This window comes from Streptomyces sp. NPDC034111, from assembly GCF_055575375.1.
In genome coordinates, this window is sequence record NZ_JBVIST010000026.1 from 56,276 (window position 1) to 102,045 (window position 45,770).

The window sequence follows — 45,770 nt, forward strand, 5'->3', positions numbered from 1 at the left end:
TCGCCGCCAACGGCACGTACTCCATCGCCGCCCAGCACGGCCCGGTCACCATGGCCGCGGTGCTCGCCTCCCTCTACCCGGTCGTCACCGCGCTCGCCGCGCTCGGTGTCCTCAAGGAGCGGATGCGGGCGATACAGACGGCGGGCGCCTCGCTCGCCGTGGTCGGCTCGGTCCTGCTCGCCTCCGGCGGCTGACGGAAGCGGCAACCGCTGAGACGCTGACGGCGGTTCAGGAGGCTCCCTGCGCCTCCCCGGCCCCGGCCTCCTGCCACTCCTCCAGCGCGACCAGCTGCTGCGGTGTGACGCCCTCGGGGATCGGCACCGGCGCGGGCGTCCGCAGCGGCGGCTGCCAGCCCTGCTGCGGGTCCCAGCGGCGTACGACCTTGGCGGGCGCGCCGGCGACCACCGCATGGTCGGGGACCTCGCCGCGGACCACCGCGCCCGCCGCCACCACCACATTCCGCCCCAGTCGCGCCCCGGGCAGAATCACCGCCCCGGTGCCGATCCAGCTGCCGGAGCCGATGGCGACCGGGTCGGTGCGCGGCCACTGCTTGCCGACCGGTACCTCGGGGTCGTCGTAACTGTGGTTGGTGGTGGTGACGTAGACACCGGGGCCGAAGAAGCAGTCATCGCCGATCGTCAGCCGGACATCCGCGATCACATGGCTGCCGCGGCCGAGCACCACACCGTTCCCCAGCGTGAGGATCGGCTCAGCCCCCAGATCGAGGTCAGGCATCATGCCGGCCGTCAGCGTGACGTCCTGCGCGATGATGCAGTGGTCGCCGATCTCGATCCACGGGTCGCCGAAGACCGTGCCCTGCGGGAACGCGAGCCGGGTGCCGGGGCCGATCCGGCGGAAGCGGTACGGGCCCGGACACTCGGCCGTCACGGCCGCGGCGTCCCTCATCCAGCGCGCACCGCGGTGGACGGCGCGCGAGACGGCCCGGCGCCGCCACGCCGTCACGGATGAGAACACGTTCTTGTTTATCGGCACCCGCACACCGTAATCGGCCCGCCGGGCGACCGGCCGCGCGCCGGGCTGTGATCTTCGCCCCACCGCCCGCCGCCCCCGTCCGGCGCTGCGCCCGTCGTCTACGGTGCTGTTGGCGCGACGCAGCGGCGGCAAGGAGATCCGGACATGGCACAGCGGGCTTTGATTTCCCAGGTGGGCGGCGAGGAGCCGAGGATCGCCCAGGAGGCGTTCACCGCCCCTACGTCCGTGGTGCTCGGCAACGTCACGCTGGCCGCGGGCGCCAGCGTCTGGTACCACGCGGTGCTGCGGGCCGACTGCGGCCCGATCGTGCTCGGCGCCGACAGCAATGTGCAGGACAACTGCACGGTCCATGTCGATCCCGGCTTCCCGGTGACCGTCGGCGCACGGGTCTCCGTCGGTCACAACGCGGTGCTGCACGGCTGCACCGTCGAGGACGATGTGCTGATCGGCATGGGCGCCACGGTCCTGAACGGTGCGCACATCGGCGCGGGCTCGCTGGTCGCCGCGCAGGCACTGGTCCCGCAGGGCATGCGGGTGCCGCCCGGCTCCCTGGTCGCCGGGGTGCCGGCGAAGGTCAAGCGTGAACTGACCGACGAAGAGCGCGAACTCATCAAGGTCAATGCCACGATGTACCGGGAACTGGCCGCGCAACACCGGGAGGCGGTCACGGACACCGAGGGCTGAGCCGGCCCCGGACGATCCGGCGCCGGGCCCGGTCAGCGGCGCGGCAGCGGGCCGCAGGGCTCCGGTCCGCAGCCCTCAGCGGTGTGGCACGTCATGCACATATGTGATCCGGCCGTCGCCTACCCGGACGACCCGTACGGTCATCCCGCGGTCGGTCCCCCGCAGATAGTGGGCCGTGCAACGGGTCCATGCGCCCCTGACCGCGCGCAGGTCCTTTGCGCAGTCGACCGAGCGCGGTCCGCGGGGGATCACCGGCAGCGACAGATGGCCCGAGATCGAGCGGGCGACCTCATCGCGCGGGACGGCGTCGGTCCTGCCGTTCACCTCGCTGGTCGCGTCCCGCTCCCCCAGCCACCGGCTGCCCGCCGTGAGCCCCACGGCCACCAGAACCGGGACGGCCAGCACCAGGCCGGCCGCTCGCAGATACCGCAACGCTCTCCCTCCAGCGGGCACGGGCACACCTCGCTACCGGCCGCGCCCACCGGCCGGATCACCGACAATTCTTACGGACCGTCCGGCGACGGCAACAGGAGGGGTCCTGCCGTGCGGCCGGCCAGGCGACGGGGCATCAGGGCACCGGGCCCTGCATCTGCTCGCTGATCCAGTGCAGGGATTCGGCCATGCGCTGCATGTAGGTCTGAGCGCTGTGCACCCCGTCCGGTATTTCGAAGAGCGTGGAGTGGACCGGCCCGCCCGTGTAGTCCCTGATGAAGCGCTTCACATCGGGCACCGCGGCCTCCAGGCTGCCGAGTTCGAAGGCCAGATACACCTCCGGGCCCCGCCGCGCGGCCAGCTGACGCGCCAGATGCCGGGGGTCGTTGGCGCGCATTTCGGCCGGATACCCCTGCCACATCGGCGAATCCGGCGCCGTGTCAGGGCCGTTGACGATGGCCGCCTTGAACTTCGCCGGCTGCTTGAGCACGGCCTTCAGCGCGGCGAAGCCCCCGGACGAGGACCCCATGAAGGCCCAGCCGTCACGGCTGTCGTACGTACGGAAGTTGGCCCGCGCGAAGTCCGGCACGTCCTCCGTGAGCCAGGTGCCCATCTTCGGCTGCCCCGGGATGTCGCTGCCGTCGTAGTACTTCTTGCCGGGGTTGAGCACCGGCATCACGACGATGAACGGCAGTGTCTTGCCCTGCTGCGACCACTCCGCGATCCGCTCCTCCAGCGCGATCGGCGCCCCCGCCCAGTAGTTGACCGGATAGCCGTAGGCGCCGGGCAGTGCGATCAGCACCGGGAAGGCGCTCCTGGCGTACTTCGGCTGGTGGTACTGCGGCGGCACCCAGGCCCAGATGTCGCCGGTGAAGCCGGACTTGCGGCCGTGCCACCTGGTCGTCACGACCTGCGTGCCGTCGTCGCCGGTCGTACGGAACGGGGTGAAGGAGGAGCGCGGACCGCGCGGCGGCACCATCCGCGGTTTGCCGTTGACCGCGTCCGCGGCGTGCGCCCGCAGCCGGGGCACGCTCGAGGCGTCGACGATGTCCCTGCCACCGCATCCGGCCAGCAGCCCCAGAGCCACCACACTCACCGCAGCGCCGACGCGCAGGCACTTCATCGGAACGTTCTCCTTGGATCCTTGGGCCGGCCGCGGGCTTCGCGAGCAGTCGCGCTGCCACCGCACCACCGGTCGAAAGACACCACTTTAAGATCGGTCCGCACCCTCCCGACGCCGACCCCGGCCCTTCTGACCTGGTGATCCGTCCCCTGGCCATCGGGAAGACGACCGGTCACGTCAAGCGCACCGTCCGTGATTCCCTCGTTCGATGCGGCCTCCGCCTGTTTACCGGACGGTCGGTTCTGGCATCGTTGGTTCCCAGTTCGGAAGGGCGCGGCGCTGTGCCGTGGTTGGGGATGACGGATGACCGCGTGGGCCGATTGCGGGCCACTGCCCGGCGTTGTGGGACGGGCCGTTGAGCACGAGCAGATGTCCGGGCTGCTCAGCAGCGTTCCGCTGGTGACGCTCACCGGTGGCCCCGGAGTGGGCAAGAGCGTCCTGGCCCGGGCCGTCCTGGACGAGCACACCGCCCGGCACGGCGGCAGGGTTCTGCGGGTCGCCTGCTGGGACGGGCTGACCGAGGGCGGCCTGCTGGCCGCGCTGCTCCGTGCGGCGGGGCTGTCGGACGCCGTCCGCCGCGACTCCCCGCGGACGCTCGCCCGTCGTACGGCACGCCCCTGTGTCAGCAAGCAGGCGCCCGGCCGTGCGTACCGAGTGGACGCGCCGAGGGCCGCCGCCCCGCTGGGCGGTGCCCCGGTCCCGGCCCCTGCCCCAACGGGCGCTCCCCTGCTGGGCGGAGCGGCCGTCGCCGCGCTCACCGCGTACTGCCGGCAGCACCGGGCCACCGTGCTGCTGGACGACTGCGATCCGGTGCTCGACGAGTGCGCGCGGCTGGTTCGGCGGCTGCTGCGGGCCGCGCCGGGGCTGCGGATCGTGACGACCGCGCGACGCGCACTGGGGCTGGCGGAGGAACGGGTCGTGGAGATCGCCCCGCTCCCGGTGACGCTGGGCGAGGGGATCGCCGGCCCCGCCGTCGAGCTGCTGGCCACCCGGACCGGGCCGGCCGCGCCGGAGCTGCTGGTCGCGGTGTGCCAGGCGCTGGAGGGCTCTCCGCTGGCGATCGCGCTGGCCGCACACCAGCTGGACCGGATGTCGCTACCGCAGCTGGCCGCCCAGGTGGGCGCGGACGGTGCGCTGTTCTACTCGGGGCCGGCGGCGAGCGTACGGCACACCTCGCTCTACGCCGCGCACGCCGCCGGCTACGCCCTCTGCTCCCCCACCGACCGACGGGTCTGGGCAAGGCTCTCGGTGCTCCCCGGTGATTTCGACCCCTGGCTCGCCGGATGCGTCTGTGCCAGCAGTGACGTTCCTGCGGGCGCGGTCGACGGGGCGTTGGAACGGCTTCGCCGGGCCTCCGTCGTCGAGTGCGTACGCGATGCGGGCAGCGTCCACGAGGACACCGGGGCCGCGCTGCCGCCCCGCTACCGACTCCCGCGCGCCGCCCGCGACTTCGGGCGGACGCAGCTGCGCGGGGCCGGCGAGGAGGCCGCGGCGCTGCGCCGGTTCCGGCAGGCCTGCGCGGCGCTCGCGGCCGAGGCGCAGATCACCTGGCAGGGCCCGAACCAGCAGGTCGCGGTGCGGCTGGTGGAGGACGAACAGCACAACTTCGATGCCGCGCTGACCCGTCCGCCCCAGGACGCGGAGGATGCGCTCAGCGCCCTGGAGATCGCGGTCTCGCTGTGGTTCCACTGGGCGGCGTGCGGCTTCCGCCACGAGGGGCGGGCCCATCTGGACCGGCTGCTGCTGCTCTCCCAGGAAGACACCGCGCTACGGGCCCGGGCACTGTGGCTGGCCGGCTATCTGGCGGCGCAGGAACATGCGCTCGGCGCGGCGGAAGGGCTGCTCGGGCAGGCGTGGACCGCGGCCGTGATGCATGCGGACTCCGACGGGCTGGCCCGTATCGCGCATGCGCACGGCGTGCTGGCGCTGTACCGCTCGGACACCGCCGAGGCGGTGGCGTGCCTGGAGGAGGCCGCCCGGCACCGGTCCAGGGACCCATGGTTCGGCCCGGGGCCCGCGCACAGCTGGGCGCTGCTCGCCATCGCGCTCGCGCCGCGCGACGCGGAGCGGGCGCGGGCGGCGGCCCGCCGGGCCTGGGAGGCCCGGCACTCCGACGGCGATTTCTGGCTCTACTCGACGATCCTGTACGCGGACGCCCTGACCGAACGCGCCCACGGCGAGCCGGCGGCGGCGCTACGGGCCTGCCGCAAGGCCCTGGTGGCCAAGAAGCTCGTCGGTGACCCGCTGTTCATCGCCGGGGTCCGCAATATGCTCGCGGGTCTGCGGCGTACGGTGCGCCGCCATGCGCCGAAGCCGGACCGCGACGACGCCTCCCCTTGGTGGGAGCCCGACGATCCCGGCGTACGGGCAGAGCCGTTCCTGTCACGGCTGCGGGCGGGTTCCTGAAGTGCCGGAACGGTTCGGGGACGCTCCGGGGTCCGGCCCGTGCGGCGCTCATCGCCGTGCGCGAGCGGCACGCTGAGTGACACATCGACCGCGCTCGGGATGCGGCGGCGTAGGGCCGGTCGCATGGTGGAGGGATGAAGCGTGCGCCCGTGATCGTGCATCCGCCGTCCACCGGTGGCCGCCGTGTGACGCTCTACGGCCAGGATCTGGGCCGGGCGCGGCGCCCCGGTGAGGTGGCCGCGATCCTGCGCCGGGCCGGCTTCCACACCACGACGTTCGTCTGGGACGACACCGCCGTCTTCGAGTGGCGCGACGGCGGCCCCGACATCTGGCGGACGCCCTGAGCCGCGACGAACAACGCACGCGGGAAGAGACACGCACTACGCAAAGACGGGGCAGTACCGCTGCCGGCCCCTAGGGCCTGTCCGATGGGTCAGACCCCTCGCCGGCGTACGGTCACTCGGCCGTCGCGCCGACCGGGACCTCCTCGGCCGCCTCGCGCGCCGCGGCCGCCTTCTTCGCACGCTGCTTCATGAGCAGGAACGAGCCGATGCCGAACAGAACGGCCGCGACCAGACCCCACATCGAGAAGCGCTTGAGCCACGGCTCGGCGACGATGCCCACGGTGTAGATCAGCGCGGTGGTGCCGCCCGCCCAGACGATGCCGCCGAGGACGTTGGCGATCAGGAACTTCCAGTACGGCATCTTCAGCACGCCGGCGAGCGGACCGGCGAAGATCCGCAGCAGCGCGATGAAACGGCCGAAGAAGACGGCCCACATGCCCCACTTGTCGAACTTCGCCTCGGCCATCGCGACGTGATCGGGGCCGAAGTGCTTGGGGAATTTCCGCCCGGCCCACTGGAGCAGCGGCTGGCCGCCCTTGCGTCCGATCAGATAGCCGATGGAGTCACCGACGATCGCGCCGACCGACGCGCACGTGCCCAGCACATAGGGGTTGATGTGGTCCTGGGTCGCGGCCAGGATCGCGGCACTGACCAGGACGATCTCACCGGGCAGCGGGATGCCGAGGCTCTCCAGCCCGATGACCACCCCCACCAGGAGGTAGACGCTCACGGCCGGTACCGTCTCGAGCCACTCCTGGATGTGCAACGCCGATTCCTCCGCTGGTGTAGGGCCCCCGTGGGCCGTTGCCCGGTGTGCAACACCGGGGCCGGTCGTTCCCCTTCACGCGACGCAGCGCGCCCGGGAAGCGTACTCGATCGCGCCGTCCGAGAGCCGAATCCGCGTGCGGTGCACGACATCCGGCGCCTCGGCGGCCCGTCCCACGGCTCACGGCCCTACGGCCGACGGCTCACGGCTCCGCGGCCGGCCGGCTCACTCACCGGCGGCCGCCCCCACCTGCGACCCGTCTCACTCCCCCACATCCGCTCACTTATTGGGGCGCAGCGTCCACACGATGCTCATCTCGCCGGTGACGGCGCCGTCCTCGCGCGTGAGGGCGACATTGACGGGGAACTCCGGCCGCCCGCCCGCGTCGAGCTCCGCGACCACCTCGGCCACCGGCCGGCCCAGCTCCGCGGTGGCGGTGACCGGCCCCATGGCGAGCTTCTTGTAACCGATCTCGGAGCGCACGGCCAGCGGCACCGCGCGGCCGAGCTGGTCACCGAAGGCCGCCATCACGATGGCACCGCTCGCGGACTCGGCGAGGGTGAACATCGCGCCGGCATGCGGCCCGCCGACGTGGTTGTGGAAGTCGGGCTGGTCGGGCATGCGGACCACGGCACGCTCGGCGGTGGTCTCGGTGAACTCGAGGTTCAGGGTGCGGACCATCGGCACGGAGGCCGCCATCATTGCGCCGATCGACGGCAGGGTCTCAGAGGACATGAGATCATGTTACCTAGCGGTAGCTTAGCTGTGAAGAGGCGCCCGCACCCCAACCTTGTGCGCCCCTGCCGTCTCGCCTCCCGGACGCGAGCCCGGATGCCCGCGGCCCCGGCCCCCGGTCAGCCCACGCTGAAAGCCCCCTCCGGCGGCACCGGGGACGCCACCGCCTCGGCATCCCGTACGGGCACCGCGTCCGCGATCAGCCGCCGCAGGGCCGGCCCGTGCTCGACCCGGGCGGGGAAGGCATCGGCAGCCGTCCGCCGGGCCAGCGCGGCGACCGGGAGTTCGACGCGCGAGGCGAGCAGCACGGCGTTGCCGAAGCGGCGGCCGCGCAGCACCGAGGGCTCGGCGATCAGCGCGAGATGCTCGAAGACCGTGGCGAAATTGGCGAGTTGGCCGCGCAGAAAGCCGAAGGGGGCGCTGTCCGCGAGGTTCGCCGCGTAGCAGCCGTCCGCGCGCAGCACCCGGGCGGCGGCCCGGGCGTATTCGACCGAGGTGAGCTGGGCGGGCACCCGGGAGCCGCCGAAGACATCGGCCACGATCACATCGGCGCTGTCCGCCGGCGCCGCCTCCAGAGCCGTACGGGCATCCTGCGCATGCACGGTGACGCCGCAGTCGCCGGGCAGCGGCAGCTCTTCCGCCACCAGGGCGAGCAGTCCGCGGTCGGCCTCGACGACGTCCTGCCGGGAGTGCGGGCGGGTGGCGGCCAGATAACGCGGCAGGGTCAGCGCCCCGCCACCCAGGTGCAGCACGTCGAGCGGCCGTCCCGGGGCGGCCACCTCGTCCAGTACATGGGCGAGACGACGGACATACTCGAACTCCAGATGTGTGGGCGCATCGAGGTCGACGTACGACTGGGGTGCGCCGTCGACCGTGAGCAGCCAGGCGCGGGGGCGGTCGACGTCCGGCAGCAGCTTGGCGGTGCCGCAGTCCACGGTCCGGGTGACGGGTATCGGCTCTGGTGCTTCGTCCACCGTCCCATTGTGCCGGGGCGGCGAAGGCGCCCCGTTCGTGGCGGACGGCTCAGTCGGACTCCGACCAGAGCTTGCGGATCTCGGCGGCGTGGATGGCTGCCTGGCGGCGGCCCGCGCGGGCGGCGGCCGGGCGTTTGGCGGGGTCCAGGACGTTGCGGCCGAACGCCGCCCGCGCCGCGCGGTCAGGGGTGATCACGCAGACCCGGGCGCCCTGTCGCGCCAGCCACTCGCCCTGGGCGCGCGGACCGGCGATCGGGCCGCCGCTGACCGCCATCGGCGCGATGACCACCACCCGGGCGTATCCGGCGGCGAGGTCGGCATTGGCGCTGGAGTGCACCCCGCCGTCGATCCACCGGGTGCCGTCGATGGTGACCGGCGGATAGATGCCGGGGACCGCGCAGCTCGCGCCCACCGCGTCGAGCAGTGGCACGCCGCTGGTGTCGTCGAAGGCGGTCCGCTCCCCGGTCGCCGCACCCACCGCCGTGATCATCAGCCGGCGGGCGGGCCACTCGGTCAGGCCGCCGAGGGACCGGGCGATCGCCGCGCGCTGCTCCGCCTCCGGGGCGGTACGGGCCGCCAGCGCCAGCTTCCCCATCCGCGCGCCGAACGAGACCGCGTCCCGGGAGCGCAGCGCGATGCCCGCGAACCGGGCGAACGCGGCCGGCCCCATCCGGGCGGCCGGCCCGCCGGTGGGAGCGGCGAGCTGGTGCGCGTACAGCTCCTCCAGGGAGTGCTGTTGGGAGGTGAGGTGGGCGCCGACGATCGATCCGGCGGAGGTGCCGATGACGACATCGGCCTCGGTGAGGCCGATCCCCGCGTCCGTCAGGCCGGCGAGCACACCGACCTCCCAGCCGATTCCGGTGAGCCCGCCGCCGCCCAGGACCAGTGCCGTACCCGCCATGAGCCGTCCTTCCCGTGTCCCGCACCGTCCGGTCGCCCGAGCGGGGTGCGACCGGACGCGTGCGCCAGGCCACGTGCCGTGGTCCTGTTCCGTCCGGGCGAGCAGTGTCGCACTCCGTGCGCCCCTCGGACAGCACGACCGCGCCCCACACCGGGCAGGGTGCGGGGCGCGGCCGGGTGTCATGCGGTGCTCACTCCTCGACGGTGCGCACGGTGCCGGCGCCGACGGTCCGGCCACCCTCGCGGATGGCGAAGCCGAGGCCGGGCTCCAGCGGGACCTCCCGGCCCAGTTCGACCGATACCGTCACCGTCTCACCGGGGCGGGCGACGCTCCGGTCGCCGAGGTCGAGGTCGCCGACCACGTCCGCGGTGCGGATGTAGAACTGCGGGCGGTAGCCGGTGGAGACCGGTGTACGGCGGCCGCCCTCCTCGGTGGAGAGCACATACACCTCGGCGGTGAAGCGGCGCCGCGGTGTGACACTGCCGGGCGCGGCGACGATGTGCCCGCGGCGAACCTGGTCACGGTGGAGTCCGCGCAGCAGCAGCGCGACGTTGTCGCCGGCCTCGGCCGACTCCATCGGTTTGCCGAAGGTCTCCAGCCCGGTGACCGTCGTCTCGGTCTCCGCGCCGAGGACCGCGACCCGGTCGCCGACCCGTACCGTGCCGCGTTCGACGGCCCCGGTGACGACCGTGCCACGGCCGGTGATGGTCAGGACGTTCTCCACCGGCAGCAGGAACGGCGCGTCGACATACCGCTCGGGCATCGGGACATAGGTGTCCACGGCGTCCAGCAGCGCGTCGATCGCCCCGGTCCAGCGCGGGTCGCCCTCCAGGGCGCGCAGTCCCGAGACGCGTACGACGGGCACGTGATCGCCGTCGTAGCCGTGCGCGCTCAGCAGCTCGCGCACCTCCAGCTCCACGAGGTCGGTGAGCTCCGGGTCGCCGGCGTCGGCCTTGTTGAGGGCGACGACGATGTGCCGTACGCCGACTTGCTTGGCGAGCAGCACATGCTCGGAGGTCTGCGGCATGATCCCGTCGAGCGCGGACACCACGAGGATCGCGCCGTCGAGCTGAGCCGCGCCGGTGACCATGTTCTTGATGAAGTCGGCGTGGCCGGGCATGTCGACGTGGGCGTAGTGCCGAGTGCCGGTCTCGTACTCGACGTGCGAGATGTTGATGGTGATGCCGCGGGCGGCCTCCTCCGGGGCCCGGTCGATCCGGTCGAACGGCACGAAGGTGCCGCTGCCGCGGTCGCTGAGGACCTTGGTGATGGCGGCGGTGAGGGTGGTCTTGCCGTGGTCGACATGGCCCATGGTGCCGATGTTCAGGTGCGGCTTGGTGCGCACGTATGCCGTCTTGGGCATGGTGTTCTTCCTCGCAACGATGCGGTGAGAACGGCGACTTGGCGCCGTGGGGACCCCTGGGCCCGGCCGACCCTCCCCCTGCGGGGTCCGCCGGACGATCCGGAGAGGGTCAGCTTCGTGCGCCGTCAGTTGCTGCGGCGAGGGCCGCGAGGAGGTCGGCGGCAGCCTTCGGCTCGTCCGCGACCGCGGACGTGAGCGAGAGGAAGGCGTACCGGAACATGCGTCACATGGTGCCGGGCGGGCGGCGTACCGTCGAACGATTTATCAGGCCGTGCTGACGGCCGGACGGCGCGCGGCCGGTTACGCTCCCCGGATGCCCGCCTCTGCCGCTACGCCCGCCGGCCTCGCCGTGCGCTGTACGCGTGTGCTGTTCTCCCCGTGGGCCCGGCTGGCTCTGCTGCTCACCCTGTTGGTCTGCGCCGGGACCGCGATGCTGCTGTGGCATCCGGAGCGTCTGCTGGCCGGCGGCTGGCCCGCCCAGCTGTCCGGGCCGGCCGCGCTGGCGGTCTTTGCGCTGGCGTACGGCGTGTGCACCACGGCGTTCGTCCCGCGCCCGGTGCTCAACCTGGGTGCGGGGGCGCTCTTCGGCAGTGCGGCCGGGCTGGCCGCGGCGCTCGCCGGTACGGTACTGGGCGCCGCGTTCGCCTTCGGGCTGGGCCGGCTGCTCGGCCAGGAGGCGTTGCGTCCGTTGCTGCGCGCCCGTTGGCTGACGGCCGCCGACCGGCAGCTCAGTGCGCACGGGTTCCGGTCGATGCTGGCGATCCGGCTCTTCCCGGGGCTGCCGTTCTGTGCGACGAATTACTGCGCCGCGGTGTCCCGTATGGGCTGGCTCCCCTATCTGCTGGCGACGGCGCTCGGCAGCATTCCCAACACGGCCGCGTACGCCGTCGCGGGCGCCCGGGCCGGCACGCCTGCCTCGCCGGCGTTCATGCTCTCGATGGCCTTCATCGTCCTGAGTGCGGTGGGTGCGCTGATCGTCGCCTGGCGTAAACGCGGGACCCTGCGCGGACGCTGACCGCACGTCGGGCGGGGCCGGCAGGAGGCGGCGGCGCTGCCGTGCGGTCGAGGGCCTTTATGGGGCGGGCACGGTGCGTCCAGGCCCCCTTGGTGACCCCTTGGCGGGCCGGATACCTTCGGACGTTACGCTGCCCCGGTCGGCTGTGACCCGGATCCGCCGCCGGCATCCGCTTTCGCCCGGCTCGCGCAGGTAAGCGCTTGATCACCCTTGGATACGTACTCTCCATGACTTGGTTTGAATCTTTCGTCCTCGGACTCGTCCAGGGGTTGACCGAGTTTCTGCCCATCTCCTCCAGTGCGCACCTCCGGCTGACCGCGGCGTTCGCCGGCTGGCACGACCCCGGTGCGGCGTTCACCGCCATCACACAGATCGGCACCGAAGCGGCCGTCATCATCTACTTCCGCAAGGACATCGGGCGGATCATCTCCACCTGGGCCCGCTCCCTGTTCGACCGGGAGCTCCGGCATGATCATGATGCCCAGATGGGCTGGCTGGTGATCGTCGGCTCGATCCCGATCGGTGTGCTGGGCGTCACGTTGAAGGACGCCATCGAGGGCCCGTTCCGTGATCTGCGGCTGATCGCGACCACCCTCATCGTGATGGGTGTGGTCCTCGGCATCGCGGACCGGCTGGCCGCGCGCGATGAGACCGGTGGCCGGCACCGCGCCGCCAAGCAGCGCAAGACGCTCACCGACCTGAACGTCAAGGACGGTCTGCTGTACGGCGTCTGCCAGGCCATGGCGCTGATTCCGGGTGTCTCCCGCTCCGGCGCCACGATCAGCGGCGGCCTTCTGATGGGCTACACCCGGGAGTCCGCTGCGCGCTACTCCTTCCTGCTCGCCATCCCTGCCGTACTGGCCTCCGGCGTCTACGAGCTGAAGGACGCCGGGCAGGGCCATGTCGCCTGGGGTCCCACGGTCTTCGCCACCGTCATCGCCTTCGTCGTCGGCTACGCCGTGATCGCGTGGTTCATGAAGTTCATCTCCCACAAGTCCTTCATGCCGTTCGTCATTTACCGCGTACTGCTGGGCATAGCCCTGTTCGCCCTGGTGGCGGCGGGTGTGCTGGCGCCGGATGCGGGCGAGTTGGCGGGGTAGGGCTGCGGGACGGTCCTTACGGGGCCCGTCGCAGCGCGCCCGCACGCGCCGCGTCGAGGGCCCCATGGGTCAGGAGCTGAGGTGGTATTGGGCCCAGGGCTGATGGGACGGTGCGGCCTCCTCGTGCGAGGGGGCGATGGTGCCCCAGGGGGCGAGGGCGTTGTCCCATTCGGAAGCCAGGGCGGTCACGTCGGGTACGGAGTCCGCCGAGGGCATCGTGCCGGTGTGCCAGGCGGACGCCATGTGGTGTCCGGAGGGCGCGGCGTTCCAGGCGGCCGTCTGCTGGGCGGGAATGGTGTATTCGGCTTCATGAACATCGCCCGGGCCGCGGCGGTGGCGTCCCGCATGGGTTTCCGCCGGTCCTGGATAGAACCGCCCCTGGGCGGACAATTGCTGAGCACGGGTAACGAGGCGAGTGAGGTCCAACCCGAATTCGGAGGCGAGTTCCCGCAAATCGACACCGGTCTGCCAACTGCCGATGAGTACCGCATCCATGGCCGGGGACCAGTTCTGGTCGGACGTCGTGCCCGCGCCGCCGCCCGCGCCCTCGCGGGTGGCGCCGGCGGGGCGGGCTTGGGGGGAAGGGTTGGGGTGCTGATATTCGGCGGCGGGATCGGGCGCCGACGGCGTCTCTTCCGGTTCCCGGGGCTGCGTGGAAGGAGCTGCGGCGGCGAGCAATTCGTCGGCGACGGCGCGGGCGTCCTCCTTGCCGACGGTGCGCCGGGCGATCCGCACTTCCCGCTCGTTCAATCCGAACAGTCCGGCCACCGCGCCGGTGCTGCCCACCGTCACCGCGAATGCCGCGAGAACCCGCGACCGGTCGGCCTGCGCCTCGTCCAGCCTGGCCTGTGCTTCCCGCACCCGCTCGTCGCCCAAACAAAACGCTTCCGCCAGCACGGCGTTGCGGTCCCACAACTCTCTAGGATCCATACCCATTTCAACGCCTCTTGAGCGGAGGTGTCCCGATCTGGCATGGCAAAGCACCCCAAAGCACCCATCGAACCACCAGATGAAAATCAGTCCAGAGGCCCGGCCGGGGGCCGCTCGCGCGGCCACCCCTGGAGCGTATCCGCTGGCCAGCGCCGCCGCGCGCATACTCGCCGCGGGTGTGTCAGTGGCGTGAGCTAGTGTCTCGATCAGTCACATTTTCACAGTTCCGGTTATGTGTGGGGGGCCATGGCCATGACTCATCGTTCGCGTATCCCTGATTCCCGTAGCTCCGTTTCCCGTGCGTCGTCGCGGGTGTTGGGGGCGCTGCTCGCCGGTGTGGTGGTGTGCGGCACGGCGGGGTGTACGGCTTCCGGTGCCAAGCCGGGCGAGCGGGCCGCAGGCGGGGGCGAGGGCTTCCGTGCGGCGCCGGTTGCCGCGGTGCAGAAGGCGGTTGACAAGGGCGCCAGGCTCAACTCCGTGTCGTACCGCCTCTCCGGCAAGGTCCCGGGCCAGGGAACCGTCGAGGGCAAGGTGTCGTTCAGTCTGCGCCCGCGCGCCGTCGATATGCGGATGACGGCGTCCGTGGGAGGGAAGGAAGGCGAGTTCTCGGTGCGGCTCGTCGGGGACTCGCTGTATCTGGGCGGCGGCAAGCAGGCGGCGTCCGTCATGGGCGGCAAGCGCTGGATCAAGTTCCCCATGAAGCACAAGGGCGCCGAAGGGGCGGGCGGTTTCGGGGGGATGCAGCGGCAGGCCGACCAGGACCCCGCCGCGAAGGCGTCCCTGCTCCGCCAGTCCCATGACATCAAGAAGATCGGCGAGGAGACCGTCGACGGGGTGCGGACGACGCACTACGCCGGCGCGGTCGAGGTGGCGGATCTGCTGAAGCGGCGGGCCGCCAAGGGCGCGCTGGACGCCAGGCGCCACAAGAAGGCGGTCGAGCAGTACAAGCAGCTCGGGGTGAGCAGGCTGCACCTCGACATGTGGGTCGGTCCGCACGACCGGATGGTGAAGTTCCGGGAGCGTGCGCAGGCCGCCAGGGGTCCGCTCGACCTGACCATACGGTTCTTCGACTTCAACAAGCCGGTCACGGTCCAGGCGCCGCCCGCCTCCGACACGATGGATCTGGAACAGCGGCTGAGGGGGACGGGGCAGCGGCTGGGCTAGGGCGTGTCCGGCCTAGGGGTGCCGCGGCCGTGGTGCGCGAGGGGCTCGTCGAGGTGTGGGAGACCGATCGGGTTGGGGAAGGGAAGCACGTCCGCGGCCAGGATGCGCCGGACGACGGGTTCCAGGCCGTGCAGCAGCGCCTCGGTGTCCGCTTCGGGCAGCGTGTGCAGCAGCCGGCCGGCCAGCCGGTCGGTGGCCTGCTCGATGCGCTCGCGTTCCCGCAGGCCGTGTGCGGTCGCGTCGCCGCGTGCGTCGACGAGGTCCCGCGAGCGCAGCCGGTCCGTCGCCGCCGCCCACTCCTCCTCGCTCCAGCCGCGGTCCTGACGGATGGTGTCCTGGGGGACCCGGCCGGAGGCGGCGGCCAGCACGAGCGCTTCACAGCCGTCGAGCCCCTCGTCGGCGAGTACGGCGAGGTGCGCGTCGCCCCTGAACTCCCGCAGGGCGGTGACCAGTTGCCACAGCCGCTCGACGGGGTCGGCGTGGTCGCACAGGGCGCGGTTGGCGGCGAAGAGCGGCCGGGCGGTGGGCGATGCGGCATCGACCATCGTCTGGAGCGGAGGCACCACTTCGGCGGCCCTGCGGTCCAGCTCGGGGTCGATCCTGCGCAGGGCGCGGGCCGCGCGGCTGCCACGCTCCTCAAGGATGTGTTCCGGCCCGGCGATGCTCCAGGCGGAGGGCAGCGCCCTGGCCACCATCTCCGGGGCGAAGACCCCGAGAACGGCGGTGGCCGCCGCAGGTTCCACGGCGCCCAGCGGGGCGGTGCGGGAGGCGAAATACCCCATCCAGAAACCCTTGAGGCCGAGGGCCTTGCCCAGGCCCCGGCACTCCTCGTCGAAGTAACAGACCGCGTGCAGCGGCTCGGTCACCAGCCAAAGCGATCGTGCGTGCAGCTCCATGCACCGCACGCTACCGCCGCGGGGCGGCGCGCGCACCGCGTCGTCCGGTGCCGTCCGGGGGCCTTCCCGCTCCCTCCGATTCAGCTCATCGATCCGACCAGAAGCGAGGCTCGGCAGTGATGCCCACCCATGCACAGATCATCGACAAGGCGCTGGACCGCATCGTGGCGGGATACGTCTTCCCGGAGCGGGCCGTGGAGGTCGACCGGGCGATCCGGAGCCGGCTGGCGGCCGGGGAGTACGACGCGCTCAGCGGTGCCGCGCTCTGCGAGACGGTGACCGCGCATCTACAGGAGGTGTGTCCGGACAAGCATCTGCGGCTGCTGTGGCAGGACGAGCCGCAGCCGATGGAGGCGGCGGACGAGGACGCGGGCCGGGCGGCGTTCCTCGCGCTCCTGCGGGAGGAGAACCAGGGCATCCGGCGCTTCGAGCGCCTCGACGGCAACGTCGGCTATCTCGACGTCCGGTGGATCGCCGACGCCGGGGAGGGCGCCCGTGCGATCGGGGCGGCGATGGAGCTGGTCGCACAGAGCAGTGCGCTCATCCTCGATCTGCGGGAGTGTCGGGGTGGGGCGCCGGCGGGCGCCGCGATGTGGTGCAGCTACTTCTTCCCCGACGATCAGGTGCACCTCAACGATTTCTACGAGCGCGTCACCGACTCCACCCGCCAGTCCTGGACCGTCGCGCATCTCCCGGCGCCGCGCTACCTCGACCGCCCGGTGTACGTCCTCACCAGCGCGACCACGTTCTCGGGCGGTGAGGACGTGGCGTACACCCTCCAGGCGCTCGGGCGGGCGGTGGTGGTCGGTGAGGTGACCCGGGGCGGTGCACACCCCACGGACCGGCATCCGGTGACGGAGCACATCACCGTCACCGTGCCGACGGCCCGGACGATCAATGCCGTCACGGGCACCAACTGGGAGGGCGTCGGGGTGCAGCCGGATCGTCCCGTACCGGCCGAGAAGGCACTCGATGAGGCCTACGAGGAAGCAATACAGCGGCTGGGGTAGCGCCGGTCAGCCGTCGGTGCGGCCGCCCGCGCCGAAGCCGGACTCCCAGGCCCACAGATGGGTGCAGTTGGGGCACTGGAGATGCAGCACGCTGCCCTTGTTGGACAGCAGATAGCGCCAGTGGTCATGGCAGGTGCGGCCGTCGAGGCAGGTCCCGCAGCCCTGGTGGTCCTGGCAGCCGGGGCACGGGACCCAGGCGCGGCGGCCGATATCGGCGGTGGGGTCGAGCGGCAGCATGCTCAGGCCTGTCCGGAGGCCGGCAGCACCCCGGCGGCGACGAGCATGTCGTAGGTGGCCTGCTGCTCCGCGTCCAGGCCCGAGTAGAGGAGCCGGTGCGCCTCGGTCTCGCCCTCCATCACCGCGACGGGGTCCCAGGTGTCGCCCAGCGCCGCGAGGACTTCGGTCCGCCGCCGGGCTTCGTGCTCGGCGAGGTCGAACGCGAATATGTGGTGGTCCGAGGTGTTGCGGTCGTTCATGGTGCGCGTCCCATACCACGTGCGGATGATTCGGACGTGTCTATCAAGTGGGTCGGCACTGAGGAAGCGTCAGGCGGGGAGCCCGGGGGCCTGGGGGCCGGAGCCGGGGAGGGCGGCCACGCGGAGTGCGGGAGGGAATACGCGGAAATCACGGAGGAATGGCGCTTCCGGGGGCGGTGAGCTTGGCGGCGCGTCCGATACGTCAGCGTTTGCTGAGTGTGACGTAATTCATCCGCCGGCCCGCTCCGGAGGCGGTGCCGGCAGGCGCCGCACCGCCACCGCGGCCGCGTCATCGCCCAGCCGGCCTTGCGTATGGGCCAGCAGGTCGGCGCGCAGCTGGCGCAGCAGCTGCTGCGGGCCGCATCCGCTCCAGGCCCCGGCCCGCTCGACGAGGGGGTAGAAGCTGCCCTTGTCGTCGCGGGCCTCGGTGACGCCGTCGGTGTAGAGCAGCAGCAGATCGCCGGGCTCGAAGGGGAAGGTCTCGACCTCGTACGCGGGGGCGCCGGGCAGGCCGCCGAGGCCGATGGGGAGCGCCGTGCTCCGGGGGTGCAGGAGCTCGGCCCGGCCGTCGCGGAGCAGCAGGGCGGGCGGGTGGCCGCAGGTGATGCTGCGGAGCACGGGCCAGTGGTCGGGGATGTCCAGCAGGGAGACGGTCGCGAAGGTCTCGTCGGGCTCCTCGTCGGGGTACGGGCCGCCGGCGGCGGAGCCAGGGTGGCGCACCGCCGCGGGGATCGGGCCGACGGATACGGCCGGATCCCCTTCGGGCCCGGTGCGCCCCGCGGCCCGCACCTCGGCCGCGGTCTCCGAGCGCCCCGGCGACCGGAGCTCCGCGCCGTCACCGCCGCCCGGTTCCGTGCACCACTGGCTGCTGTCCCAGCGGACGGCGCCGTCGAGGTGGCGGGCCAGGTTGGGCAGCGTGGCCTGACGGTGGGCGGCCGCCCGGAAGGCGCCGAGGAGGAGGGCGGCGTGACTGTAGGCGGGCAGCCCCTTGCCGCGGACATCGCCGATGATGAGCCGGGTGCTGGTGAGGGTGCGCGCCGCCGCGAAGAGGTCGCCGCCCATCTCCGCCTCCTCCTCGGCCGCCAGATACAAGGAGGCGATCTCCAGCCGGCCGCTGCGTGCCGGCAGCGGCCGGAGCAGGACCTGCTGGGCCACCCCGGCCACCGACCGGCTTTTGGTGAGCCGGCGCTCGCCGCGGTCCCGCATGACGGTGAAGAGCACGACCAGCGCGGAGACGACGATCAGCGCGGCGATCTGCGCCTCGAGGTTCTCGGTGAACAGGACGCCCCGGGCAATGCCGATGAACACCTGGGCGGCCACCGTCAGCGCACCGATCGCCGCCGTCAGACGGGGTCCGGCGAAGGCCGCGGTGATCGCGGGGGCCGCGACGAGCAGCGGCCCCAGGTGGACGTCGGGCGGTGCGAGGACATCGATCACACAGATCGTCACGATGAGCCCGATCGGGATCAGCACCAGGACGTGGCGTAGTTCGCGCCGTCCTCGTACCATCACCAACCACTCAAAGGGCATGATTCATGTTTGCACCCTGGTGGGCGAAATGCCTGATCGTGCCTGCCTTCCCCGGGTGCGTGGCCGTGACCTGCCGAGCACACCTCACCCCGGTGCGTCATGCCCTGCTCAGCGGCCCTCCCGCCGGTCCCCCGCTCCCTGCTCGGCCTCCGTCCGCAGCGCCGCGATCAGCAGATCGAGCGTGGGCTCGACGGCGGACCCTGCCATGAGCGGAAGGTGTGCACGTACGCGGTGCAGGACGGGGTAGGTGTCGGCGGGCAGCTCGGCGTAGGCGTTCTGCCAGGCCTGCTCGTCCGCCACGCGCTGGGCGGGCGCCAGCCGCAGTACCCCGGCGTCCAGGGCCGCATGGCCGAGGACGGTGTCGATGAGGGCGTGGTAGTGCCGGACGGCGGTGGCGTCGTCGAATCCGGCCTGGAGGAGCAGGCCGATGCCCGTGTCGATGGCGTGCTGTTCATGCGGGCGGCCGGTGACCCGGACCGTGCTGAACACCGCGATCTGCGGGTGCCGCAGCGCGGAGCGGTAGGCGCGCAAGCCGAATTCGCGCAGGTCGGCGGCCCAGTCTCCGCTCGGCTCGAAGCCGGCCATGGATTCGCCGATCAGCCGGTCGGCGACCGCGAGCAGCAGTTCCTCGGTGTTGCGGAAGTAGCGGTAGACGGCGGACGGATCGGCACCGAGCGCGGCGCCCAGTTTCCGTACCGTGAAGGCCTGCGCCCCTTGGGCGTCGATCAGCTCGCATGCGGTCTCGACGATGAGTTCGGCCGACAGGACCACGCCTGAACTGGTGGGCCGGCGCCGCCTGCGCTCGGCCGGGATGCGCTCGCTCTCCGCCACACGAACCTCTCGCTGCCACTCCGCCCCGGTCCCGCGCCCGGTCCGCAGCGCTCCGCGCGGTCAACGATCCGCGATCCACGCAATACGGTCCACGCCGGGATCTTCCTGAGCCAGTTAATCACCAGGTTATGTCAACACCGTTGACACAAGGAGGAGCGGGCTGTTTCATCGGCGGTCACACGGCCCGCCGAGTCCGGCCCGGCCCGCCCGTCCAAGGAGTCAGCGCCATGCCTCACGCAGTGCAGCAGGACCCCGGCCCGGCGAGAATGCGCCGCTCACTGGGGGTGAAGGACGGGGTGGCGATCGCCGCGTCGAGCACCGCCGCGACCACCAGCATCGGCATCGGAATGGGGACCCTGGCCGCATACGCCGGCCGGCAGACCCCCGCCCTGCTGCTGCTGGCCTTCCTCCCCATCCTCGGTATCGCGCTGTCGTACGCCCGGCTCAACCGCACCGAGCCCAACTGCGGCAGCGGCTACACCTGGGTGGGACGGTCCATCGGCCCCTGGCCGGGCTTTCTGACCGGGTGGGTGGTGCTCGTCGGCAATGTGATCTTCATGGCCTACACGGGCGCGGTGACCGGATCCGTCATGCTCCAGTTCCTCAACAAGATGGGGCTGTACGAGGTGTGGGGGCTCCGGCTGGATCCGGCCTCGACCGGCATCACCACCGCCGTCGGCCTGGTCGCACTGGTCGCCGTCACGGTCACCGCCATCACCGGCGTACGGGCCGCGACCCGGCTGCAACTCTGGCTGCTGATCTTCGAGTACGCGGTCCTGCTGGTCTTCTGCGGCTATGCGCTGTTCGTCGGCGACCAGCCGTTCTCGCTGTCCTGGCTCAACCCGTTCGCCATCGGCTCGGCGCAGGCGCTCGCCCAGGGAATGGTGATCGCGGTCTTCATCTACTGGGGCTGGGACGCCGCGTTCAGCGTCAACGAGGAGACCCGTAGCTCCTCCGACGCGGCCCGTGGCGGTCTGATCGCGCTGGTCGCGATGCTCGGCCTGTTCCTGATCGGCGCGTTCGCCTTCCAGCGGGTGATGAGCACCGGCGAACTCATCCACAACGGCCCGCAGGCGCTCACCTTCCTCGGCGGGCGGCTGGCTCCGGAGCCCTGGGCCTCGCTGCCGCTGGCCGCGCTGATGTGCTCGGCCTTCGCCTCGCTCCAGTCGAGCGTGATCCCCACCGCCCGCGGTGCGCTGGCGATGGCGCGCGACCGGACGCTGGGCCCGGTGTGGCAGCGGGTGCATCCCCGGTACGGCTCCCCCGCCGTCGGTACCCTCTTGATCATGGCCCTCGCCGCGCTGCTCGCCGTACTGGCCGTCGGCATCCCCAAGCTCAACGACATGATCCTCACCGCGGTGAACTCGATCGGGCTGACTGTGGCCCTCTACTACGGACTGACCGCGCTGGCCTGCGCGGTGCGCTTCCGCGACAGCCTGCGCCAGGGCCCGGTCCGTGCCCTGCGGGATGTGGTGGTCCCCGCGGTGAGCGCCCTGGCGCTGTTCGGGCTCGGCGTCTACCTCATCGCGGACTACGCCACCATGAGCGACCACTTCGAGGCGAGCCCGGACAACGGCTGGTTCATGCTGCTGCTCCCGTCGCTCTTCGTCCTGGTGGGCCTGGCGACCGCCGCATGGGCCAAGTGGGTACGCCGCTCGCCGTACTTCACCACCGGCCGGGGCACGGACGGCGAGGCGATCGCCCTGCCGATGGACGGGGACGCGCGAGCCCTCCCCAGCCCGACGGAGGGCTGACTCCCCACCCTCACCCGAGCCCGGCCAAGCCAAGCCGAGCTACGCGAAGCCACACCGACCGAGAATCCCGCGACATCCCACGCGCTCGATGCGCCCAACCCCCCTGGAGCGACCGCCAGATGGACCTCAGCACCACCGTGGATCCCACCGCAGCCCCGGAGACCGGAACCGCCGCCTCCCGCCGCCCTGCCGATCTCGTCTTCCTCTCCGGTCCCGTGCACACCGTCGACCCGGCGCGCAGCCGGGCGAGTGCGGTGGCGGTGCGCGGGGACCGCATCGTCGCCGTCGGCCACGAGCCGGAGATACGCGACCTGATCGGCCCGGCCACGGAGGTCGTCGACCTGGCGGGCAAGCTGCTCATCCCCGGCTTCCAGGACGCCCATGTCCATCCGGTGGGCGGCGGGCTGGAGCTGGCCCAGTGCGATCTGAGCGCGGCGGTCACGGCGGACGCCTATCGCGAGCTGATCGGCTCGTACGCGGCCGCGCATCCGCAGGCGCCCTGGATCACCGGCGGCGGCTGGTCCCTGGAGGCGTTCCCCGGCGGTCTGCCGACCCGGGAGTTCCTGGACGCCCTGGTGCCCGACCGCCCGGTGTTCCTGGTCAACCGCGACCACCACGGCGGATGGGCCAACTCCCGTGCCCTGGAGCTCGCCGGGCTCACCACCCGTACGCCGGACCCGTCCGACGGGCGCATCGAGCGGGACGCCGAGGGCCGGCCCTCCGGCATGCTCCAGGAGGGCGCGATGCGGCTGGTCGCCGATCTGATGCCGGAGCCGACCCTAGCCGAGCAGACCGCCGGCCTGCTCCGGGCGCAGCGGCTGCTCCACTCGTACGGGGTGACCGCCTGGCAGGACGCGATGCTGGGCCGCGCCCCTGGATCGGTCGACGCCATCCCCGCCTACCGGGCCGTACGGAGCGAGGGGAAGCTGACCGCGCGGGTGACGGGGGCGCTGTGGTGGGACCGGTCCCGCGGCGCCGACCAGATTCCCGAACTGGTCGAGAGGCGCGCCGAGTTGACGGGCGGCCGGCTGCGGGCGACCAGCGTGAAGATCATGCAGGACGGGATCGCCGAGAACCACACGGCGGCGATGCTCAGCCCCTATCTGACCGCCTGCGGCTGTACGTCCGACAACAGCGGCATCTCCTTCATCGACCCCGAGGACCTGCGGAGTTATGTCACGCTGCTGGATGCGGAGGGCTTCCAGGTGCACTTCCACGCCCTGGGTGACCGGGCGGTGCGGGAGGCGCTGGATGCGGTCGAGGCGGCCCGGCGGACGAACGGCCTGCGGGACACCCGGCCGCACCTCGCCCACCTCCAGGTCGTGCACCCCGAGGACATCCCACGCTTCCGCCGGCTCGGGGCGACCGCGAACATCCAGGCGCTGTGGGCCGCGCACGAGCCGCAGATGGACGAGCTGACCATCCCCTTCCTGGGAGCCGAACGGGCGGCCTGGCAGTACCCGTTCGGTGATCTGCTGCGTTCCGGCGCCACGATGGCAGCGGGCAGCGACTGGCCGGTCAGCTCCCCCGACCCGATCGCCGCCCTGCACGTGGCCGTCAACCGCAGGATGCCGGAGGACCCGCCCCCGGCACCCGTCTTCCTGCCCGAGCAGCGCATCGACCTGGGCGCGGCGCTGGCCGCGTACACGGCCGGCAGCGCCTATGCGAACCACCTCGATGACACCGGCAGCATCCAGCCCGGAAAGCTGGCCGATCTGGTCGTCCTGGACCGCGACCCGTTCGACGGGCCGACCGACGAGATCGCCGCGGCCCGCGTACTGGAGACGTTCGTCGGGGGACGGCGGGTGTACGCGGCGGACGACGCCTGAGGTCGCGCCGGGCGGCCCCGACGCCCCCGTATGTCACCCGGGCGTCCGCCGCCGTCCCTCCAGCAGCTGCTGCCATCCCGGTGCCGTCGGCCGCTCGTCCCGCTCCCCCGCCGGCGCGGTCCGACGGCCGCCGCGGCTGAAGAAGTCCGCGAGCGGGAGGGTCGCCGCGCCGACCGTGACGGCGTCCGGGCCGAGCAGGCCGAGGTCGATGGTGACCCGGCCTGCGGGGTGGTCGAGGGCGTAGGAGGTGGCGTAGCGGCGGATGGCGGGGAGGAGGTGCGGGCCGAGCCGGAGGCCGGCCCAGCCGCCGATGAGCACCCGCTCGGGGCTGAAGAGGTTGATCAGGTCGGAGATCCCGGCCCCCAGGTACTCGGCCGTCTCGTCCAGGACGGCGCGGGCGATCCGGTCGGGGGCGGCACCGTCCTGGGGGTGGGCGGCGGCGGCCAGGGCCGCGATCGCGGTCTCTTCACCGGCGCCGGCGGGCGGTTGACCGCCGGCTTCCCGCCAGCGCAGGAGCAGTGCCTCGGCGCCGGTGTACGCCTCCAGACAGCCGCGGGCGCCGCAGCGGCAGCGGCGGCCGCGGATGCCGACCGTCAGATGCCCCCATTCGCCGGCGCTGTCGCGGGCGCCGCCGTGGAGGGTTCCGTCGGTGACGATGCAGGCGCCGACGCCGGAGCCGAGGAGCACGATCACGGCGTCCTTGACGCCGCGGCCGCCGCCGAACCACATCTCGGCCTGGCCGAGCGCCTTGGCGCCGTTGTTGATGAAGAGCCGTACCCCGTCGGGGAGTTCGACGGTCCGCCGGAGCAGGTCTTCCAGCGGTACGGCGTCCCAGCCGATGGTCTGGCCGTGTACGACCGCGCCGCCGGGGCCGTCCGGGTCGACGATGCCGGGGACGCCGACGCCGACGCCGAGCAGGCGGCCGGGGCGCGCACCGTTGTCGCGAAGCACGGTGGCGATGCCGGCCGCGATATGACGGGTGATCAGTCCGACGTCATAGCCGCGGTCTGTCAACGGGAGTTCGGCGCGGGCGAGTTCTGCCAGGGTGAGGTCGAAGAGTTCGACCCTGACCCGGGTCTCGCCGACGTCCACACCGATGAGCCGGCCGCCGTCCGGGGCAATCCGCAGCAGGGTGCGGGGCCGCCCGCCGTCGGAGCCGAGCACGCCGGCCTCCTCCAGCAGGCCGTCCTCGATGAGTTCGGCGACCACATTGCTGACGGATCCTGAACTGAGGCCGGTCGCGGGGCCGAGCGCCTGCCGGCTCAACGACCCGTCGAAATACAACCGTTGCAGAACCGCGGTGCGATTCGCCGTCCGCAGGTCACGTACGGTCCGCTTGGCGTGCTCGGCCATCTGGTCCCCTATCGGCCGTCAACCTGCCCGGGCAGGCACCCTTGACGCGCCCTTCTCTCGGGCTTTAACTCACACTCCAAGTTAAGCCATGAGGCCGTTCAGGAACTGAACTTGGCCGACTCCGGACTCCTCAGAGAGAGGCGCTTCCGTCATGCGCACACTTCGAGCCGCGACCGTCTCCGCCGCCGTCACCGCGCTCGCCGCGACGGCCTCCGGATGCGGCGGCGGGACGGCTCCCGGCGGGGGAAGCAACGACTCCCCCAGGACGCTGACGTACTGGGCGTCCAACCAGGGGCCGGACATCGAGGCGGACAAGAAGATCCTCGGCCCCGAGCTGAAGAAGTTCCAGCGGCAGACCGGCATCACGGTGAAGCTGGAGGTCATTCCGTGGCCCGATCTGCTCAACCGGATCCTTGCGGCCACCACCTCGGGACAGGGACCGGACGTCCTCAACATCGGCAACACCTGGTCCGCCTCGCTCCAGGCCACCGGTGCGCTGCTGCCCTGGGACAAGTGGGGCTTCGACCGGATCGGCGGCCGCGACCGGTTCGTGGCACCGGCACTGAGCGCCACCGGCGCGGCGGGCAAGGACCCGGCCGCGGTGCCGCTGTACTCGCTGACGTACGCGCTCTACTACAACAAGCAGATGTTCAAGGACGCCGGGATCGACAAACCTCCCGCCACATGGGGCGAGTTGGTCGCGGCCGGCAAGAAGCTCTCGAAGGACGGCAGATGGGGGCTGGGCGCCGAGGGAGGCCAGCTGGCCAACAACATCCATCAGGCCTTCGTCCTGGGCAAGCAGCACGGCGCCGACTTCTTCGACGCCGCCGGCCGGCCGTCCTTCACCTCCGACGGCGCGGTCGCCGCGGTCAAGCAGTACGTCGACTTCATGGCCAAGGACAAGATCATCGCGCCGGGCAACGCCGAGTACGGACAGAACCAGTCGCTGCGGGACTTCGCCAGAGGCCGGACCGCGATGGTGCTGTGGCAGACCGCGGCCACCAGCTTCGCGACCAACGGCCTGAAACCGCGGGACTGGGGCGTGGTCCCGGTGCCCGTCCCCGCCGGCAGCCCCGGCGGCGGCCGGCAGACCAACTCCATGCTCGCCGGCATCAATGTGGCCGTCTTCAAGAACACCCACAACCTCGACGGCGCCCGGAAGTTCGTGAAGTTCCTGACCAGCGACGCCGAGCAGCGGCTGCTCAACAAGACGTACGGCTCCATACCCCCCGTCAAGGCCGCCCAGCAGGACCCGGCGTTCAACCGTCAGGACACCAGGGTGCTGCGCCGGACGCTCACCACGAGCGCGGCGCCGCTGCCCCAGGTCGCCGACGAGGCACAGTTCGAGACGTCCGTCGGTACGGCGATCAAGGACCTGTTCGCCGACGCCGCGGCCGGCCACCCCGTGACCACCGCGTCGGTCAGGGCGCGGCTGGCCAAGGCAGAACAGCAGATGGCGAAGTGAGCCGGCTCCCCGTACGGCTGCGCCGGGCCGCACTGCCCTATCTGCTTCTGCTGCCCGCACTGCTCCTGGAGCTGCTGGTCCATCTCGTGCCGATGGTCATCGGCATCGTGATGAGCTTCAAGGAAGTGACCCAGTTCTTCCTCGGCAACTGGGGCGCGGCGCCCTGGAAGGCGCTGGGCAACTACCGGATCAGCGTCGACCTCGATGCTCCGGTCGGGGCGGCGCTGCTGCACTCCTTCTGGGTCACCTGTGCGTTCAGTGTGCTGGCGGTGGGCCTGTGCTGGCTCATCGGCACCGCGGCGGCGGTCTTCCTCCAGGAGAACTTCCGGGGCCGCGGTCTGCTGCGCGCCGTCTTCCTGACCCCGTACGCCCTGCCGGTCTACGCCGCGGTGATCACCTGGGCCTTTATGTTCCAGCGGGACAACGGGCTGGTCAACCACGTCCTGCACGACCAGCTGCGGCTCACCGACGGCAGGCCCTTCTGGCTGCTGGGCGACAACAGCTTTGTCGCGCTGCTGGTGGTCGCCGTCTGGAAGACCTGGCCGTTCGCGTTCCTGGTCGTGATGGCCGCGCTACAGAACATCCCCAAGGACCTCTACGAGGCGGCCGCGCTGGACGGCGCCGGGATGATCCGGCAGATCCGGCGGATCACCCTGCCGTCGCTGCGGCCGGTCAACCAGGTGCTGCTGCTGGTGCTGTTCCTGTGGACCTTCAACGACTTCAACACGCCGTATGTGCTGTTCGGCAAGGCCGCTCCGGAGGCCGCCGATCTGCTGTCCCTCCACATCTACCAGTCCTCGTTCGTCACCTGGAACTTCGGCACCGGCTCGGCGATGTCCGTACTGCTGCTGCTGTTCCTGCTGGTGGTGACGGCCGGCTATCTGCTGGCGACCTCGCGCGGAAGGAAGCACGCCGATGGCTGACCGCGCAGCCCGCACCCCCCGCGCGGTCCCCCACCGGCGACCGCCCACCGCCCGCAGGCGCTCGCCCACCGCGCCGCCCCGTTCGTTCCGCTGGGCCCGCCGGATCTTTCTGACCGCGCTGACCGGCTTCGTCCTGCTGCCCGTCTACGTGATGCTCAGCAGCTCGCTCAAACCGCCGGCGGATGTCTCGGGCGCCTTCCGCTGGCTGCCGAGCGAGCTGACGATCCGCCCCTATCTCGACATCTGGCGGACCGTCCCGCTGGCCCGGTACTTCGTCAACTCCCTGATCGTGGCGGGCTCGGCCACCGTCTGCTCGGTGCTCGTCGCGCTCTTCGCCGCGTACGCGGTGAGCCGCCACCGCTTCCGCGGCAGGCGGGTCTTCACGGTCACGGTGCTGTCGACCCAGATGTTTCCCGGCATCCTCTTCCTGCTGCCGCTGTTCCTGCTCTACGTCAACATCGGGAACGCCACCGGCGTCGCCCTGTACGGCTCCCGCGGCGGCCTGATCCTGACCTGTCTGACCTTCTCGCTCCCGTTCTCGATCTGGATGCTGACCGGGTACTTCGCTTCGGTGCCCCGGGAGCTGGACGAGGCCGCGTACGTGGACGGCTGCGGGGCGCTCGGTGCGCTCTTCCGGGTCGTGGTGCCGGCCGCGCTGCCCGGGATCGTGGCGGTCGCCGTGTACGCGTTCATGACCGCGTGGGGTGAGGTGCTGTTCGCCTCCGTCATGACCAACGACACCACCCGCACCCTCTCGGTCGGTCTCCAGGGTTACGCCACCCAGAACGACGTCCACTGGAACCAGGTCATGGCCGCGTCGCTGGTCGTCAGCGTCCCGGTGGTCACCGGGTTTCTGCTGCTCCAGCGCTATCTGGTCGCCGGGCTGACCGCCGGGGCCGTCAAATGACCCACCCCGTGGGTGAAAGGGAGGACTCCGTGACCGACCGGATCGACTTCGCCGCGCTGCCGGACGACTTCACCTGGGGCGTGGCCACGTCGGCCTATCAGATCGAGGGGGCGGTCACCGAGGACGGCCGGGCGCCCTCCATCTGGGACACCTTCTCGCACACCCCGGGGACGACCGCCAACGGCGACACCGGGGACCGGGCCTGCGACCACTACCACCGCTGGCGCGAGGACATCGGTCTGATGCGGCAACTGGGCGTCGGCGCCTACCGGTTCTCGATCGCCTGGCCGCGGATCGTGCCGGACGGTGACGGCCGGGTCAACGCCGCGGGCCTGGCCTTCTACGACCGGCTGGTCGACGGCCTGCTGGAGGCCGGGATCACCCCGTCCGTGACCCTCTACCACTGGGATCTGCCGCAGGCGCTCCAGGACCGCGGCGGCTGGCCGGCGCGGGAGACCGCCGAGCGGCTGGCGGCGTACGCCTCGGCGGTGGCCGGGACGCTCGGCGACCGGGTCCGCCACTGGGCCACGCTGAACGAACCGCTCTGCTCGGCCTGGATCGGCCACCTCGAAGGCCGGATGGCGCCGGGGCTCACCGATCTCACGGCGGCGGTACGGGCCTCGTACCACCTGCTGCTCGGTCACGGCCTGGCCGTCCGGGCGATCCGCGCCCAGGCCCCGGACGCCGAGGTCGGCCTCGTCAACAACCTCAGCACCGTCGAGCCCGCCACCGGCTCGGCGGCCGACGTCGCGGCGGCCCGGCGGATGGACGGGCACACCAACCGCTGGTGGCTCGACCCCGTGCACGGCCGCGGCTTCCCCGCGGACATGCGCGAGGTGTACGGCGTGGAGCTGCCGGAGCGCGCCGGTGACCTGGAGACCATCGCCCAGCCACTGGACTGGCTGGGGCTGAACTACTACTTCCCGGCCGTGGTGGCCGCCGACCCGGCCGGCCCGCCGCCGTTCGCCCGGCCGGTACGCCGCCCGGACGTTCCCCGTACCGGCATGGACTGGGAGATCGACGCGAACGGCATCGAGACCCTGCTGCTGCGGCTGACCCGCGAGTACGGGGCGCGCCGGATCTATGTCACCGAGAACGGTTCGGCCTACCCGGACGTGGTCCGCCCCGAGGGCACCGTCGAGGACCCCGAGCGCACCGAGTATCTGCATCAGCATGTGGCGGCCTGCGCCCGAGCGGCCCGCCGCGGCGCCCCGCTCGCCGGGTACTTCGCCTGGTCCCTGATGGACAACTTCGAGTGGGCCTACGGCTATGACAAGCGCTTCGGCCTGGTCCACGTCGACTATCCGTCCCAGACCCGCACCCTCAAGGCCAGCGGCCGGCACTACGCCCAGCTGATCCGCAGCCATCCCGGTACGGCACCCCGCGCACGGTCTGAACGGCAGGCGCCCCGGCCCGGCCCGCCTCGCGCGGCCGGACCGGGGTACGGGCGCACTACTCGATGACGAGCTCGACGTCGATGTTGCCACGGGTGGCCTTGGAGTACGGGCAGAACTCGTGGGTCGCCTCGACCAGCCGGCGCCCGGTCTCGCCCGCCAGGGTGTCCGGCAGCTCGACCCGCATGACGACGCCCAGCCCAAATCCGGCGCCGTCCTTGCCGATGGAGACCTCGGCGGTGACCGAGACATCCTTGGTGTCGAGCTTCATCTGGCGGCCGACGTTGCTCATCGCGCTGGCGAAGCAGGCCGCGTATCCGGCGGCGAAGAGCTGCTCCGGGTTGGTGCCGGCGCCGTTGCCGCCGAGCGCGGGCGGCAGGGCCAGGGCGAGGTCGATCGTGCCGTCGGAGCTGACGGCCCGGCCCTCACGGCCGTTGGCGGTGGCGACAGCGGTGTACAGCGCGTCCATCACATTCCCCTTCGATAGCGCGGCGGCCGCTCCCCGGCCGTCCGACGACCACAACACTCGCACACATTTAAATTGCACGCAACTAAGTTGGACACAACTAAATAGCCTGAGGGCGCTACCCTGGACCCATGACCTCGCCGACCCGCCCTCCGGTACCCGACGCCGAACTGCTTCGCCTGGACCACCAGGTCTGCTTCTCGCTGCACGCCGCCTCGCGTGCGTTCGGCGGCGTCTACCGGGATGCCCTGAAGGATCTGGGCCTGACCTACCCGCAATACCTGGTCATGCTGGTCCTGTGGGAGCACGGCTCACAGCCGGTCAAGGCCATCGGCGAACAGCTCCGGCTGGACTCCGGCACCCTCTCCCCGCTGCTCAAGCGCCTGGAGACGGCCGGGCTGGTCCGCCGGGAGCGGAGCACCGAGGACGAGCGCTCGGTCACCGTCCACCTCACCCCCGAGGGCGATGACCTGCGCGAACAGGCCCTGCCCGTGCCCCGCAGAATGCTGGCCGCCACCGGCCTGACCCTCGAGGAACTCCGTACGCTGCGGAGCCTGTTGGCGCGGGTGACCGGCGCACTCGACGAGGCCTGACACCGGCCCGCCGCCCGCGGCGGCCACTTCTGCCGTGCCTCTCGCCGGTCCGCGGCGTTAGGAACGTAGGCGCCTTCCGCACTGCCCGCAACACGGGGCGCGACCCTCTCATCCGCCCTGGTGCGCCCATCACCCCATTGAGCTACCAAGGTTGGGGAGTCATCGGGACGAAGGCGTATAAAGGGTGCCCAAACCAGCCGGGGCCTCCGGCGAACACCCGCCCAGGGCGCGGTTGGCAGCACGCCTACAACAAGTGGAGGAACGCCACGTGAATGCGGCAGAAGTTGTCAACGCCTTGCTGGTCCAACGATTCGGGGTGTCTTCGGCCGACCTCACCGACGAGGCCCCACTGCGCAGTCTGCGTATCGACTCCCTGGCCCTGGAAGAACTCCGCGTACTCATCGAAGACCAGCTGGACATCGACCTTGAGGACACGCCGCTGACCTCGCGTAACACCGTGGGCCAGCTGATTGCGGCCGTCGACGGCATGGTTCCGGCGTGACGGGCGGCACCCCACCCTTCTCGGCGGCCGTCACGGGGCTGGGCATGGTGACCGCGGCCGGCATCGGGACGAAGGCGACCTGGCACACGGTCACCCACGACACCGCCCCGAACGGCGTACGGCACCACGAAGAACTCGCCGACCTCCCCTGCGATTTCGTGTACACCGCCGACCTCGACACCACCGAACTGCTCGGCGTCGCCACCCAGCGCCTGATGGACCGCTTCTCACAGCTCGCGGTGATCGCCGCCCGCGAGGCCATCGCCGACGCCGGACTGGACACCGACAGCTGGGACAGCAGCCGGGTCGCGGTGGTCATCGGTTCCGCCCACGGCGGGCTCCCCTTCTACGACGAGCAGCACGCCGCGATGGCCGCGCGCGGCGCCCGGCGGGTCTCCCCCAAGCTCGCGCCGCTGACCGTCATCAACGGTGCCGCCAGCAGCGTCTGCATGGACCTCGGCGCGCGGGGCCCCAGCCTGGGCGTGGCGACCGCCTGCTCCTCCGGGACCGTCGCCCTGGGCACCGCGCACCAGCTGCTGCGCTCCGGGGCCTGCGACATCGCCATCGCCGGCGGCGCCGAGTCCCCCATCTCCCGGCTGCTGATCGCCAGCGCCTGCCGGATGAAGGCGGTCTCCACCCGCCGGGAGGACCCGGCCGCGGCCTGCCGCCCGTTCGACGTCGCGCGGGACGGTTTCGTCGTCGGCGAGGGCGCCGGCCTCCTCGTACTGGAGCGCCCCGAGCACGCCGAGGCCCGCCGGGCCCCCGTCCGGGCACATATCCGCGGGTACGGCGCCTCCAGCGATGCGTACGCGGCGGTGGCCCCGGACCCCGACGGCAACGGCATCGAGCAGGCGCTGCGCAGCGCGATGGCGGACGCCGGGGTGCAGGCCGGCGACATCGGCCATGTCAATGCGCACGGCACATCGACGGTGATCAACGACCTCATCGAGGCCACCATGCTCCGGCGGGTGCTCGGCGACCACCCCCTGGTCACCTCCACCAAGGCGATGACGGGACACACGCTGGGCGCCGCCGGCGGTATCGAGACCGCGCTCACCGTGCTCGCCCTGGAGGAGCAGCTGGTGCCGCCGACCGCGAATCTCGAGGTCCCCGATCCGCAGCTGCCCCTCGAGATCGTGCACCAGGAAGCCCGGCAGGCGGCCTTCGAATGCGCGGTCAAGACCTCGCTCGGCTTCGGCGGCCACAACGCCGCGCTCGTACTGACCCGCTAGACCGGCCGACGCCGACCCCGGCGGCCGCACCCCCGGCCTCCCGAGAAGGAAGCAGAGATGCACGAGGAAACGATCCGGTCCTTGTCGGTGAGCGGGGTGTCCTTCGCCTACCGACGGCTACGGCAGCCGGAGCGGATCACCGAGCCGGTCATAGTGCTCGGCGGCGCACTCCAGGGCATGTTCGGCTGGCCGCAGATGGAGGACCACATCGGCCCGGTCGCCGATGTCGTGACCGCCGATCTGCCCGGTATGGGCAGCGCCGACCCGCTGCCACCGGGTCCCAGCAACGCCCTCATGCGGGCGGCGATCGAGCAGATCATCGACGATCTGAACGTGCCCCGGGTCAATCTCTTCGGCTTCTCCTACGGGGCCGGTCTCGCCTACGGATGCGCCCGGCACCTGCCGGGACGTATCGCGCGGCTCGCCCTCGGCGGCGTACCTGCGCACATCAGCGACGCACAGCTCGCGCTCTGGCGGCGCGCCGCGGACCAGCTGGCGCACGGTGACACCGATGCCTTCGCGACGCTGGTCACCGAGGGCCTGATGTGCCTCGACGATCAGCGGCACGTCACCAGCCGGAAGCTGGCCTACCGCTATGTCCGGCGCTCGATGATGCATGCCGCCCGGAACTCGCCGCACGCCGTTGAGTCGCTGAACCGTGCGCTGTCGGACCGCCCGGACTTCTCCGGTGAGCTGCACGACGTGCCCACCCTCGTCTTCAGCGGCGAGCACGACACGGTGACCTCGGCGGACCGGCAGCGGGACTTCGCGGCGACCATCCCCGGCAGCCGCTTTCTGACCATTCCCGACGCCGACCACTGGGTGGTCCTCGAACGCGCACAGGACGTGGCGGACCTGGCGGTCCGCTTCTTCACCGACGGTCCGCTCAGCTCGGCACCCGCGTTGACGCCGGCCACCCGCGAGGAGCGGTCGGACACCGGGGCCGCGACCGGGGCGCGCCGGCCGCTGGTCGGCGAGGCGGCGGATGCGTGTGCCTGAGCCACCGGACGACCCGCGATGAATCCGCACTCCGACACCCTCACCACGTCCGGCGGCCGCACCGCGCTGCGCATGGAGCGCCGGCTCGCCCACCCGCCCGCGGACGTCTGGTCGGCGCTCACCGACCCGGCGCTGATCGGGCAGTGGTTCCCCGCCGCCGTCACCGTGGAGCTCCGGCCCGGCGGGGCGATGACCTTCGCCATGCCCGGTGTGAGCGGCGTCCCCATGACCGGCACGGTCACCGACGCCGAGGAGCCCAGGCTGTTCGCCTTCACCTGGGGCGAGGACCATCTGCGCTGGGAGATCGCCCCGGACGATGACGGCTCGCTGCTGATCTTGACCCACACCTTCGGCGACCGGTTCGGCGCCGCCAGCTTCGCCTCCGGCTGGCATCTGTGCCTCACCGCGCTGTCACTGCTGCTCGACGGCGAGCCGACGGATGTGGACCGCGATACGGGTGAGCTGCACGAGGCCTATGTGCAGCAGTTCGCTCTCGGCCAGGGTGTGGTCGAGGAGACCTCAGAGGGCCCGCGGGTGCGCTTCGAGCGCCAGCTCGTACGGCCTGCCGGGACCGTCTGGGCAGCGCTGACCTCGGGAGACGAGCCCACTGCCGGCGCGCCGGCCCCCGCGGGCTTCACCGCCGACCCGGTGCCGGGTGGTCCCGTCACCGAGGTGCGACCCCCGTCGGTGCTCGCCTACCGCTGGCATCCGGAGGGCATCGTCCGCTGGGATCTGGGCCCCGGCACCGGACACGGCGCCCGTCTCGTGGTGACCCAGACCGGCCCGCCCGACTTCGACACAGAGGCGGCGCTGGCCGCCTGGCACGAGCGGATCGAGCATCTTGCGGCCCGGCTGCCGGCGGACTGAAACAGCCCGGCCGCGCTCGCCCGAAAGCGGCCGCACATGGAACGCGCCCCTTGCGGATTACGCAGGGGGCGCTTTCCTTGCCGCCGGGTATCCCGGCCCTCCGGCCTTTCCCACGGCGCGCCTCGCCTCTTCGCGCCCGGCCGTTCCTGCCCTTATGCGCCCCTTCCCCGGTGTGACCCAGGCAACTCGGCGGGGCCACGCAAGCGGGCTTCGAGGGCGCTCCCAGGTGATGCGGGGCACGCGACGTACGTCACGTACGAACTCATCTAGTCGACCTGATTCCGGGCACATGGCGCTGAATCCGGCATTTATAACGGACATCTCGCCCTAACTCACGAAGATAGGTAGTACACGGCACCTTTGCCACCATCCAGGGCGGTTGCTAACCATGTTCCGGGTAGCACCGAGAACGAGTCAGCGACTTCCGCCAGAGCGGCGAACGCGGCAATGACCCTCGGTCCTCACGCGCCAACCGAAGGCCGTCTCCCCCCGCCACCAAGCCCTGGAAGAGGTCACCTCCGTATGCCCAGCTTCACCCTGCCCCGCACCCTCCGGAACAACCGCATCACCCGCACCCACAAGGTCTCCGCGGCAGTGGTGGCGACCGCGAGCTGCGCCGCCGCCCTGGCGTTCACCGCAGGACCGAGCGACGCCGCGGCCCCGGACACGCACGCGTCGGCAGCGGTCAAGACGGTCAGCGCGAACGGTATGCCGCTGACCGCGAAGGACCGGGCCGACGACGGCAAGAAGGACCGGGCGCTCGCCTCGTCCGTGGCCGACCGCATCAAGGTCACCGCCGTCGAGAAGCAGGGCCACACGGCCAAGCAGGCCGCCAGCCGGTCGGTGGAGCGCAAGGCGATAGCCGTGTCCAAGCCCGCCCCCAAGGCGGCGCCGAAGGCTCACAAGGCTGCGCCGAAGGCCGAACCCAAGCGTTACGCGAACAACCTCGACGGCTGGATCCGCGAGTCGCTCGACATCATGAAGGCCAAGGGCATTCCGGGCTCCTACGAGGGCCTGCACCGCAACATCATGCGGGAGTCCAGCGGTAACCCCAACGCGGTCAACAACTGGGACATCAACGCCATCAACGGCATCCCGTCCAAGGGCCTGCTCCAGGTGATCCAGCCCACCTTCGACCGCTACCACGTGGCCGGCACCCCGAACAAGCTCACCCACCCGGTCGCCAACATCACCGCCGCGGCCAACTACGCGGCCGACCGTTACGGCTCGATCGACAACGTCGACTCGGCCTACTGAGCCGCGTCCAGCGACCACATCGACGGTCCGAACGGACCGGTCCGGGTGCGCGGTACGGCACCCGGCATGGCAACGGCAGTGGCCCTGCCCGCATCTCGCGGGTGGGGCCACTGCCTTTGCCTGCTGCGTCGGTTCAGTAGCGGTAGCCGTGCCCCTGGTTGGCGCCGCCGAGCAGTGAGTTGTGCCCCTGGTTGGCGCCGCCGAGCAGTGCGCTGAGCACCTCGCCGGCGACGCGAAGCCCCTCCTGCTCGCGGGGGGTGAGGCGGTGGTGGTCGTCGACGGGGGCCGCGGCGGCGGCGCCCGTCGCGAGGAAGCCGGTGACCAGAAGACCGCTCAGAACGACGGCAATACGACGGAACATGAGCACATCCCTACAGTGAGTGACGACTGCGTGCGCTGCCACTTTCCGGGAGCGGGGGCCCGTAGTCATGCGACAGCTCCGGACACTGCTGCGAACGGACCATCAGCACCGCCGTATCGCCGTACGGCCGGTCTCCCCAACGGCCCAGCCGCCGCCCGGCCGAGCCCCTGGCAGGCCCCGCACCGCAGCGCGAAATACTCAGTCCGCCCGGCAAGTGAATTGGGGCACAATTGCCGCCCTTTTGGCCTCAGCGAGAGTGCGCCTCACCACATTTGGGGAACGGCGTGCGCCGGCAGCGGACCGCCGGGCGAATGAATCCCCTTCCAAGCGGGCCCCAAGTGGCGCCCGCGAGCGGTAATTCCGGTGTGAGCCAGGCAACTTATATGCCCCGTTGTTGAGGGCTTTGCGGCCGCTTCCAGGTGACCCCGAGCACGCGATGTACGTCACTTACGACCGTGCCTAGTCGCTTTTCCGTGCAGCCATTCCGGGCCAACGCAGCGAGAAACGCGTATTACTTCGGGGATGCGGGTTTACCTCACGAAGATGAGTAGTACAAAGCACCATTGCCTCGATTCAGGACCGTCGCTAAACATGGATTCCGACGCACCGAGAGCGAGCTTGCGACTTACGCCCCGAAGGCGAGCGCGGCAATGACCTCCGGTTCGCAACGCGCCGCCGAAATAGGCCGCCTCCCCGTACCCGTACCTGGAAGAGGTCACCCTGCATGCCCAGCTTCACCCTGCCCCGCGCTGTCCGAATCACCCGCATTACCCGCACCCACAAGGTCGCCGTGGCCGTTCTGGCCGCCGCGGGTGCCACCTCGGGCCTGGCTCTGACGTCGGCCCCGGACACCGCACAGGCTGCTTCTGAGCACGCCCCGGCGGCGGTCAAGCCCGTCAGCGCGAACGGTCTGCCCAAGAAGGCCGACGACGCCAAGACCGGCCGCCCGGTGACCGCCTCGGTCGCCGACCACGTCAAGGTCACCGCTGTCGCCAAGCAGCACAGCGCCCAGCAGGCCGCCAACCGCTCCGCCGAGCGCAAGGCCGTCAAGGACTACCCGAACAACCTGGACGGCTGGATCCGTGAGGCCCTGGACATCATGAAGGCCAAGGGCATTCCGGGCTCCTACGAGGGCCTGCACCGCAACATCATGCGGGAGTCCAGCGGTGACCCCAACGCGGTCAACGACTGGGACATCAACGCCATCAACGGCATCCCGTCCAAGGGCCTGCTCCAGGTGATCCAGCCCACGTTCGACCGCTACCACGTGGCCGGCACCCCGAACAAGCTCACCGACCCGGTCGCCAACATCACCGCCGCGGCCAACTACGCGGCCGATCGTTACGGCTCGATCGACAACGTCGACTCGGCCTACTGAGCCGAGCGGACCGAAGAGCCCTCGCCGGCACACAGGCCGGCCCGCCCGGAAGGGGCAAGGGTATGACGGACCACACATACGGGCCGACAGGCTCGGTATGAGGCAGCTTGCGAAGCGGCGACATGGCGCGTTCGCCGCTGCGCGGCACAGCGGGTCCCGGCAACAGCCGGGGCCCGCTCTGCTTTGTCCGGAACAAGGCGCCGGAATCCGAGGCGGGGCGCAGCGCCGGCCCGGCCGCGGGTGACCGCTGCCGGCCGCCAGACGGGTGAGATGCGGAGCCGGTCGGCGGACTGACGGCCTGTTGGGTCATAGAGTCAGGCAGTTCTGCGTATAAGTCTCTTATCGGCAGAATTCTGCTCAAAAGCTGCCGAACCTGACTCAACCGAAGGCCTCGGAGGCATGCGATGCCCTTGCGCAGATCCGGTCCGGCCCGCCGTACAGTCCCCCTTGCGGCCGGAACGCTCGTTTCTCTTCTCTCCGTGCTCGCTCTGCCCCTCACGCTGCCCGGATACGCCACGGCGTCGGATGCCGGGAAGAGACCGGCCCATCCCGAGCAGGACTGGATGGGTTCCACCATCGCCGCCCACGAGGGAGTCGACCGGGCCGGCGGGATCGAGCCGCGGGCGTCGCACCGCCGGGGCGTGTCCGGTGTCGATGTCTCCAGCCACAACAAGCACGTCGGGTGGTCGCATCTGCGCAGGTCCGGGGTGCGGTTCGCCTACGTCAAGGCCACCGAGGGGACCAGTTACACCAACCCGTACTTCGCGCACCAGTACCGGGGCTCGTACAGCTCCGGCATGATCCACGGCGCCTATCACTTCGCGCTGCCCGACCACTCCAGCGGCAGTTCACAGGCGCGGTTCTTCGCGGACCACGGCGGCGACTGGTCCAGGGACGGCAGGACGCTGCCCGGCGCCCTCGACATGGAGTACAACCCCTACGGGGCGACCTGCTACGGCAAGAGCGCCAAGGGCATGGTCAACTGGATCGAGGACTTCGTGGAGACCTACCGCGAGGAGACCGGCCGCGACGCGGTCATCTACACCTCCACCAACTGGTGGAAGCGGTGCACCGGCAACTCGGGCCGGTTCGGCCGGACGAATCCGCTGTGGATTCCGCGCTACGGCTCGTCCGTCGGCTCGCTGCCGGCCGGCTGGCGCTTCCACAGCATCTGGCAGCACACCTCTTCGGGCCACCCGGTCGGCGACCGCAACCGGTTCAACGGGAGTTACTCGCGGCTGAAGGTGCTCGCCAACGGGGACGACTGATCCCCAAGCCCCACCACATACCCACGCAACGGCCGGTCCCCGGTGCCCGCTTCGGCACCGGGGACCGGCCGTTGCGTCACCGTCGATACCGCCGTCGAAAACAAGTCATCATCAACGCGTCATTCACCGCCGGTACTCGACAACCCGTACCCGACAACTCCGTTCGAACAATAGGGAATTCCTGCCTCCGTACAACCATCGGCGGCTGCGCCTGGTCCAACCCTGCGAAATGACCACGCGAAGCACAGCACTCGACGGGGGTATTCCCATGAAGCGTTCCCGTGCCATCGCAGGATCAGCCGCTCTGGCCGTGGCCGGCCTCGCCACCATGGCGACGGCGACCACCGCTTCCGCGGCTCCGAAGGCCGCCGCGTACAACGGAGCCTGCGGTAAGGGCTACAGCGTAGTGAATTCCGTACCGGTCACCGGAAAGGGGACCGTGTACCTGACGTACAGCGCGAAGACCGGAAAGAACTGTGTCGTCACGGTGCGGAACAGCCCCGGTGCGCCCGTGTACATGTACACCTATCTCACGGCCACCGACGGCACTTCCGACTGGGTTTACGACAGCGGGCAGTACAAGTCCTACGCCGGTCCGGTCTATCTGGCCGCCAAGGGCCGCTGCGTGGACTGGGGCGGCACGATCGGAACGGTCAGTGTCAGCGTTTCCGGCTCCAACTGCGGCCGGATGGCGCCCGGAGTGGTGCGGCACCACTGACCTGCCGCTGGTCAGGGTTCCCGGGCAGCGCCCGCCCGGGAACCCTGCCCGGGCGGGCGCCGGAAGGGTGCCAACTCCCCCTTTCCGCAAGCATCTTGACTGGTGCGGACGCAGCCCCGAGGGTGTTGCGGTCAGCCACTCACGATCTTCGGAGGGTTCGCGTGACACAGCGCAGATCCCGGGCCACCGTCGCCACCGTCGCCGCCGTCGCGGCGCTGCTGGCACTGGGCGCCGCCACCTCGGCACAGGCCGCTTCGACAACGTTGTCAGCAGCGTCGGACCACCACCGTCCGGCCGTACGCGAGGCCGCCTCCCCGGTCGCGGACCCGACGGCCTACGTCGCCCCGCTCATCGGCACCGGCAGGGGCGGAGCCACGGTCGGCGAGATCAACAACTTCCCCGGCGCCGCCGCCCCGTTCGGGATGATGCAGTTCTCCCCCGACACCAAGGACTCCTACGCCGGCTACCAGTACCACAGCGACCGGATCCGGGGCTTCAGCCTGGACCATGCCTCCGTCGGGTGCAACGCGTTCGGCGATGTGCCGATCCTGCCGGTGACCGGACCGGTCGGCGGGGCGCCCTGGGACCGTACGGAGCGCTTCTCGCACGACGAGGAGCAGGCCGGGCCCGGGTACTACGCGGTGACCCTTGAGGACTCCGGCGTACGGGCCGAGCTGACCGCCGGTACCCGTACGGGCCTGGCCGCCTTCACCTACCCGGCGGGCAGCGCGGCAAAGCTGCTGGTCAAGGGGGGTGCGAGCTTCGCAGGCAACAAGAGGGCGGAGATGAGGGTGGTGGGTGACCGGCAGCTGACCGGCTCCGCCACCACCGGCAACTTCTGCGGCAAGGGCAACGAGTACACCCTGCACTACGCCCTCACCTTCGACCGGCCGTTCACCGCGCACGGCACCTGGGACGGCCGGAAGGTCACGCCGGGCGGCGACACCGTGGACGCCCCCAAGGCCGGTGCCTATCTGTCCTTCGACACCGGGGGCAGCGGGGAGGCGGGGCGTACGGTGCGCGCCAAGGTCTCCCTGTCGTATGTGGACGTAGCGGGTGCCGAGGCCAATATGCGTGCGGAAGTACCGGGTTGGGACCTGGCCGCGTTGCGGGAGCAGACCCGGGAGCGCTGGCGGACGGCGCTCGGCCGCATCCGGGTGGCCGGCCGGGACGAGGGCGAGCTGAAGACCTTCTACACCGCGCTCTACCACTCGTTGATGCACCCCAACACCTTCAATGACGCCGACGGGCGCTACCGGGGCTTCGACGACCGGATCCGGACCCTGCCGCGGGGGCACACCCAGTACGCGAACTTCTCCGACTGGGACACCTACCGGACGCTGGCCCCGCTGCATGCGCTGCTCTTCCCCGGCCGGGCGAGCGATATGGCGCAGTCCCTGGTCAACGACGCCGAGCAGGGAGGCTGGTGGCCGCGCTGGCCGATGGCCAACGGCTCCACGGGACAGATGACCGGTGACAACTCCGTGCCGCTGATCGCCAGTCTGCATGCCTTCGGTGCCACCGGCTTCGACCTCAGAACCGCGCTGAAGTACCTGGTCAAGGGAGCCACCACAGTTGACGACCGACCGGGTGCGTACCAGGAGCGGCCGGGCGTTGGCCAGTACGTCGAGCGCGGCTACGCGCCCAACAACGACACCTCCCGTGGCGACCACCAGCGGGCCGGCGCGTCCGTCACCCTGGAGTGGGCCCTCGACGACTTCGCCATCGGGCGGCTGGCGAGGGCGGCCGGTGACCGGGAGACCGCGCGCACCTTCGCCCGGCGCGGCCAGAACTGGCAGCACCTCCTCAACCCCGCCACCGGCTACCTCCAGCCGCGCGGCGAGGACGGCCGCTTTCCGGACGGGCCCGGGTTCGTACCGCCGCCCGAGGGGAAGTTCGGCCAGGACGGCTTCGACGAGGGCAATGCCGCCCAGTACAACTGGCTCGTGCCGCAGAACACCGCCGGTCTGATCCAGTCGATGGGCGGACGGGCCGCCGCTGCCGAGCGGCTGGCCGCCTTCTTCGCCGGCGACCTCAACTCCGGCCCCAACAAGCCGACGATGTGGGCGGGTAACGAGGTCAACTTCGGTGTTCCGTGGGTCTACAACCACCTGCGGCAGCCGTGGAAGACCCAGCGGACCGTCCGGAAGATCGCCACCACGCTGTTCGCCCCGACGCCGGACGGCCAGCCCGGCAATGACGACCTCGGGGCGATGTCCTCCTGGTACGTCTGGGCCGCGCTCGGCCTGTACCCGTCGGTGCCCGGCACCTCCGATCTGACCGTCCACAGCCCGCTGTTCGAGCGCGCGGTGCTGGCTCTCCCCGGCGGCCGTCGCCTCGACATCCATGCCCCGGGGGCCTCGGCGGGCACCCCCTACGTCCATCAGCTGCGGCTCGACGGACGTGACTGGGAGCGCACGGTGCTGCCCCAGGACCTCATCCGCACCGGCGGCCGGCTGGACTTCACGCTCGCGGACCGGCCGGACACCACCTGGGCCACCTCGGCCGGCTCCGTCCCGCGTTCGTACCGGGTGGGCGAACGCTCCTTCCTGGCGGGCGCCACGCCGAACCAGGTCACGGTCGCACCGGGTGGCAGGGCCGGCCGGCTGACGGTCGATGCCCAGCGTCTCGGCGGTCATGACCGCACACTGACCGTCGCCGTCCGCCCGCCCAGGGGTCTGACGGTCACTCCACGGAGCGGGGCGCTGCGGCTGGACGGTGGCTCCGGTGCGGGGCGGCTGGCACTGGCCGTCACCGCGGCCCCGGGCACCCCCGAGGGCTACTACGAGGTGCCGGTGTCGGTGACCGGCGGCCCGGGCAGCGAGCCCGTGCATGCCGCGGCGATCGTCCTGGTCGCCGCCGCGCACGGGCTGCCCGCCGCGTACGACAACGCCGGCGCGTCCTACGACTCCGACCGGCGGCAGGCCGACTTCGACGGGCGGGGCAACAGCTACTCCCGGCAGGCGCTGGCCGCGGCCGGGCTGCGCGACGGGGCAGGGATCGAGGTCGCCGGGACGTCGTTCGTCTGGCCCGGTTCGCCGCCCGGCCGGGCCAACAACGCCGTCGCTGCCGGCCGGCGGCTCGACCTGGGTGCGCGGGCGACCCACAGCGACCGGCTGGCCTTCATCGGGGCGTCGGCGCACGGCAACCGCCGGGGTACCGCCACGGTGACCTTCACCGACGGCTCGGCCGCGGCCGCCGATCTGTCGTTCGGCGACTGGCGGTCGGCGGGCGGCCGGGCGCCCTTCGGCAACACGGTGGTGGCACGGACGGCGTACAGCAACGAGGACAGCGGCAGGGGGCCGGCGGCCGCGGTCTTCGCCACCGGACCGTTGGTGGTGCCGGGCGGCAAACGGATCCGGTGGGTGACGCTGCCGGACGACGCGGCGTTGCATGTCTTCGCCATCGGTCTGTCGTGACCGGTCCGCGGTGACCGGGCTGCGGTGACCGGTCTGTCGTGGCCGTACCGCCGGCTCCGGGCCGTCATGGCCGGGTCTCCGGCGTCAGTGGCGGCCCAGGGCGCGGAGCGCGGAGCGGGCGGCGTTGTGGCCGCTCATGCCGTGGGCGCCGGCGCCGGGCGGGGTGGCGGCCGAGCAGAGGTAGACGCCGGGGACGCCGGTGGAGTACGGGTCGAGGGCGATACGGGGGCGCATCGTGAGCCGTAGCGGAGTGTTGGCGCCGCCGATGATGTCGCCGCCGACGAAGTTGGCGTTGTCCCGTTCGAGTTCGGCGGTCGAGGTGGACTTGGAGGCGACGATGCGCTCCCGGGTCCCCGGTGCGAAGCGCTCGAACTGGGCCAGCATCGCGGCGGTGGCGTCGCCGCGGTAGCCGTGCGGCACATGCGCGTACGCGGAGACCGGGTGGATGTCGCCGGCGGAGCGGGCGGGGTCGGCGAGGTACTGCTGGGAGACCAGGAGGAACGGCCGGGCCGGCATCCGGCCGCGGTACACCTCGCGCTCCGCGTACGCGATCTGCTCGAAGCTGCCGCCCAGATGCACGGTCCCGGCCCGCCGGCAGGCCTCGGCGCGCCAGGGCACCCCGCCCTCGACCGCGAGGTCGAGCTTGAAGGCGCCGGGGCCGTGCCGGTAGCGGGTGTAGGCGCGGCGTACCCGGGGCGGCAGCCGGTCGCCGAGTACGGCCGCCGCGGCGGACGGCGCCAGATCGAGCAACACCATTGCCGCGGGCGGGAGTTGGTCGAGTGAGTGGACCCTTACGCCGGTTTCGATCCGGCCGCCGGCCTCCTTGAGCAGCGCGGCCAGCGCACCGGCGATGGCGGCCGAGCCGCCCTTGGCCACCGGCCAGCCATAGCGGTGCCCGGCCGCGATGATCATGAGTCCGATGGATGCGCCGAACGGCTGGCTCAGCGGTCCGAAGAGGTGGGCCGACACCCCGCCGAAGAGGCCGCGTCCGGCCTCCGTACGGAAGCGGCGGGCGACCAGGGTGGCCGGCTGCACGGCGTGCAGGCCGAAGCGGGCGAGCCGCAGCGGATGCCGGGGCACCTTGACCAGCGGCTGCATGACCTCTTCGGTCAGCGCCTCGGCGTCGGCGGCCAGCGGGCCGAAGAGCCGCCGCCAGGCGGGGCCGTCGGAGCCGAGCCCGGCGGCCGTACGCGCGACGGAACGGTAGAGGGCTCCGGCGCCGCCGGAGTCCACCGGGTGGGCCAGATCGATCTCCGGCAGAAGCCACTCCAGTCCGTACGCCGCCAGATCGAGCGTACGCAGATAGGGGGAGCCGGCGCCCATCACATGGGTCGAGGAGCAGTGGTCGAACAGCACGCCGGGTAGCAGCGGCTCCCCGCTGCGCACCCCGCCGCCGATCTCGTCGGCCGCCTCCAGGACCGTCACCCGCAGCCCGCTGAGGGCCAGGGTGACCGCTGCGGCCAGGCCGTTCGGCCCGGCGCCCACCACCACTGCCGTATCACTCGCCCGCCCCGCCTGCCGCGTCATACGTCCAGCATGCCAAGACCCGCGAAATCCGCTGGCGCAGGGGGTGCATGACGCCCCCTAATGGGCGTCGTTCCCGGACATCCGTGCCGTCCGTGACGGGCAGCGCCGGGCATCCCACCCAGGAGGAAGCATGCCTTTCCGTCTCTCCAGAAAAGGGAACGAGCCGGGCCCCGGGGGTGATGACCGGCCGGTGTCGGAATCGGAGCGGTTACTCTTCGGCGGCCGGCTGCGCGATGACCACGCCTGGTCGCGGCATGACGGTGCGTTCGCCGAACTCGGGCTGTGGGCCATGCTGCGGCGGCTGCCGCACCTGTTGGCGCTGACCGCCCGGCTGGCGCACCGGGCGGATGCCCGTGCGCTGCGGATGGTGCTCGGCGCGGAGACCGGGCGGGGCGTGATGCAGGCCGTCGCGATGGTGAACATCAACGGTGTGCTGGCGGCGCTGCTCGGTGGCGGGGCGACCACCGAGCGGCTGCGCAGCGCCGTACCCGCGCTGCTCACCGTGGGGCTGGTCGCGGTGGCCGGGGCGGTGTTCAAATCCGTTTCCACGATGGGTACCGGGCGGCTGGAGCCGAAGGTCGAGCGGGTGGCGACCGAGCTGTATCTGGAGGCCGCACAGCGGGTGGAGATGGCCGCGGTGGAGGACGCGGAGTTCCACAAGCGGCTGGAGAGCGCGCGGTTCGGCGCCTCGGCGGCACGCCGGATGATCCAGTACAGCACCTCGGTGATCAATGCGCTGCTGTCGCTGACCGCCGCGCTCGGTGTGCTGACGGCGCTGCATCCGGCACTGCTGCCGCTGATCGTCCTGATGACGCTGCCCAGCGCCTGGGCGGCGCTCTCGGTCGCCCGCCGGCACTACCACTCCCACACCGCGTGGATGCAACACGCCCGCGCCGGGCGGCTGTTGAGCGATCTGCTGACCTCCGCGCAGGCCGCGGCCGAGATCCGGGTGCACGGCATCGGCAGTTTTCTGCTGCGGCACTTCCGGCTGATGGCCGAGGACTCCGAGCGGGAGCAGACCCGGCTGGCCCGGCTCGCGGCCCGTACGGGGCTGATCGCGGCGGTGTGGACGGGCGCCGCGACGCTGGCCGCCTTCGGGTTGCTCGGGTGGCTGCTGTGGAGCGGTGCGATGGCGCTGTCGGTGGGCGGTACGGCGGTGATCGCGATCCGTACGGGCTCCGGCGCACTCGACAGTCTCGTACGGCAGATCAACCATCTGCACGAGGAGGCGCTGTTCGTCGGCGATCTGGAGCATGTCCAGGCCGAGGCGGTGGCCCGGGCGATCCCGGCCCGGGGGCGCGCGCTGCCGGACCGGCTCGACGAGATCCGCTTCGAGCGGGTCACGTTCACCTACCCCGGCACCGCTTCCCCGGCGCTGCGCGAGCTGGACCTGGTCGTGCCGGCCGGGAAGATCGTGGCGCTGGTCGGCAGCAACGGCTCGGGGAAGACGACCGCGGTGAAGCTGCTGTCCGGCCTCTACACCCCTGACGAGGGACAGGTCCTGGTGGGTGGGGTGCCCACCGATGCGGTGGACCGGCACGCCCTGTTCTCCCGGGTCTCCACCGTCGGCCAGGACTACTTCCGCTGGCCCTTCACCGCGCGCGCGAACATCGCCGTCGGACGGGCGGACACACCGCTGACGGACGACCGGCTGGACGGGGCGGTGCGGTACGCGGACGCTCAGGACGTGGTCCGGGAGATGCCGCGGGGTCTGGACACCCTGCTCGCCCGCGGCTATAAGGGCGGTCACAACCTCTCCGGCGGGCAGTGGCAGAAGCTGGCCATCGCCCGAAGCCGTCCGGAAACAACCTCACGGTTTCGCATGGGCATTCGATTCCTCCGTGGACTCAACGAACCGGAGCACTTCTTCCGCGCTGTAAAACCG

At 71.5% G+C, this 45,770-nt stretch carries 43 protein-coding genes (1 of these 43 cut by a window edge); 25 read left to right on the forward strand and 18 right to left on the reverse strand.

Features of this window, described 5'->3' with window-relative positions:
- Positions 1-194, forward strand: the final stretch of a protein-coding gene (locus tag ACZ55A_RS34600; protein WP_468848799.1) for an EamA family transporter. It extends 676 nt beyond the left edge of the window; 194 of the gene's 870 nt are visible here — the last part of the coding sequence; its start codon lies off the left edge, out of view; the stop codon is at positions 192-194.
- A 34-nt stretch (positions 195-228) separates the two neighbouring features.
- Here the strand turns inward: ACZ55A_RS34600 and ACZ55A_RS34605 are convergent, their stop codons facing one another.
- Complete coding sequence (locus ACZ55A_RS34605; protein ID WP_468848733.1) at positions 229-993, reverse strand: acyltransferase; 765 nt, start codon at positions 991-993, stop codon at positions 229-231.
- A gap of 144 nt (positions 994-1,137) precedes the next feature.
- Between ACZ55A_RS34605 and ACZ55A_RS34610 the strand changes: the two genes are divergently transcribed.
- A complete protein-coding gene (locus ACZ55A_RS34610; RefSeq protein ID WP_468848734.1) occupies positions 1,138-1,677 on the forward strand; it encodes a gamma carbonic anhydrase family protein in 540 nt (179 codons plus the stop codon).
- A 75-nt stretch (positions 1,678-1,752) separates the two neighbouring features.
- On the opposite strand, the gene ACZ55A_RS34615 is transcribed toward ACZ55A_RS34610, so the two are convergent.
- A complete protein-coding gene (locus ACZ55A_RS34615; RefSeq protein WP_468848735.1) occupies positions 1,753-2,109 on the reverse strand; it encodes a DUF4333 domain-containing protein in 357 nt (118 codons plus the stop codon).
- Between the two features lie 136 nt (positions 2,110-2,245).
- A complete protein-coding gene (locus tag ACZ55A_RS34620) occupies positions 2,246-3,232 on the reverse strand; it encodes an alpha/beta hydrolase (protein WP_468848736.1) in 987 nt (328 codons plus the stop codon).
- A gap of 369 nt (positions 3,233-3,601) precedes the next feature.
- Here ACZ55A_RS34620 and ACZ55A_RS34625 point away from each other — a divergent pair, with 369 nt between their 5' ends.
- Complete coding sequence (locus ACZ55A_RS34625; RefSeq protein ID WP_468848738.1) at positions 3,602-5,638, forward strand: ATP-binding protein; 2,037 nt, start codon at positions 3,602-3,604, stop codon at positions 5,636-5,638.
- Between the two features lie 134 nt (positions 5,639-5,772).
- Positions 5,773-5,982: a hypothetical protein gene (locus ACZ55A_RS34630; RefSeq protein ID WP_468848739.1), complete on the forward strand. Its 210-nt coding sequence runs from the start codon at positions 5,773-5,775 to the stop codon at positions 5,980-5,982.
- Positions 5,983-6,094: 112 nt separating this feature from the next.
- On the opposite strand, the gene ACZ55A_RS34635 is transcribed toward ACZ55A_RS34630, so the two are convergent.
- The 5 genes from ACZ55A_RS34635 to tuf all read right to left on the reverse strand — a co-directional run bounded on the left by ACZ55A_RS34635 (position 6,095) and on the right by tuf (position 10,721).
- Complete coding sequence (locus ACZ55A_RS34635) at positions 6,095-6,748, reverse strand: DedA family protein (RefSeq protein ID WP_468848741.1); 654 nt, start codon at positions 6,746-6,748, stop codon at positions 6,095-6,097.
- A 279-nt stretch (positions 6,749-7,027) separates the two neighbouring features.
- A complete protein-coding gene (locus tag ACZ55A_RS34640; protein WP_468848742.1) occupies positions 7,028-7,483 on the reverse strand; it encodes a DUF4442 domain-containing protein in 456 nt (151 codons plus the stop codon).
- Positions 7,484-7,602: 119 nt separating this feature from the next.
- Positions 7,603-8,457: a spermidine synthase gene (locus ACZ55A_RS34645; RefSeq protein ID WP_468848743.1), complete on the reverse strand. Its 855-nt coding sequence runs from the start codon at positions 8,455-8,457 to the stop codon at positions 7,603-7,605.
- Positions 8,458-8,506: 49 nt separating this feature from the next.
- On the reverse strand, positions 8,507-9,358 hold the full coding sequence (locus ACZ55A_RS34650; RefSeq protein ID WP_468848745.1) for a patatin-like phospholipase family protein: 852 nt from the start codon (positions 9,356-9,358) through the stop codon (positions 8,507-8,509).
- A 190-nt stretch (positions 9,359-9,548) separates the two neighbouring features.
- On the reverse strand, positions 9,549-10,721 hold the full coding sequence (gene tuf, locus ACZ55A_RS34655) for an elongation factor Tu (RefSeq protein WP_468848746.1): 1,173 nt from the start codon (positions 10,719-10,721) through the stop codon (positions 9,549-9,551).
- Between the two features lie 313 nt (positions 10,722-11,034).
- Between tuf and ACZ55A_RS34660 the strand changes: the two genes are divergently transcribed.
- Both ACZ55A_RS34660 and ACZ55A_RS34665 read left to right on the forward strand, forming a co-directional pair.
- Positions 11,035-11,736 (forward strand): TVP38/TMEM64 family protein, encoded by a 702-nt coding sequence (locus ACZ55A_RS34660; RefSeq protein ID WP_468848748.1) that lies wholly within the window; start codon positions 11,035-11,037, stop codon positions 11,734-11,736.
- Positions 11,737-11,963: 227 nt separating this feature from the next.
- Positions 11,964-12,836, forward strand: a complete 873-nt coding sequence (locus ACZ55A_RS34665) for an undecaprenyl-diphosphate phosphatase (protein ID WP_468848750.1) — start codon at positions 11,964-11,966, stop codon at positions 12,834-12,836.
- A gap of 69 nt (positions 12,837-12,905) precedes the next feature.
- Here the strand turns inward: ACZ55A_RS34665 and ACZ55A_RS34670 are convergent, their stop codons facing one another.
- Positions 12,906-13,772 carry a hypothetical protein gene (locus ACZ55A_RS34670; RefSeq protein ID WP_468848751.1) on the reverse strand — a complete coding sequence of 289 codons (867 nt, stop codon included), beginning with the start codon at positions 13,770-13,772 and terminating at the stop codon, positions 12,906-12,908.
- 246 nt (positions 13,773-14,018) lie between these two features.
- Here ACZ55A_RS34670 and ACZ55A_RS34675 point away from each other — a divergent pair, with 246 nt between their 5' ends.
- The gene (locus ACZ55A_RS34675) at positions 14,019-14,930 is read left to right on the forward strand and encodes an SCO4651 family lipoprotein (protein WP_468848752.1); all 912 of its coding nucleotides are present in this window, start codon (positions 14,019-14,021) and stop codon (positions 14,928-14,930) included.
- On the opposite strand, the gene ACZ55A_RS34680 is transcribed toward ACZ55A_RS34675, so the two are convergent.
- Positions 14,927-15,826 (reverse strand): SCO6745 family protein, encoded by a 900-nt coding sequence (locus ACZ55A_RS34680; protein ID WP_468848753.1) that lies wholly within the window; start codon positions 15,824-15,826, stop codon positions 14,927-14,929. The genes ACZ55A_RS34675 and ACZ55A_RS34680 overlap by 4 nt on opposite strands.
- 119 nt (positions 15,827-15,945) lie before the next feature.
- On the opposite strand from ACZ55A_RS34680, the gene ACZ55A_RS34685 reads away from it, so the two are divergent.
- Positions 15,946-16,836 carry a S41 family peptidase gene (locus tag ACZ55A_RS34685; protein ID WP_468848755.1) on the forward strand — a complete coding sequence of 297 codons (891 nt, stop codon included), beginning with the start codon at positions 15,946-15,948 and terminating at the stop codon, positions 16,834-16,836.
- 6 nt (positions 16,837-16,842) lie between these two features.
- Here the strand turns inward: ACZ55A_RS34685 and ACZ55A_RS34690 are convergent, their stop codons facing one another.
- The 4 genes from ACZ55A_RS34690 to ACZ55A_RS34705 form a co-directional block, all read right to left on the reverse strand.
- Positions 16,843-17,073 carry a hypothetical protein gene (locus ACZ55A_RS34690; RefSeq protein WP_468848756.1) on the reverse strand — a complete coding sequence of 77 codons (231 nt, stop codon included), beginning with the start codon at positions 17,071-17,073 and terminating at the stop codon, positions 16,843-16,845.
- A 2-nt stretch (positions 17,074-17,075) separates the two neighbouring features.
- On the reverse strand, positions 17,076-17,312 hold the full coding sequence (locus ACZ55A_RS34695; protein WP_468848758.1) for a DUF6400 family protein: 237 nt from the start codon (positions 17,310-17,312) through the stop codon (positions 17,076-17,078).
- A 228-nt stretch (positions 17,313-17,540) separates the two neighbouring features.
- The gene (locus tag ACZ55A_RS34700) at positions 17,541-18,842 is read right to left on the reverse strand and encodes a PP2C family protein-serine/threonine phosphatase (protein ID WP_468848760.1); all 1,302 of its coding nucleotides are present in this window, start codon (positions 18,840-18,842) and stop codon (positions 17,541-17,543) included.
- 108 nt (positions 18,843-18,950) lie between these two features.
- Complete coding sequence (locus ACZ55A_RS34705; RefSeq protein ID WP_468848762.1) at positions 18,951-19,673, reverse strand: TetR/AcrR family transcriptional regulator; 723 nt, start codon at positions 19,671-19,673, stop codon at positions 18,951-18,953.
- Between the two features lie 227 nt (positions 19,674-19,900).
- On the opposite strand from ACZ55A_RS34705, the gene ACZ55A_RS34710 reads away from it, so the two are divergent.
- Positions 19,901-21,427, forward strand: a complete 1,527-nt coding sequence (locus ACZ55A_RS34710; protein ID WP_468848764.1) for an APC family permease — start codon at positions 19,901-19,903, stop codon at positions 21,425-21,427.
- 119 nt (positions 21,428-21,546) lie between these two features.
- On the forward strand, positions 21,547-23,256 hold the full coding sequence (locus ACZ55A_RS34715; protein ID WP_468848765.1) for an amidohydrolase: 1,710 nt from the start codon (positions 21,547-21,549) through the stop codon (positions 23,254-23,256).
- Between the two features lie 33 nt (positions 23,257-23,289).
- On the opposite strand, the gene ACZ55A_RS34720 is transcribed toward ACZ55A_RS34715, so the two are convergent.
- Entirely contained in the window at positions 23,290-24,609 is a 1,320-nt protein-coding gene (locus tag ACZ55A_RS34720) for an ROK family transcriptional regulator (protein ID WP_468848766.1), read from the reverse strand.
- A gap of 151 nt (positions 24,610-24,760) precedes the next feature.
- On the opposite strand from ACZ55A_RS34720, the gene ACZ55A_RS34725 reads away from it, so the two are divergent.
- Genes ACZ55A_RS34725 through ACZ55A_RS34740 form a run of 4 tightly spaced genes read left to right on the forward strand, consistent with a single transcriptional unit; the run spans position 24,761 to position 29,367 of the window.
- Positions 24,761-26,074 (forward strand): ABC transporter substrate-binding protein, encoded by a 1,314-nt coding sequence (locus ACZ55A_RS34725; protein WP_468848768.1) that lies wholly within the window; start codon positions 24,761-24,763, stop codon positions 26,072-26,074.
- A complete protein-coding gene (locus ACZ55A_RS34730; RefSeq protein WP_468848769.1) occupies positions 26,071-26,997 on the forward strand; it encodes a carbohydrate ABC transporter permease in 927 nt (308 codons plus the stop codon). Before ACZ55A_RS34725 ends, ACZ55A_RS34730 begins: the two co-directional genes overlap by 4 nt.
- A complete protein-coding gene (locus ACZ55A_RS34735) occupies positions 26,990-27,904 on the forward strand; it encodes a carbohydrate ABC transporter permease (RefSeq protein WP_468848771.1) in 915 nt (304 codons plus the stop codon). The genes ACZ55A_RS34730 and ACZ55A_RS34735 overlap by 8 nt, the downstream gene beginning before the upstream one ends.
- Positions 27,901-29,367, forward strand: coding sequence for a GH1 family beta-glucosidase (locus ACZ55A_RS34740; protein ID WP_468848773.1), 1,467 nt, complete (start codon positions 27,901-27,903; stop codon positions 29,365-29,367). The genes ACZ55A_RS34735 and ACZ55A_RS34740 overlap by 4 nt, the downstream gene beginning before the upstream one ends.
- Here the strand turns inward: ACZ55A_RS34740 and ACZ55A_RS34745 are convergent.
- Positions 29,357-29,767, reverse strand: a complete 411-nt coding sequence (locus ACZ55A_RS34745; protein WP_468848775.1) for an organic hydroperoxide resistance protein — start codon at positions 29,765-29,767, stop codon at positions 29,357-29,359. The genes ACZ55A_RS34740 and ACZ55A_RS34745 overlap by 11 nt on opposite strands.
- Before the next feature lie 128 nt (positions 29,768-29,895).
- Here ACZ55A_RS34745 and ACZ55A_RS34750 point away from each other — a divergent pair, with 128 nt between their 5' ends.
- The 6 genes from ACZ55A_RS34750 (at position 29,896) to ACZ55A_RS34775 (ending at position 35,214) form a co-directional block, all read left to right on the forward strand.
- On the forward strand, positions 29,896-30,357 hold the full coding sequence (locus ACZ55A_RS34750) for a MarR family winged helix-turn-helix transcriptional regulator (protein ID WP_468848777.1): 462 nt from the start codon (positions 29,896-29,898) through the stop codon (positions 30,355-30,357).
- 268 nt (positions 30,358-30,625) lie between these two features.
- A complete protein-coding gene (locus ACZ55A_RS34755; RefSeq protein WP_468848778.1) occupies positions 30,626-30,859 on the forward strand; it encodes an acyl carrier protein in 234 nt (77 codons plus the stop codon).
- Positions 30,856-32,091 carry a beta-ketoacyl-[acyl-carrier-protein] synthase family protein gene (locus ACZ55A_RS34760; protein ID WP_468848780.1) on the forward strand — a complete coding sequence of 412 codons (1,236 nt, stop codon included), beginning with the start codon at positions 30,856-30,858 and terminating at the stop codon, positions 32,089-32,091. The genes ACZ55A_RS34755 and ACZ55A_RS34760 overlap by 4 nt, the downstream gene beginning before the upstream one ends.
- Before the next feature lie 57 nt (positions 32,092-32,148).
- On the forward strand, positions 32,149-33,090 hold the full coding sequence (locus ACZ55A_RS34765; RefSeq protein ID WP_468848781.1) for an alpha/beta fold hydrolase: 942 nt from the start codon (positions 32,149-32,151) through the stop codon (positions 33,088-33,090).
- An 18-nt stretch (positions 33,091-33,108) separates the two neighbouring features.
- Positions 33,109-33,957, forward strand: a complete 849-nt coding sequence (locus ACZ55A_RS34770; RefSeq protein ID WP_468848783.1) for an SRPBCC family protein — start codon at positions 33,109-33,111, stop codon at positions 33,955-33,957.
- Between the two features lie 522 nt (positions 33,958-34,479).
- Entirely contained in the window at positions 34,480-35,214 is a 735-nt protein-coding gene (locus tag ACZ55A_RS34775) for a transglycosylase SLT domain-containing protein (protein WP_468848785.1), read from the forward strand.
- A gap of 133 nt (positions 35,215-35,347) precedes the next feature.
- Here ACZ55A_RS34775 and ACZ55A_RS34780 read toward each other — a convergent pair whose 3' ends face one another.
- Positions 35,348-35,575, reverse strand: coding sequence for a hypothetical protein (locus ACZ55A_RS34780; RefSeq protein WP_468848786.1), 228 nt, complete (start codon positions 35,573-35,575; stop codon positions 35,348-35,350).
- Between the two features lie 724 nt (positions 35,576-36,299).
- Between ACZ55A_RS34780 and ACZ55A_RS34785 the strand changes: the two genes are divergently transcribed.
- The 4 genes from ACZ55A_RS34785 to ACZ55A_RS34800 all read left to right on the forward strand — a co-directional run bounded on the left by ACZ55A_RS34785 (position 36,300) and on the right by ACZ55A_RS34800 (position 42,358).
- Positions 36,300-36,953: a transglycosylase SLT domain-containing protein gene (locus ACZ55A_RS34785; protein ID WP_468848788.1), complete on the forward strand. Its 654-nt coding sequence runs from the start codon at positions 36,300-36,302 to the stop codon at positions 36,951-36,953.
- Positions 36,954-37,357: 404 nt separating this feature from the next.
- Positions 37,358-38,221: a lysozyme gene (locus tag ACZ55A_RS34790; RefSeq protein ID WP_468848789.1), complete on the forward strand. Its 864-nt coding sequence runs from the start codon at positions 37,358-37,360 to the stop codon at positions 38,219-38,221.
- A gap of 268 nt (positions 38,222-38,489) precedes the next feature.
- Complete coding sequence (locus tag ACZ55A_RS34795) at positions 38,490-38,939, forward strand: spore-associated protein A (RefSeq protein ID WP_468848790.1); 450 nt, start codon at positions 38,490-38,492, stop codon at positions 38,937-38,939.
- A 161-nt stretch (positions 38,940-39,100) separates the two neighbouring features.
- Positions 39,101-42,358, forward strand: coding sequence for a GH92 family glycosyl hydrolase (locus tag ACZ55A_RS34800; protein WP_468848792.1), 3,258 nt, complete (start codon positions 39,101-39,103; stop codon positions 42,356-42,358).
- Positions 42,359-42,442: 84 nt separating this feature from the next.
- Here ACZ55A_RS34800 and ACZ55A_RS34805 read toward each other — a convergent pair whose 3' ends face one another.
- Positions 42,443-43,885: a phytoene desaturase family protein gene (locus tag ACZ55A_RS34805; protein ID WP_468848793.1), complete on the reverse strand. Its 1,443-nt coding sequence runs from the start codon at positions 43,883-43,885 to the stop codon at positions 42,443-42,445.
- 130 nt (positions 43,886-44,015) lie between these two features.
- Between ACZ55A_RS34805 and ACZ55A_RS34810 the strand changes: the two genes are divergently transcribed.
- On the forward strand, positions 44,016-45,770 hold a 1,755-nt coding region (locus ACZ55A_RS34810), incomplete at its 3' end, for an ATP-binding cassette domain-containing protein (RefSeq protein ID WP_468848794.1).

Coding starts and splice junctions, on each gene's coding strand:
- ACZ55A_RS34775 (WP_468848785.1), top strand. CDS start 34,480: ATGCCCAGCTTCACCCTGCCCCGCACCCTCCGGAACAACCGCATCACC.
- ACZ55A_RS34625 (WP_468848738.1), top strand. CDS start 3,602: ATGTCCGGGCTGCTCAGCAGCGTTCCGCTGGTGACGCTCACCGGTGGC.
- ACZ55A_RS34725 (WP_468848768.1), top strand. CDS start 24,761: ATGCGCACACTTCGAGCCGCGACCGTCTCCGCCGCCGTCACCGCGCTC.
- ACZ55A_RS34745 (WP_468848775.1), bottom strand. CDS start 29,767: ATGGACGCGCTGTACACCGCTGTCGCCACCGCCAACGGCCGTGAGGGC.
- ACZ55A_RS34805 (WP_468848793.1), bottom strand. CDS start 43,885: ATGACGCGGCAGGCGGGGCGGGCGAGTGATACGGCAGTGGTGGTGGGC.
- ACZ55A_RS34675 (WP_468848752.1), top strand. CDS start 14,019: ATGACTCATCGTTCGCGTATCCCTGATTCCCGTAGCTCCGTTTCCCGT.
- ACZ55A_RS34700 (WP_468848760.1), bottom strand. CDS start 18,842: ATGCCCTTTGAGTGGTTGGTGATGGTACGAGGACGGCGCGAACTACGC.
- ACZ55A_RS34670 (WP_468848751.1), bottom strand. CDS start 13,772: ATGGGTATGGATCCTAGAGAGTTGTGGGACCGCAACGCCGTGCTGGCG.
- ACZ55A_RS34610 (WP_468848734.1), top strand. CDS start 1,138: ATGGCACAGCGGGCTTTGATTTCCCAGGTGGGCGGCGAGGAGCCGAGG.
- ACZ55A_RS34630 (WP_468848739.1), top strand. CDS start 5,773: ATGAAGCGTGCGCCCGTGATCGTGCATCCGCCGTCCACCGGTGGCCGC.
- ACZ55A_RS34765 (WP_468848781.1), top strand. CDS start 32,149: ATGCACGAGGAAACGATCCGGTCCTTGTCGGTGAGCGGGGTGTCCTTC.
- ACZ55A_RS34770 (WP_468848783.1), top strand. CDS start 33,109: ATGAATCCGCACTCCGACACCCTCACCACGTCCGGCGGCCGCACCGCG.
- ACZ55A_RS34790 (WP_468848789.1), top strand. CDS start 37,358: ATGCCCTTGCGCAGATCCGGTCCGGCCCGCCGTACAGTCCCCCTTGCG.
- ACZ55A_RS34740 (WP_468848773.1), top strand. CDS start 27,901: ATGACCCACCCCGTGGGTGAAAGGGAGGACTCCGTGACCGACCGGATC.
- ACZ55A_RS34660 (WP_468848748.1), top strand. CDS start 11,035: ATGCCCGCCTCTGCCGCTACGCCCGCCGGCCTCGCCGTGCGCTGTACG.
- ACZ55A_RS34735 (WP_468848771.1), top strand. CDS start 26,990: ATGGCTGACCGCGCAGCCCGCACCCCCCGCGCGGTCCCCCACCGGCGA.
- ACZ55A_RS34720 (WP_468848766.1), bottom strand. CDS start 24,609: ATGGCCGAGCACGCCAAGCGGACCGTACGTGACCTGCGGACGGCGAAT.
- ACZ55A_RS34620 (WP_468848736.1), bottom strand. CDS start 3,232: ATGAAGTGCCTGCGCGTCGGCGCTGCGGTGAGTGTGGTGGCTCTGGGG.
- ACZ55A_RS34750 (WP_468848777.1), top strand. CDS start 29,896: ATGACCTCGCCGACCCGCCCTCCGGTACCCGACGCCGAACTGCTTCGC.
- ACZ55A_RS34650 (WP_468848745.1), bottom strand. CDS start 9,358: ATGGCGGGTACGGCACTGGTCCTGGGCGGCGGCGGGCTCACCGGAATC.
- ACZ55A_RS34640 (WP_468848742.1), bottom strand. CDS start 7,483: ATGTCCTCTGAGACCCTGCCGTCGATCGGCGCAATGATGGCGGCCTCC.
- ACZ55A_RS34785 (WP_468848788.1), top strand. CDS start 36,300: ATGCCCAGCTTCACCCTGCCCCGCGCTGTCCGAATCACCCGCATTACC.
- ACZ55A_RS34715 (WP_468848765.1), top strand. CDS start 21,547: ATGGACCTCAGCACCACCGTGGATCCCACCGCAGCCCCGGAGACCGGA.
- ACZ55A_RS34710 (WP_468848764.1), top strand. CDS start 19,901: ATGCCTCACGCAGTGCAGCAGGACCCCGGCCCGGCGAGAATGCGCCGC.
- ACZ55A_RS34780 (WP_468848786.1), bottom strand. CDS start 35,575: ATGTTCCGTCGTATTGCCGTCGTTCTGAGCGGTCTTCTGGTCACCGGC.
- ACZ55A_RS34685 (WP_468848755.1), top strand. CDS start 15,946: ATGCCCACCCATGCACAGATCATCGACAAGGCGCTGGACCGCATCGTG.
- ACZ55A_RS34795 (WP_468848790.1), top strand. CDS start 38,490: ATGAAGCGTTCCCGTGCCATCGCAGGATCAGCCGCTCTGGCCGTGGCC.
- tuf (WP_468848746.1), bottom strand. CDS start 10,721: ATGCCCAAGACGGCATACGTGCGCACCAAGCCGCACCTGAACATCGGC.
- ACZ55A_RS34680 (WP_468848753.1), bottom strand. CDS start 15,826: ATGGAGCTGCACGCACGATCGCTTTGGCTGGTGACCGAGCCGCTGCAC.
- ACZ55A_RS34665 (WP_468848750.1), top strand. CDS start 11,964: ATGACTTGGTTTGAATCTTTCGTCCTCGGACTCGTCCAGGGGTTGACC.
- ACZ55A_RS34695 (WP_468848758.1), bottom strand. CDS start 17,312: ATGAACGACCGCAACACCTCGGACCACCACATATTCGCGTTCGACCTC.
- ACZ55A_RS34690 (WP_468848756.1), bottom strand. CDS start 17,073: ATGCTGCCGCTCGACCCCACCGCCGATATCGGCCGCCGCGCCTGGGTC.